The following is a 56,749-nucleotide window of genomic DNA, read 5'->3' as shown; positions in this document are numbered from 1 at the left end:
GGCCGTAGAATCTGCGGCGTGTTGGCTCTTCAGGGGGCGCCAGGCCCCATCAGCGAGGTCACGGTGAGCCCCGTCTTTTCGACATCGCCGCCGTCGCAGTGATAAATCCATAAGGCATCGTTGTCGCGGCTGTCGATGAACAGGATGCGCGTGTTTTCCTCGCCGATGGCCAGGCACTCCGCCAGCTCGGCAGGACTGAACGGTGCAGCCTGCTTCGACCCCGTTCCCGCCGCTTGTGCCAGCGCCTGCGCAAAGCCAGCCAGTTGCCTGACTGCCAGATAGCTTGTTCCATCCACCTCGACGTCTTTGCACAGCGCGTCCAGGCTGTACAGCGTGAAGGGGGCTTCATCGGTGAAAATCGCCATGTCGGGACGTGGCTTTGCGCTGCGGAGGTGAGCGAGATAGGCCTGGGGCAGGGCCACTTTTTCCCTGGTCAGCAATTTTTCCAGCTGCTTGCCGCTTTTCTTCGCTGGCCGGGCGGCCTTGGGCGCGACGGCTTCGCACGCCTGCGCTGTCCAGGCGACTGGATTAAACTGGAACATCCTTGCACATGCGGGGCAGTGCAGGAACATGAAGGTCATACTTTTGCCGATGGCCGTTTTCAAGAACGCGCCATCCGAGGCATCCATTGCGCTGCTGTCGAAGTGGCGTCCGCAGTCGCCATCGTAGGGGCAAGTGATGTCAAGCATAGGCGTATTTCTCCATCCGCAAAGCGATCTCTTCTTTTTCCTCCGGAAAAGAGGCTGCGGGATTTTTCTGCCAATAGGCAAGGCCCTCGTTCAGTGCCCACAGGGCTCTTTCCTGCTTGCCCGCCATCAGATAAAAATCGCAGGCCTTGGCATGCGATTCTTGCGCTTCGACGAGAGCCAGGGCTGCATTTTCCCAATTGGAAAGGCGCTCAAACCAGGGAACGGCCAACTCCAGCAGATTGTCCCTCAGGCAGGCCATGACCGTTGCCCGATGGGACGGATCGACGAGCTGGTGTTCTTTGACTTCCTTGCCATCGATGACAGGGAATTGCCAGCTTCTGATATTCCAGTCCGCCACGCCGCCAACGATATTGTTGACAGGTTCACGGCCGTAGCGCGCCGTGTGCCATGTAGCATAGGATCTGGACGAGACTTGATAGTGGCTCCAGAATGCCACGCAGACATCCTCTTCGTTATGGCGGTTGACCTGGAAATGGATGGCCTGGAGAAATTCGTTCTGCGTGCGCTTGAAAGTCAGCTGGCTAGGCGAGAACTTGAAGCCCGCTGCGCTCAGCGGTTCCAGCAAGTACGCTTCAATATTGGCGATGATCAGCGCTTTTGGTTTCATTCCGTTTCCTGGCATGCGTCGGTTGCGCAATGTTGCCATAGATCAGTGTCAACGCACCTTGCGGCGGGCAATCGTGCGAGGGAAAGCCTGCTGCCATTTTCCTGCACGCTTCCGGACGCCGTATCCTAGCCCGGCAGCTTGGCCACCACCTTGATTTCGAACTGGAAACCATACAGCCACGTCACGCCAACGGCCGTGACCGTCGGGTGCGGCGCCTGGCCCCAATACTCTGCCTGCACGATATCCCAGATGCGCTGGAAGTGCGATTGTGGATCGACGATAAAGATGGTTACGTCCTGCACATCGTCGAAGGTACAGCCGGCGGCTTGCAAGATGGCGTTCAGGTTGTCGAAGGCGCGCCGGACCTGGGCTTCGAGCCCGGGTTCGGGCGTGCCGTCTTCGCGGCTGCCGACCTGCCCCGACACAAACAGCAGGCCGTTGGCACGGACGGCAGGGGAATAGCGGTTCTGTTCATACAGGGCCTGGCGGCCCGGAGGGAATACGACGTCGCGTTTCATCAGCTTTCCTTTGTTGATGCAGCGAAGTTGCTGCCTGGAGAACACTTTATCTGCTACCAACCTGCGGATAAAGCGGCCAGATCGGACTGGACTATTTGTATAATCCAAACAATCGAATGGCGGAGGCGTGGATGGACAGGTTTGATGCGATGAAGGCGTTCGTGCGGGTGGTCGAGACGGGCAGTTTTACGCGGGCGGCCGCGACCTTGCACATGAGCCGCACCACGGTGACGCAACTGGTGCAGCAGCTCGAAACGCGCCTGCGCCTGAAACTGCTGAACCGCACCACGCGCAAGGTCAATGTGACGGCCGATGGCGCGGCCTATTACGAGCGCATCGTGCAGGTGCTCGATACACTGGAAGAAATCGAAACGAGCTTGCCGCATGCCGCCGCCTTGCCGCGGGGCCAGTTGCGGGTGGACGTGCCCAGTCCGCTTGCCGCTTTGCTGCTGGTGCCGGCGCTGCCCACGTTTCATGCGCTGTATCCCGATATCGTGCTCGACATGGGCGCCAGCGACCGCATGGTCGACGTGATCGCCGACAATGTCGATTGCGTGATACGCGGCGGTGACATCACCGACCAGTCGCTGATGGCGCGCAAGCTCGCCGACCTGCCATTGGGCGTGTATGCGGCGCCGGCCTACCTGCAAGGGGTGGGTACGCCCTTGCATCCGCTGGACTTGCAGGACAGCGCGCACCGCATCGTGCGCTTTCGCTGGGCCAGCAGCGGCAACGGCTTTCCGTATGTGATGCACCGCGAGGGCCAGAGCGTCAAGATCCATGGCCAGTACGTGCTGTCGATCGACGACGGCAACGCCTACCTGGCGGCCGGGGTAGCGGGGCTGGGCGTGCTGTGGCTGCCCGATTACATGGCGCGGCCGCACGTGGCCAGGGGCGAGCTGCTGCCGCTGTTCGAAGCATGGACGGTCGATCCCATGCCGCTCTATCTCGCCTATCCACCGAACCGCCATGTCAGCAAGAAACTGCGCGTCTTTATCGACTGGGTGGTCGAATTGATGGCCCGGCATTCCGCCCGCCCAGTCGCCGTCACGGCAGTTGATTGACCCACAAGGGCGCCGACCAGACGATGTTGCCGTCGTCCTGCGTCAGGCGCGCGTAATAGAAATGGGGGCCGGGCGCGGGCGTGACGATGAGCTCGGCCTGGTCCGAGATGGGCGTGACGGAACCGTTGCCGCCCGGCACGCCGTGGAAGATGGCGACGGCCGCCGCCTGCCGCCCCGCGCTGTTGCTGAAGCTGGTGGCCAGGTGCAAGGGGCCGCGGTTGTCGAAGCGCTCGCCCATTAACCTGCCGTTGGCCGTGAACAGCAGCTGTGCGTGCTTGTCCATGGTGGCAAACACGCGGCGCGCGCGCAGCGCTTCGAGCAAGCTGTCGCGCGACAATGATGTATCGGCAGCCTTGTTCGTCACCAGCACGGCCGTGCGGTTGCCGTACGAGGCGCCCCAGTTGGCGCAGTGGTTGTCCTGGTTGCTGCTGAAGGCCACGTGGTAGCCCGCCGCCAGGGCCCGGTTGCAGGCCGCCTCGTAATTGCTGCGCCGCGTTTCCGTTTCCTCGTCGTTCGTGGAAAACGCGGACGTGTTCATGACTTCGCACAGCACCATGGCCGCGTCGCCGTCCGGCGTGTAGCCCAGCGGCTGGCCGTTGACGAGAAACTGGCCTGCATAGGCGGGATGGTTGAATTGGCCGATCCAGCCCCTTTCGCGCATCAAGCTGTACAGCCCCGCGTAATCGCCCTTCGGCGTCTCGATATCGGCCACCAGCTCGCCCTGGGCATTTTTTTCCCAGCCCAGCAACTGCTCGCCGTTAAAAATGTTCAGGTGGCCGCCCTTGTTGATGACGCCCCATTCCATGCCGTACAGGGCCAGGAAGCCCGGGTGGGCGGCCGAATACGCGGCCGCTTCGGCCAGGCCCGTCTGGTACAGGGCTATCGCTTCAGCAGGGGTGGCAGCGGCGTTGGTGCCGTCCGAGCCGTCGTACATGTGGTTGTGCTCGGACGTCAGCAGGGCGTCGAGCCCGTGGTCTTGCGCATACTTGTAGGCATCGATGGGGCCGTAGGGCGCCGTTTGCGGGTCTTGCGCGCCATGGCAGGCGTCGAGCGCCGCGCCGCCATCGCTGTGGCGCGTCTGGCTGTGCAGGTTGGCGTAGACGATGCGGTAGCCGGGCTGGCCTTCCAGGCCGGGCAGTTGCTGCAGGCCGGCCTGGAAGGCGCTCACCCTGGGCGCCGTGCTTGCACCGCGCTGCACCTGGATGTGCCACTGCTGTTCCACCTGCGCTTCATGCGGCGTGCCCGCGTCCGCCACCGCAAGCAGGCGTAACTGATACAAGCCGTCCTGTGCCAGCACGCGCCGTTCGCGCGCATCGGCGTCGGCGCGGCCATCCCAGGGCAGGTTCACGCTCTTGCCGTTGGCCCCCACCGGTTCCGTGCCCGACCAGCGCCGCAGCACGGTGCCTTGCGGGCCGGGGCCGGACAAGGTCAATGTCCAGCGCACGGCATGGGGGCGGCCTTCATCGGGATAGGTGAGCCGCACGATAAATGTGCGTGACTGCGTCGTCCGTGCACCGGCCGCGGCGTGAAAGGGCGCGACGACGGTGGCATCGAGCTCGCTGTGTTCCTTCGGTTCTTGCGCGGCGGCGGTATTGCTCCACGCAATGAGCTGCAGCCCGGCGCACGCACATGCCAGCCATGGCGGCCAGGGTGGCCGCCAGCGACGCCGCAGTGTCTTGACCATCGTGGCCTCCCGCTACTGCTTCAGATGGTAGTTAGACAAGAGTTGCCACTTGCTGGTTCCCGCATGCACCAGTAAGTGGCGTGCTTGCACCGCGATTGGCCATGATCTGGCGCAAACCTCGTATCGATAAGGGCGTTTGCCCGTGCGGCAAGCTGGCACGGCGCTTGCTAAACAGAAGGTACGGATCAACGGCGATCCCCTGAATAAACGCACAACGGTCCAACGACGGACCACATGGACAACGGCGTCCGCCCAGGCTGATTTTTCATCGGCGGGGGCGGGCGCCGTTTTGTTTTATCAACGGGATATTTCGGGAACCTATATGGCCAGCCAAAAAGCAACGAGCATCGCGCTCTTCTCCCTCGCCACGCCGCCCATGCGCGCATTTCACCTGACGTGGATGGCATTTTTCGTGTGTTTCTTCGCCTGGTTCGCCTGCGCTCCCCTGATGCCTGTCATCAAGGGCGAGTTCGGCCTTTCCTTGGCGCAAGTGGCCAACATCAATATCGCGGCCGTCGCCATCACCATCCTCGTGCGCCTGATCGTCGGGCCATTGTGTGACCGCTACGGCCCGCGCAAGACCTACACGGGCTTGCTGCTGCTGGGCGCCATTCCCGTGCTGGGCGTGGCCGCTTCGCAAAGCTATGAAAGCTTTCTGTTCTTCCGCCTGGGCATCGGCGCTGTCGGTGCCAGTTTTGTCATCACGCAATATCACACCTCCGTGATGTTCGCTCCCCGCGTCGTGGGGACGGCGAATGCCGCCGCCGCCGGCTGGGGCAATGCGGGCGGCGGCGCAGCGCAGGCGCTGATGCCACTGCTGCTCGGTGCCGTAGTCATGCTGGGCGTGTCCGAATCGCTGGGCTGGCGCGTGGCCCTGCTGGTGCCGGGCGTGCTGATGCTGGTGATGGCCGTTCTCTACTGGCGCTATACGCAGGATTGCCCTGAAGGCAATTACTCGGACTTGCGCGCCGCCGGCGTGGCCATCGAAGGTGGCAAGAAGGGTGGCTGGGAGAGCTTCAAGGCGGCCAGCTCCAACTACCGCGTGTGGCTGCTGTTCGTCACCTACGGCGCCTGCTTCGGCATCGAGATTTTCATTCACAACATCGCTGCCGTGTACTACGTCGACCATTTTGGCCTGTCCTTGAAATCGGCGGGCCTGGCCGCCGGCAGCTTCGGCTTGCTGGCCCTGTCTGCCCGCGCCCTGGGTGGCTGGATGTCCGACAAGCTGGCCTTGCGCGGCAACCTGAACAGCCGCGTGACCCTGCTGTTCATGCTGATGATCGGCGAAGGCGTTGGCCTGCTGTGGTTTGCCAAGGTCGACAGCGTCACCTGGGCCGTCATCGCCATGCTGGTCTTCGGCCTGTTCACCCACATGGCGTGCGGCGCGACCTACGCGCTGGTGCCTTTCATCGACAGCAAGGCACTGGGCGGCGTGGCCGGCATCATCGGCGCCGGCGGCAACGTGGGCGCCGTGGCGGCAGGATTCCTGATGAAGGGCACGGGCGACATCCGCCAGACTCTGATCATCCTGAGCGCGCTGGTGGTGATCTCGGCCCTGTGCGCCATCGCCGTGCGTTTTACCCGAGAAGCGGCCGAACCGAACATGGCCGCGGCCTGAGGAGACAGTAATGACTCACCCTTTGAACATCGTCGTCCTTGGCCATGGCATGGTCGGGCATAAATTCCTTGAACGCCTGGCATTGGAAAACGCGCCGCACCTGTCAGTGACGGTCTTGTGCGAAGAGCCGCGCCCCGCCTACGACAGGGTGCACCTGTCCGAATTTTTCAGTGGCAAATCGGCCGACGACCTGTCTCTGGTGGCGCCCGGCTTTTTCGACAAGGGCAACGTTGTCCTGAAACTCAATGCGCGCGCCGTCTCGATCGACCGCGCGGCGAAAACCGTCACGGCCAGCACGGGCGAAGTGCTGGCCTACGACAAGCTGGTGTTCGCCACCGGCTCGACGCCATTCGTGCCGCCGCTGCCGGGCAAGGAGCGCGACGGCTGCTTCGTCTACCGCACCATTGAAGACCTGGAAGCCATGCTGGCCTGGGGCGGAAAGTCAAAGACGGGCGTGGTGATCGGCGGCGGACTGTTGGGCCTCGAATGCGCGAAAGCCTTGCGCGATTTGAAGCTGGACACCCACGTGGTGGAATTCGCGCCGCGCCTGATGGCCGTCCAAGTCGACGAGGGCGGCGCGCGCGTCCTGCGCCGCAAGATCGAGGAACTGGGCGTGACCGTGCACACGCAAAAGAACACCCTGGCCATCGTCGACGGCGAAGCGGCCACCCACCGCATGCAGTTCGCCGACGGCAGCCATCTGGAAGCGGACATGATCGTCTTCTCGGCCGGCATCCGTCCGCGCGATGAAGTGGCGCGCGCCTGCGGCCTGGACGTGGGACCGCGCGGCGGCATCGCCATCGACGACAGCTGCGTCACCTCCGATCCGGACATCTATGCCATCGGCGAATGTGCGCTGTGGGGCGGCCTGGTGTTCGGCCTGGTGGCGCCCGGCTACGAAATGGCCCGCATCGCGGCGCGCCACCTGTTGCAGGAAGAGGGCGAAGCCTCGTTCAAGGGCGCCGACATGAGCACCAAGCTCAAACTGATGGGCGTGGACGTGGCCAGCCTGGGCGACCCGCACGGCAATGCGCCGGGCAGCCGCTCCTACCAGTTCATGGATGAACGCAAGCAGATCTACAAGAAGATCGTCGTCTCCGATTGCGGCAAATACCTGCTGGGCGGCGTGATGGTGGGCGACGCCAGCGAGTACGGCACCTTGCTGCAGATGATGCTCAACAAGATCGAGCTGCCGGCATCCCCCGAATTCCTGATCCTGCCGCAGGCCGATGGCCAGCAAAAGGTGGGCCTGGGCGTGGACGCCTTGCCCGAATCGGCGCAAATCTGCTCGTGCAACGATGTGTCGAAAGGCGCGCTGTGCGCGGCCGTCGCCGAGGGCGCCACCACCATAGCCGCCCTGAAAAGCTGCACCAAGGCGGGCACCGCGTGCGGCGGCTGCGTGCCTTTGGTCACGCAGATCATGAAGGCGGAAATGCAGAAGCAGGGCCTGACGGTGAACAACCACGTGTGCGAACACTTTGCGTACTCGCGCCAGGAATTGCACCACCTGGTCCGCGTGGGCAAAATCCGCAGCTTCGGCGAACTCCTGGGCGCGCATGGCCAGGGCCTCGGTTGCGACGTGTGCAAACCCGTGGCGGCGAATATCCTCGCCTCGTGCTGGAACGATTTCGTGCTCTCTCCCGTGCACGCCAGCCTGCAAGACAGCAATGACTACTTCCTCGGCAATATCCAGAAGGATGGCACGTACTCGGTGGTGCCGCGCATGCCGGGCGGCGAAGTGACGGCCGATGGCTTGATCGCCGTGGGCATGGTGGCGAAAAAATATGGTCTCTATACGAAGATCACGGGCGGCCAGCGGGTCGACCTGTTCGGCGCAAGAGTCGATCAATTGCCGGCCATCTGGGAAGAACTGATCGCGGCCGGTTTCGAGTCGGGCCACGCCTACGGCAAGTCGCTGCGCACGGTGAAATCGTGCGTCGGCTCCACGTGGTGCCGCTATGGCGTGGCCGACAGCGTGGGCTTTGCGATCCAGCTGGAAAACCGCTACAAGGGCTTGCGCACGCCGCACAAGATCAAGTTCGGCGTCTCCGGCTGCACGCGCGAATGCGCCGAGGCGCAGGGCAAGGACATTGGCTTGATCGCCACGGAAAAGGGCTGGAACCTGTACGTGTGCGGCAATGGCGGCATGAAGCCGCGCCATGCGGAACTGATCGCCTCCGATCTCGATGAAGCCACGCTGGTGCGCTATGTCGACCGCTTCCTGATGTTTTACGTGCGCACGGCCGACCGCCTGCAGCGCACCAGCGTGTGGCGCGACAATCTGGAAGGGGGCCTCGATTACCTCAAGCGCGTCATCATCGACGACAGCCTGGGCATCGCCCACGAACTGGAAGCGGACATGCAGCACGTGGTCGACACCTACGCCTGCGAGTGGAAGGAAGCCGTTTCCAATCCCGCCGTGCGCCAGCGCTTCCGCCATTTCGTCAACAGCGAGAAGAGCGATGAAAACGTGGTGTTCGTCGAAGAGCGGGGCCAGATCCGGCCCGCCACCGAGATGGAACGCCGCAGCACCGTGATCCCCATCCTTGCCGTGGAGGCGTGAGCCATGAATGCGATGAATGAACTTTCCGGCGCCACTGCCGACAACTGGGTGGCCATCTGTCCCTTGGCCGATATCGTGCCCGACACGGGCGTATGCGCATTGCTGGGTGGCCGCCACGTGGCCGTGTTCCGCGTCGGCGATGCGGCGCCGCGTGTATACGCCATCGACAATATCGACCCGAATGCGGGCGCTTCCGTGCTGTCGCGGGGCCTGGTCGGCAGCATCGGCGAGCGCGTCGTGGTGGCGTCGCCGATCTACAAGCAGCACTTCGACCTGGCCAGCGGCGAGTGCATCGAAGCGCCCGAGCATTCGGTTGCCGCCTGGCCGGCGCGCGTGTTTGCCGACATGGTGTGGGTGGCCCTGTGAATCCGCCAGTCAAGGCAACTGCGCGTCCCTCGCTGGTCGTCGTCGGCAACGGCATGGCCGGCATGCGCACGGTCGAGGAACTCTTGAAACTGGCGCCGGACCTGTACGACATCACCGTGTTCGGCGCCGAACCGCACGGCAATTACAACCGCATCCTGCTGTCTCCCGTGCTGGCAGGCGAAAAGTCGGTGGACGACATCATGCTGCACACGCGCGACTGGTATGCGCAGCATGGCATCGCCCTGCACGCGGGCGACCCCGTCGTGCGCATCGACCGCAAGGCGCGTACCGTGCAATCGTTGTCGGGTATCACGGTGGCCTACGACCGCCTGCTGCTGGCCACCGGTTCCACGCCGTTCATCGTGCCCGTGCCGGGCCACGAACTGCCCGGCGTGATCGGTTTTCGCGATATCAGCGACGTCGACACCATGCTGCAGGCGGCGCGCACGCACCGCCACGCGGTGGTCATCGGCGGCGGCTTGCTGGGACTGGAAGCGGCCAACGGCTTGCAGCGCCAGGGCATGGATGTCACCGTCGTGCACATGAGCGGCGCCTTGATGAACCAGCAGCTGGACGCACCCGCATCGATGCTGCTGAAAACGGCGCTGGAAGCGCGCGGCCTGCGTTTCCTGATGCACGCGCAAACGTCCGCCATCATCGGCAGCACCCGCGTGGAAGGCGTGCAGTTTGCGGACGGCAGCAGCATCCCCGCCGACCTGGTGGTGATGACGGCCGGCGTGCGCCCGAACATCGCGCTGGCGCAAGCGGCCGGTCTGCACTGCGAACGGGCCATCGTCGTTGACGATTGCCTGCAAAGCTACGACCCGCGCGTGTACGCCGTGGGCGAATGCGTGCAGCACCGGCGCGCCACGTTTGGCCTGGTCGCGCCCATCTGGGAGCAGGCGCGCGTGTGCGGCGCCCACCTGGCCGGCGCAGGGCACCGCCGCTACGTGCAGCAGGCCAGCGCCACCAAATTGAAAGTGACGGGCATCGACCTGTATTCGGCCGGCGACATCATCGGCGGCGAGGGCAGTGAAGACCTGGTGCTGCGCGATCCGCGCCGCGGCGTCTACAAGCGCCTGGTGGTGCAGGGCAGCCGCCTGGCTGGCGCCGTGCTGTATGGCGACGTGCAGGACGGCCCCTGGTATTTCGACCTGATCCAGCAGCGCCGCGACATCAGCAAGCTGCGCGCCCATTTATTGTTTGGCCAGGCGCTGTGCGCCCAGGCCGCCTGACAGCGACCAACAGGATACGCCCATGACAAGCTGCACGCCCGTGAAAACCACTTGCCCGTATTGCGGCGTCGGCTGCGGCGTGGAAGCGACACGCCTGCCCGACGGCGCCATCCGCATTGCCGGCGATGCCACTCACCCTGCCAATCTGGGCAAGCTGTGCGTGAAAGGCTCTGCCCTCGGCGACACGCTGGACCTCGACAAGCGTTTGCTGCAACCGCAGGTGCGCGTCGATGGCGTGCTGCGGCGCGCTTCCTGGGATGCCGCGCTGGACCAGGTGGCCGGCGGCTTGCGCGCCATCATCGACAAGCACGGCCCCGACGCCGTCGCCTTGTACGTCTCGGGTCAGCTGCTGACGGAAGACTATTACATCGCCAACAAATTCATGAAGGGTTATGTGGGCAGCGCGAATATCGACACCAATTCGCGCCTGTGCATGTCGTCGGCCGTGGCCGGCCACAAGCGCGCGTTCGGCGAGGATATCGTGCCCGGCTGCTATGAAGACCTGGAACTGGCCGACATGGTGGTGCTGGTGGGCTCGAACACGGCCTGGTGCCACCCGATCCTGTTCCAGCGCATCGCCCGCATCCGCGAAACCCGGCCGGAGATGAAACTGGTGGTGATCGACCCGCGCCGCACGGCCACCTGCGAGCTGGCCGACCTGCACCTGCCCGTGAAACCGGGCACCGACGTGTGGCTGTTCAACGGGCTATTGTGCTATCTGGCGAAGGAAGGCGTGATCGCCGATGATTTTGTGACGCGGCACAGCAGCGGCCTCGATGAAGCGCTGGCCGCCGCCCATGTCGACTGTTCCGATCCTTTGCGTGTGGCGAAAATCTGCAAGGTCGACCCGCAAGCCTTGCTGGCGTTCTACCAGGCGTTTGCCGCCACGCGCAAGGTCGTCACGGCCTTTTCGCAGGGCGTCAACCAGTCGTCTTCCGGCACGGACAAGGTCAACAGCATCATCAACTGCCACCTGGCGACCGGGCGCATCGGCCAGCCCGGCATGGGGCCGTTTTCCCTCACGGGCCAGCCGAACGCCATGGGCGGGCGCGAAGTGGGCGGCCTGGCCAATATGCTGGCGGCCCACCTGGATCTCGACAAGCCGGCGCACCGCGAAGCCGTGCAAACCTTCTGGGACTCGCCGCGCATCGCCGACAAGCCTGGCTTGAAGGCGGTGGAGCTGTTCCACGCCATCGAGGCGGGCAAGGTCAAGGCCGTGTGGATCATCGCCACCAATCCGCTGGTCAGCATGCCGGACGCCGACCAGGTGCGCCGCGCGCTGGCCAAGTGCGAGCTGGTGGTGGTGTCCGACATCAGCACTGGGTCGGACACGAACGCCCACGCCGACGTGCTGCTGCCCGCCCTGGGCTGGGGTGAAAAGGATGGCACGGTGACCAATTCCGAGCGCCGCATCTCGCGCCAGCGGGCCTTCTTGCCGGCGCCCGGCGAAGCGCGCGCCGACTGGGACGTGCTGTGCGACGTGGCGCGCCGCATGGGGTATGCCGGCTTCGATTTCACGGCGCCGCAAGCCATCTTCGATGAACACGCGCGCCTGTCCGCCTTCCGCAATGACGGGGCCACAAAGCGTTTGTTCAACCTGGGCCACCTGGCGGGCCTGGATGCGGCGCGCTACGACGCCCTTGCGCCGCAGCAGTGGCCGCAGGGCCAGGCGCGCCTGTTCGGCGATGGCCGCTTCGCGCATGCGGACGGCCGCGCGCGCTTCGTGCCGACGGCGCCGCGCGCGCCGCGCAATATACCCGACGAAGACTATCCACTCATCCTGAATACGGGCCGGGTGCGCGACCAGTGGCATACGATGACGCGCACGGGAAAGGCGGCGAAACTGTCGGGCCATATCGCCGAAGCGTTCATCGATATCCACCCGCAGGATGCGCTGCTGTACAGCGTGCGCGAAGGCGAGCTGGCGCGCGTGTCCAGCGCCTGGGGCGCGATGGTGGCCAGGGTCGTGCATGGCGGCGGCATCGCGCGCGGCCAGGTCTTCGTGCCGATCCACTGGAGCGACGCGAATGCCTCCGACGCGCGCGTGGGCGCCGTCGTCAATCCCGTCGTCGACCCCGTCTCGGGCGAACCGGAATTCAAGCACACGCCCGTGCGCATTGAGCAGTTCCGCGTGCACTGGCATGCGTTCGTGTTGAGCCGCACGCCCTTGGACCTGGACGGCGTGGCGCACTGGACGCGCATCCAGGGCGAGCAGTTCCTGCGCTACGAGCTGGCCGGGCGCCAGCGCATCGACGACCTGGGCGCCTGGGCGCGCGCGCTGCTCGGTGTCACGGACGACAACGCCGACTGGCTCGATTACGCGGACGCCAGCGCCGGCGTGTACCGTGCCGTACACCTGGACGAGGGACGCATCGCGCAATGCGTGTATGTCTCGCCCCGTCCCGACCTGCCGTCGCGCAGCTGGCTGGCGGGCCTGTTTGCGCACGCGCAGATGGATGCGGCCGACCGCGCCGGCGTGCTGCTGGGCCAGCCCATCGGCAAGGGCGTCGATGCCGGCCCCACCGTGTGTTCGTGCTTTGGCGTGGGGCGCAACACCATTTGCGCTGCCATCGTGGAGCAAAAATTGACGACGACGGCGCAGGTGACGGCCTGCGTCAAGGCGGGCGGCAATTGCGGCTCCTGCGTGCCCGAGATACGACAGTTGCTGCTTGAGGCGCGCAGCGCTGCCTGATAGTCTGTCCTTTCCTGCGCGGCTTTGTTATATTGCCAGCTCTACAGGAGAGAGGCAGTGTGATGACAGCAGGACAACACGACACGGTCTGGCTGACGGGCTTGAGCGGCGCCGGCAAGTCCAGCATCGCCGGCGCGCTGGCGCGCCAGCTCAAGGCGCAGGGCCGCGCCGTGGCGGTGCTCGACGGCGACCAGCTGCGCCATGGCTTGAACCGCGATCTCGGTTTTACGCCCGAAGACCGGCATGAAAACATCCGCCGCGCGGCCGAAGTGGCGCGCCTGATGAACGGGGCGGGCCTGACCGTCATCGCCGCCTTCATTTCCCCGTACCGCGCCGACCGGGCCATGGCCGCCGCCATCATCGGCGCAGCGCATTTCATCGAAGTCCACGTCAGCACGCCGCTGGCCGTGTGCGAGGCGCGCGATCCCAAGGGCCTGTATGAAAAGGCGCGCGCGGGGCAGCTCGCGCAATTCACGGGCATTTCCGCGCCGTACGAGGCGCCGCTGGCGGCCGCGCTGACCCTGGACACGGGCACCCTGGCGCTGGACGAATCGGTCGAGCGCCTGTGCCACTACCTTCAGCGACGTACGTGACGAACTGGCGAAAACAGCTGCGCCGGCGCCTGCCCGCCAGCCTGAAGGCGCGCATGAGCATGGTCGTCTTCCTGCTCGTGCTGGGCGCGGTCGCCTCGCTGGCGCTGGCCACCCTGGCCGTGGCCGAGCGCGGTATGCGCGACGTGATGGGGCGCCAGCAGTACGTATCGCTGGCCAGCGCCGCCGTCTTCATCGACGAGGAACTCGACGCGAAGCGCAATGTGCTGCGCGCGATCGCGGACAGCCTGGCGGCCAGCGGTGCGCACGACGGCGCCAGCCTGCAGCGCTTCCTGGCCGCGCAAACGGTGCTGGGCAAGGAGTTTTATTCGTCCGGCGTCGTCGATATCGATGGCATCGTCCTGGCCAGCGTGAGTCCCTTCAAGCCGCAGGCGGGGCTGAACGTGAAGGGCCGCCCTTACTTTGAACAGACGCTGGCGACCCGGCGTTCGGTGATTTCCTCGCCGCTTAACGGCAGCATTTCCGGCATGCCCATCGTGGTGGTGACGCAGCCCGTGTTCGACGCGCACGGCGGCGTGCGCTATGTGCTGGCGGCCAGCGTCAACCTGCGCCAGCCCGATTTCCTCGGCCGTCTGGGCGCCCTCAAGCCGGGCCCTGGCGGCTACCTGTACATCATGACCAGCGAAGGCGTCATCGTCGAGCATCCGGACAAGTCGCGCATCATGCAGCATATCGAAGCCCATGGCCCCGTCAGCGTGCCCACGCGGAGCGCCATGCAGGGCTACGAAGGCTGGATGACGGGGACCACTACGCAGGGCGTCGATGCCCTGTTCGCCTACCACCGCATCGCCTCGACGGGCTGGATACTGGCGTCCGTGTATCCGATGAGCGAGGCCTTTGCGCCGCTGCACGCCATCCGCAGCAAGATCCTGCTGGCCGCCGTGCTGCTGGCGGCGCTGGCTGGCCTGGCCGGCTGGCGCATCGTGCTGCGCCTGTTGCAGCCTTTGGAGCGCTTGCGCCGCCAGGTGCACCAGATCCGCCGCCAGCGCCTGGGCATCGAGGCGCTGCAAATCGAGCGGCGCGACGAGATCGGCGACTTGAGCCGTGATTTTTACTCGCTGGTGGCCGAGCGTGAAATCGCCGAGGCGCAAACGCGCGACAGCGAGCGGCGCTTGAAACTGCTGACGGACCATGTGCCCGTGGTGATCGTGTATATCGACCGCGAACACCGCTACCAGTTCATCAATGCGACGTTTGAGCGATGGTTCGGCGTCTCGGCCAGGGAGAGCCTTATGCATTCCATGCGCGAGGTGCTGGGCGAGGAAGCCTACCAGCTGCGCGAGCAGCACCTGCTGCGCGCCTTCGCGGGCGAAGAGGTCGACTATGAGTTCACGGTCGACAACGAGGCGGGGGAGCGCACCTTCCATACCAGCTACGTGCCCGATGTGGGCGAGAGCGGCGCGGTGGAAGGCGTGTATGGCCTGATTCACGAAATCACCAAGACCAAGGCGATGCACACGGCACTGCAGTTCGCCGCCGCCACCGATACCCTGACGGGCATCGCCAACCGGCGCCGCTTTGACGAGCAGCTGGCGCAAAGCATGCAGCGCACGCGGGCCGCGCGCGCGCCGATGGCGCTCGCCTATCTCGATATCGACCGTTTCAAGGCCATCAACGACAGCCTGGGACACAAGGCGGGCGACGAGGTGTTGAAGGAATTCGCTTCGCGCCTGGTGCGCAGCGTGCGCGCCAGCGACCTGGTGGCGCGCCTGGCAGGCGATGAATTCGTGATCATTCTCCAAGGCGTGAACGGCGCGGCCGAAGTGCGCCAGGTCGGCGCCAAGATCGTCGACGCCATCCGCCAGCCCTTCGAGCTGGCCAGCGGCCCGCTGCCGGTGACGACCAGCATCGGCATCGCCATCTTCCGCGAAGGCACGCTGACGCCGGCGCAGCTGCTGGACCTGGCCGACCAGGCCCTGTACGCGGCCAAGGGGCAGGGCCGCGATGGCGTGGCGCTGCTCGAGGCGGCGCCGTAGCGGCTACAGGGTGGCGCTCCAGTGGTCGAGCTGCTGCGTGGTGGCCGTCACGCCGCCGCAGACGATGACGAGCACATTGCGGTAGGGCGCCAGTTCCGGTGCTTTGCCGTAGACGGCCGCCAGCGCCGCGCCGCAGGCCGGTTCCACCACCAGGCGCTGGTCGGTGATAAAGCGCTGGCAGGCGTCGACGGCGGCCCGGTCCGATACCACCACGCTGTGGAGCAGGCGCGTCTGGCTGATGGCGAACGCCTGCGCGCATACCTGGCGCGCGGCCAGCGAGGTGGCGATGCTGCTGACCGCCGGCAGGGCCACGTGTTCGCGCGCGGCCACGGCCGCCGCCAGCGACGCGGCGCCTTGCGTTTCCACGGCCACGATGGCCACGTCATCCCAGCCGTTGCGCTGCAAGCCTTCGGCCACGCCGGCCAGCAGGCCACCGCCACCGACTGACAGCACCACGGCGTCCGGTTTCAGACCGGCGCTGGCCACTTCATCGATCATGCCGGCATGGCCCTGCCACAGCAGCGGGTCGTCGAACGGGTGCAAAAAGGCGTCTTGCGGCGTGAGCATCGATTGCGCCAGCGCGTTCGCCTCCTGCCAGGCGGCGCCGTGCACGATGACTTCGGCGCCTTCCTGCGCGATCAGGGCCTTGGCCCGTTCACTCGTTGTTTCCGGCACGACGACGATGACGGGAATGCCCAGCTGGCGTCCCGCATAGGCGACGGCGATGCCGGCATTGCCGCCGGAAGAGGAGATGAAACGGCTGGCGCCGCGCCGCGCGTATTCTTCGCAGGCGAGGCCGATGCCGCGGATCTTGAAGGAGCCGGGCGGCTGCAAGGCTTCGATCTTGAGCCAGATGGCGCGCTCGCTGTGCAGGCTCAGGGCGCGCGAGTTGAGCAGGGGAGTTTCGATGTGCAGGGCCATGCGTGTTCCTGGTAAACAGTCAGGCCAGCATCATAGCCGAAGCGCGCGCGCCGCCGCGTCACCCTTGCCGGTATTGACTTAGTTCAGCGGGGCGCTCTTGAGCTGGTGCGTGCGCGCCACTTCCTTCATCGCTTCGAGCAGGTCGTCGCGCAGCTGGCGCGGCAGCTTGCCGAAGAATTCCTCGTCGTTCTGGTCGGCCATCTCGGCCAGCACGGGCACCAGCGCCTCGCCTTCCGTGGTCAGCTCGATCGAGTGCTGGCGGCGGTCGGCCAGCAGGATGGACTTGCTGACCATGCCCTTGCTTTCCAGGCGGTCGATCAGTTTCGAGACGGCGCCCTTGCTCATGCCGGACACTTGCGCCAGCACCGTGGGCGAGGTGCAGCCGAGACGGAACATTTCGCGCAGCACCACCCATTCGGACACGGTCACGCCATTGGCTTCGGCTTTTTTCTGGAAGCTGTGGGATACGTGGTTGGAAACGAAACGCAGCCAGTAACCGAGGTGGGCTTCCAGCTCGCTGACGGGGACGCTGTTGGGATGGGCGGCTTGCGGCATGGCGGCCGATTCAAAATTATGGCTCATTTCTCTTCCTTCACTGGGCGGCGTTGCCGGCATGGTTAAGGCCTTCACGCTTGCTGTCGAGTGGTTTGTTTGGGAACAATCATCGTGCTTGAGGTATTTTTAACACTGTTTTCACAGGAAATCACTCAGCGGCAAAGAGTTTTTTCCTTTTTCCTTACTCTAGATAAATAAAAAGCAATATCAAGCAAATAATCGTATTGCGAGAGAGGAAGATTAAAAAAATAACTCATGTTGCATCAATGGTAACAGCATTTTTGCCGAATTGATAAATATTTCATATCATTCTGTATGCTGGCCCACACAAGACGTATTACCCACGCGACAGCGCGCAGTTTTACTGCGGAAATGCGGCCGGCTCAGGCCAGCACCACCTTCACGCCCGCTTCGCGCAGCACTTCGGCAAAGCGGGGCGGCGGTGGCGCATCCGTAAACAAGATGTCGATTTGCGCCAGGTCGGCCAGGCGCACGAGCGCCTTGCGGCCGAATTTGTGCTGGTCGGCCACCAGCCACACTTCGCGCGACTGCTCGATGATCGCTTGTGCCACCTTCACTTCGCGCGCGTCGAAGTCGCGCAGGCTGCCGTCCTCGTCGATGCTGGAAATGCCGATGATGCCGATGTCGACCTTGAACTGGCGGATGAAGTCGATGGTCGCTTCGCCCACGATGCCGCGGTCGCGCCCGCGCACCACGCCGCCGGCCACGATGACTTCGCAGGCCGCGTTGTCGGCCAGGATGGCGGCCACATTGAGGTTGTTCGTCACCACGTGCAAGCCCGTGTGCCGGCCCAGCGCGCGCGCCACTTCCTCGGTCGTCGTGCCGATATTGATCAGCAGCGAACAGCCGTGCGGCACTTGCGCGGCGACGGCGGCCGCGATGCGCCGCTTGGCGTCGCTGTTGAACACCTGCCGCTGGCTGTAGTCGATGTTTTCCACGGACGAGGGCAAGCCCACGCCGCCGTGGTAGCGGGCCAGCAGGCGCGCTTCTTCCATCTGCTTGACGTCGCGGCGCACGGTTTGCGGCGTCACGTCCAGCTGCTGGGCCAGCTCTTCGACGGACATGGTGACCTTCTGGCGCACCACTTCGAGCAGGCGGCGCTGGCGGGGATTCAAGATCATGGTGCTCTCTTTAAAAATCACAAAACGAACAGAAACGAACAAATAGTACTAAAAATATGTTGCTATGGGTTCGTATTCTGGCGTAACCTTATTCATATTGCATGCGTATTACGAAATGGTGATCTTAACGACAGTCGCCGGCGATGCCTAGTCTTTCCTCGCCGGCGCGTCTTGACATACATGGAGTCCCGATGGCCGCAGCACAGCAGGGTGTGGAGACAGCGATCAAATGCGACGTGCTGGTGGTCGGCGGCGGCATCAATGGCGCCGGCATCGCGCGCGACGCGGCGGGACGGGGCTTGTCGGTGGTGCTGTGCGAAAAGGACGACCTGGCTGCCCACACTTCGTCCGCTTCCACCAAGCTGATACATGGCGGCCTGCGCTACCTCGAATACTATGAGTTCGGCCTCGTGCGCAAGGCGCTGATCGAGCGCGAAGTGCTGCTGCGCTCGGCGCCGCACATCATGTGGCCGCTGCGCTTCGTCATGCCGCACGCCAAGGGCCAGCGCCCGGCCTGGCTGATACGCGCCGGCCTGTTCCTCTACGACATGCTGGCGAAGCGGGAAATCTTGCCGGCCTCCAGCGGCATCGACCTGACGCGTCATGCGGCCGGCACACCCTTAAAACCCCAGTTCAAGCGCGGCTTCGTGTATTCCGACGGCTGGGTCGACGATGCGCGCCTCGTGGTGCTGAACGCCATCGACGCGGCCGACAACGGCGCGCACGTGCTGACGCGCACGCGCTGCACGATGCTGGCGCGCGAGGGGGACTCCTGGCTGGCCACCTTGCAGCACGCCAGCGGCACGCAGACGACGGTGCGCGCGCGCAGCGTCGTCAATGCGGCCGGGCCGTGGACGGCCGAGTTCCTGCAGCAGGCGGCGCCTGGCGGGCAGGGCCGGCATTTGCGCCTGATCAAGGGCAGCCATATCGTCGTCAAGCGCCTGTTCGAGCATGATCACGCGTATATCTTCCAGCATCCGGACGGGCGCATCGTGTTTGCCATTCCGTATGAGCACGATTTCACCCTGATCGGCACCACCGACCTCGACTACCAAGGCGACCGTGGCAAGGTGGAAATCGATGACGAGGAAATTCGTTACTTGTGCGAGCTTTCCAGTTACTATTTCAGCAAGCCAATCGTGCCGGCCGATGTGGTCTGGACGTATGCGGGCGTGCGCCCGCTGGTGGAAGACGCGGCGGCCGACGCCAAGGCCGTCACGCGCGATTACCGTTTCGAGCTGGACCGGGAAGGTGCGCCGCTGCTGAGTATTTTCGGCGGCAAGATCACCACCTTCCGCAAGCTGGCCGAGGAAGCGATGGACATGCTGGCGCCCTTGCTGGGCAACGCGCGTCCTGCCTGGACGGAGCAGGCTTGCCTGCCCGGCGGCGACGTGTATGGCGCCGTGCCGCAGAACCGGGCCGTGCGCGAGTTCGGCCAGTTCGTGCAAGGCTTGCAGCGCGAGTATGCGTGGCTGCCGGCGGCGCTGGTGGCGCGCTATGCACGCGCCTACGGCACGCGCATCCACGTGCTGCTCGAAGGGCGGGCGGACGTGGCGGCCATGGGCGAGGAAATCGCCGCCGGCCTGTACGCGGCGGAAGTTGATTATGTGCGGCGCCATGAATGGGCCGTCAGCGCGGCCGATATCCTGTGGCGGCGCTCCAAGCTGGGCTTGCACCTGCCGCGCGAGACGGCGGACACGCTCGACGCCTGGCTGTTGCAGCACCCGTTGTCGCAGTAAGACGGACACGTTGGCGACCGCGCCCCGCAGAGGGTGCGGCGAAGAATAAGATACATCACTGGAGGAGAAGCGCGTGCAACTGGTACTGGACAAGATCAGCAGGAAGCAGGGGGCTGACGACTTTTTATATCCGATGTCACTGGCCCTGGTGCCGGGCGCCATCAACGTCTTGCTGGGCACCACGCGTGCCGGCAAGACGACCTTGATGCGCGTGATGGCGGGCCTGGACAAGCCCAGCGGGGGTACGGTCACGGCCGATGGCGTCGACGTGACGGGCGTGCCCGTCAGCAAACGCAACCTGGCCATGGTGTACCAGCAATTCATCAACTATCCGGCCTTCACCGTCTACGATAATATCGCCTCGCCCTTGCGCCTGCGCAAGGTACCCGAGGAGCAGATCCGCACGAAGGTACTGGCGCTGGCCGAGCGCCTGCACATCACGCCCTACCTGCAGCGCACACCCGGAGAATTGTCGGGCGGCCAGCAGCAGCGCACGGCGCTGGGGCGCGCGCTGATCAAGGATGCGTCCCTGCTGCTGCTCGACGAGCCCCTGGTGAACCTCGACTACAAGCTGCGCGAGGAATTGCGCCGCGAATTGACGGAACTGTTTTCCAGCGGCAGTACGACGGTCGTGTACGCGACCACGGAACCGCTGGAAGCGCTGCAGCTGGGCGGCCACGTGGCCGTGCTGCACGAGGGACGTTTGCTGCAGCAGGGGCCGACCCTGGATGTCTTCAACGCCCCCAATTCCATCGACGTGGCGCGCACCTTCAGCGACCCGCCCATCAACCTGATCCCCGCGCGCGTGGATGCGAGCGGCGTGGCGCAGGCGGCCGATGGCCTGTCGATCCATTTGAGCGGCGCACAGCGCGCCCGCCTGGGCGGCAGCACGCAGGTGATCCTCGGCGTGCGCGCGCACAGCCTGCATTTGTCACCGCAGTCCGATGGCGACGTGGCTATCGCAGCTACGGTGGACCTGGCGGAAATCAGCGGCTCGGAAACCTATGTGCATGCGCGCCGCGGCGACCTGGCCCTGGTGGCGCAGCTGGGCGGCGTGCACAACCTGGAGATCGGCAGCGCCTGCACCGTGTATTGCCAGCCGCATGCCTTGCTGATTTTTGCCAGTGATGGCGGCCTGCTGTTCGCTCCTGCGCAAGGAGGGGTTTGACATGGCGCGCATCGAACTGGTCGACCTGGCCCACGCCTACAAACCGAACCCGACGGCCCCCGCCGACTATGCGCTGCGGCCCATGAGCATGGCGTGGCATGACGGCGGCGCCTATGCCTTGCTGGGGCCGTCCGGCTGCGGCAAGACGACTCTGCTCAACATTATCTCCGGCCTGGTCAAGCCGTCGCATGGCAAGGTGCTGTTCGATGGCAAGGACGTCACGCAACTGCCGACCGAGGCGCGCAATATCGCGCAAGTGTTCCAGTTTCCCGTCATCTACGACACCATGACCGTGCACGACAACCTGGCGTTTCCGCTGCGTAATCGCGGCTGGAAAGAGATCGAGGTGAAAAAGCGCGTGCAGCAGGTGGCGCAGATGCTGGAATTGACGGGCGACTTGAAATTGCGCGCCAGCGGCTTGTCCGTGGATGCCAAGCAAAAGATTTCGCTGGGACGCGGCCTCGTGCGCCCCGACGTGGCGGCCGTGCTGTTCGACGAACCGCTGACGGTGATCGACCCGCATCTGAAATGGCTGTTGCGCCGCAAACTCAAGGAAATCCACCACGAACTGAAATTGTCCCTGATCTATGTCACGCACGACCAGGTGGAAGCGCTGACCTTTGCCGACCAGGTGGTCGTCATGACGCAGGGCGAAGTGGTGCAGACGGGCAGCGCGCAAGCGTTGTTCGAGGAACCCGAGCACACGTTTGTCGGCTATTTCATCGGCAACCCGGGCATGAACTTGCTCGATTGCACCCTGGACGACGGCGGCGTGCGCGTGGCGGGACAGCTACTGGCCGTGTCCGCTGCCGCCCGCGCGGCGCTGTCTGGCGCACAAGGCAAAATCACCGTGGGGGTGCGGCCGGAATTTGTCGAATGCGTGAAAGCGGGCGAGGGTGGCGAAGGTGGCGACCATTGCCTGGACGCCACGGTCACGGCCGTGCGCAACATGGGCACGCATTACCTGGCGGAATTTCAGCTGGGCGGCGCGACGGTGGCGGCCAAGCTGCGCGCCATCGATGCCGTCGCCGGGAATGCTGTGCGGCTGCGCTTTCCGCCGCAACGCACCCTTTACTATGTCAACGATAAGCGGGTGGCCTGATGATACATAACGGTAAAACCGATAACAACCGCCGCGCCTGGCTATTGATCCTGCCCGTGCTGCTGTGCGTGGCCTTTTCCGCTATCCTGCCCCTGATGACGGTAGTCAATTATTCCGTGCAGGATATTCTGAGCCCCACGCAAAAGGTGTTCGTGGGTACCGAATGGTTCCGCATGGTCATGCTGGACGGCGACTTGCACAGCGCCTTGCTGCGCCAGTTGCTGTTTTCCGGCTCCGTGCTGGCCATCCAGATTCCGCTGGGAATTTTGATTGCCCTGTGCATGCCGGCCGATGGCTGGAAGGCGTCCCTCGCCTTGGTGCTGATCGCGCTGCCCCTCTTGATACCCTGGAACGTGGTGGGTACCATCTGGCAAATCTTTGGCCGCGGCGACATCGGCCTGATGGGCTATACCCTGAACCAGCTGGGCTTTGACTACAACTACAACGGCAATTCGCTCGACGCGTGGCTGACCGTGATGGTGATGGATATCTGGCACTGGACGCCGCTCGTCGTGCTGCTGTGCTATGCGGGCTTGCGCGCCATTCCCGACGCGTATTACCAGGCGGCGCGCATCGACGGCGCCTCGCGCCTGGCCGTGTTCCGCTACATCCAGCTGCCGAAACTGCGCAATGTGCTGATGATCGCCGTATTGCTGCGCTTCATGGACAGTTTCATGATCTACACGGAACCGTTCGTGCTGACGGGCGGCGGGCCGGGCAATGCCACCACGTTCCTGTCGCAGTACCTGACGCAAAAGGCCGTGGGCCAGTTCGACCTGGGGCCGGCGTCCGCGTTTTCCCTGATCTATTTCCTCATCATCCTGCTGTTCTGCTTTGTGCTGTACACGTGGATGCAGAGAGTCGGCACGGGAGACCAGAAATGATGCACAAGAAAATGAGCAGCACCATCCTCGTCGTCTTCCTGCTCGCGTCCCTGTTGCCCATCTACTGGATGCTCAACATGTCGCTCAAGACCAACGAGGAAATCGTCGGCGTCTTGAGCCTGTGGCCCCAGCAACTGACGTTCGCCAACTACCACACGATCTTTACGGACCGGTCCTGGTACAGCGGCTACATCAATTCCATGATTTACGTGGCCTTGAACATGGTGATGTCGGTCACGGTCGCCTTGCCGGCAGCGTATGCTTTCTCGCGCTACAACTTTGTCGGCGACAAGCATTTGTTCTTCTGGCTCTTGACCAACCGCATGACGCCGCCGGCCGTCTTCCTCGTGCCTTTCTTCCAGCTGTATTCGACGGTGGGCCTGATGGATACGCACCTGGCCGTGGCGCTCGCGCACATGGTTTTCAACGTGCCGCTGGCGGTGTGGATACTGGAAGGCTTCATGTCCGGCGTACCCAAGGAAATCGACGAAACGGCGTATATCGACGGCTACAGCTTCCCGCGCTTCTTCATCCGCATCTTCTTGCCGATGATCAAGTCGGGCGTGGGCGTGACGGCCTTCTTCTGTTTCATGTTCAGCTGGGTGGAATTGCTGCTGGCGCGTACCTTGACGTCCGTCAATGCCAAGCCGATTGCCGCCACCATGACGCGCACCGTCTCGGCGGCCGGCATGGACTGGGGCGTGCTGGCGGCGGCCGGTGTGCTGACCATCGTGCCCGGCGCGCTGGTGATCTGGTTCGTGCGGCATTACATTGCCAAGGGTTTCGCGATGGGGAGGGTGTGACATGGAAAATACCGATAGCACAGCCAGCCTGTTTGGCTGGATGGCGTGGACGCCGGAAGTGGCCATCTTCTTCATTTGCATCGGCTTGATGCTGGCCGGCATGACGGTGTGGCAAATCCGTTCGCCCAGCATCGAACGCAAGGGTTTCTTGCCCATGCCGACGACGCGCGGCGACCGTTTGTTCATTGGTTTACTCACGGCGGCCTATGTGAATCTGGCGTGGGCGGGGTTTACGGAAATGGAGCAAGCGATAGGGGCTGCCATCAGTTTTGTGTTGTTGTTGATTGTCATGCGTTGGGGATAACCGGCTTGCCGGCGTTGATGGATACCGTACCGCCAACAGGCGGCCGGTAAAAACTATAAAAGGAGATTCACGATGAAATTGAAGTTCACGGTCTTCGCGGCTGCGGCCATGCTCGTGTCGAATGCGGCCCTGGCCGACGCCAAGCAGGCGCAAACCTGGATCGACAAGGAATTCCAGCCATCCAGCCTGAGCAAGGAGCAGCAGCTTGCTGAAATGAAATGGTTCATCGATGCGGCGGCCAAGCTGAAAGCCAAGGGCATCAAGGAAATTTCCGTGGTCTCGGAAACCATCGACACCCACGTCTACGAATCGAAGACCCTGGCCAAGGCCTTCGAGGAAATCACGGGCATCAAGGTGCGCCACGACATCATCCAGGAAGGCGACGTGGTGGAAAAGCTGCAAACGTCGATGCAGTCCGGCAAGAGCATCTATGACGGCTGGATTTCCGATTCCGACCTGATCGGCACCCACTACCGCTATGGCGCCGTCGAGCCGCTGTCCGACTACATGGCCGCCAAGGGCAAGGAATTCACCAATCCCGGCCTGGATCTGAAAGATTTCATCGGCATCAGCTTTACCACGGCGCCGGACGGCAAGGTGTATCAGCTGCCTGATCAGCAGTTCGCCAACCTGTACTGGTTCCGCGCCGACTGGTTCGCGCGCAAGGATTTGCAAGCCAAGTTCAAGGCCAAGTATGGTTACGAGCTGGGCGTGCCGCAAAACTGGTCCGCCTATGAAGACATCGCCGATTTCTTCACGAATGATGTGAAGGAACTGGACGGCAAGAAAGTCTATGGCCACATGGATTACGGCAAGAAAGATCCTTCGCTGGGCTGGCGCTTCACGGATGCCTGGCTGTCGATGGCTGGCGCGGCCGACAAGGGCATTCCGAACGGCATGCCTGTCGATGAGTGGGGCATCAAGGTCGCGGCCGACAAGTGCACGCCCGTTGGCGCTTCGATGTCGCGCGGCGGCGCCACCAATTCGCCGGCGGCCGTCTTTGCGCTGACGAAATACATCGACTGGATGAAGAAATACGCGCCGCCGCAGGCGAACGGCATGAATTTCTCGGAATCGGGCCCCGTGCCGGCGCAGGGCGAAATCGCCCAGCAAATCTTCTGGTACACGGCGTTTACCGCCGGCATGACGAAACCGGGCTTGCCAGTGGTCAACAAGGATGGCACGCCGAAATGGCGCATGGCGCCGTCGCCGCACGGCCCGTACTGGAAAGAGGGCATGCAGAACGGCTACCAGGACGTGGGTTCCTGGTTCCTGTTCAAGTCCACGCCCGATGACCGCAAGGCCGCCGCCTGGCTGTACGCGCAATTCGTCACATCGAAAACCGTGTCGCTGAAGAAATCGATCGTCGGCCTGACGTTTATCCGCGATTCCGACATCCGCCACGATTACTTCACGAAACACGCGAACGAGTACGGCGGCTTGATCGAGTTCTACCGCAGTCCCGCCCGCGTGGCGTGGACGCCGACCGGCAACAACGTGCCCGACTATCCAAAGCTGGCGCAGCTGTGGTGGAAGAACGTGGCCACGGCCATTACGGCGGAAAAAACGCCGCAAGCGGCCATGGATAACCTGGCCGAGGAAATGGACCAGGTCATGGCGCGCTTGCAGCGAGCCGGCATGAAGGCCTGCGCGCCCAAGCTCAATCCCAAGGTCGATCCGAACCAGTATCTGTCGGACCAGCACGCTCCATGGAAAAAGCTGGCGAATGAAAAACCGAAGGGTGAAACGATTGCCTACGACAAGCTGCTGCAAGCCTGGAAAGAAGGCAAGGTAAGGTAAACTGCCGCCGCAGTGCTGAGGGCACGGAGCTTGATGGCTCCGTGCCTGTTTTTACCCGATTTGCACCACCAGACAATGACCAAATACATACTTGCTTTAGATCAGGGCACCACCAGTTCGCGCGCCATCCTGTTCGACCATGCGGGACGGCCGCACGCCAGCGCGCAGCGCGAGTTTCGCCAGATTTTCCCCCAGCCGGGCTGGGTCGAGCATGACGCGAACGAAATCTGGGCCTCGCAAGAGGGCGTGCTGCACCAAGTGCTGCGCGACAGCGGCGTGGCCGCGTCCGACGTGGCCGCCATCGGCGTCACCAACCAGCGCGAAACGACGGTGCTGTGGGACCGCGCCACGGGTGAACCCGTCGCCAACGCCATCGTCTGGCAAGACCGCAGAAACGCGGCCTATTGCGAGCAACTGGTCGAGCAGGGCAAGGCGGACCTGATCCAGCAAAAGACGGGTCTCGTGCTGGACGCCTACTTTTCCGCCACCAAACTCAAATGGCTGCTCGACAACGTTCCCGGCGCCCGTGCGCGCGCCGAACGGGGCGAGTTGGCCTTCGGCACCGTCGACAGCTGGCTGATCTACAAGATGAGCGGCGCCCATTTGACGGACACGAGCAACGCGGCGCGCACCATGCTGTTCAATATCCACACCCTGCAATGGGACACGGATTTGCTGGCGCTGCTCGACATTCCCGCCTCCCTGCTGCCCGACGTCGTGCCCTCGAGCGGCGTGGCCGCGCACACGCATGCGGCCTTGCTGGGCGTGTCCGTGCCGATTGCCGGCATCGCGGGCGACCAGCAGGCGGCGACGTTCGGCCAGGCCTGCCTGAAGCCGGGCATGGCCAAGAATACCTACGGCACGGGCTGCTTCATGCTGATGAACGTGGGCAAGCGCCCCTTGCCATCGAAAAACCGTCTGTTGACCACGGTGGGCTGGAGCCTGGGCGCGGGCAGCGACAAGACAGATTATTTGCTCGAAGGCAGCGCCTTCATCGCGGGCGCGGCCGTGCAATGGATGCGCGACGGCATCGGCATCATCCGCGACTCGTCCGAAGTGGAAGCGCTGGCCACCAGCGTGCCCGATTCGGGCGGCCTCGTCTTCGTGCCCGCATTCGCTGGCCTCGGCGCGCCATACTGGGACCCGTATGCGCGCGGCACCCTGATCGGCATCACGCGCGGCACGGGCAAGGCCCACATCGCGCGCGCGGCATTGGAGGGCGTGGCGTACCAGAACGTCGACGTCCTGTCCGCCATGCAGGACGACGCGGGCATCGCGCTTTCCGAATTGCGCGTCGACGGCGGCGCGGCCCGCAACGACATGCTGATGCAGTTCCAGGCCGACATATTAAATGTGCCCGTGGTGCGCCCCGTGGTAACGGAAACGACAGCCTTGGGCGCCGCCTACCTGGCGGGCCTGGCCGTGGGTTTCTGGGAATCGCAGGAAGAAATCGCCGCCCAGTGGCAGGTGGGACGCCGTTTCGAGCCGAAGATGGCGGCCGATGAACGCTTGAGCCGGCTGCACAAGTGGCAGCGCGCCGTGGAAAGGTCGCGCGACTGGAGCGAGTAAATGTATTGGCTCAGTGCAGCGCAAAATACACGGCGTAACCTACCGTTTCGCGCGGCACCGAGTACACGTCGCGCAGCTCGAAATAGGGCGCGTGCACGTTGCCGCTGACGGTGATGCCGCTGCGCTCCAGCGCCAGCCGGAAGCGGGGCACGTGAAAGTATTGCGTGGCCACCATGGCCGTGTGCCAGCCGTGCTGGCGCATCAGGGCCGCCGCGTTGCGGGCCGTGGCGTCCGTCGTCCAGCCTTGATTATCTTCGATGATGGCGCTGGCCGGCACGCCGCGCGATTGCAGGTAGCGGGCCATAGCTGCGGCCTCGTCAAAACCTTCCTTGCCCGTCGCCCCGCTGACGAGGATGCGCGGCGCCCTGTGTTCCTGAAATTGCTTGAGCGCGACGTCGAGTCGCGCCTGCAGCCGGGGGCTGGGCGTGCCGTCTGACAGGATCGTATTGCCCGGCACGACGATCACGTCGGCAGGGGCCAGTTTGTCGTTGAGTCCCGCCAGCACCAGGGCGGCGGTGGCCAGGAGGAAAACAGCAAGAGCACTCAAGCTCAGGAGTATGATTTTTCGCATCGTTGATGGTGAAACTTGTCGTGGACGCATCATACGCGCCCACTCCTGCATGTGTCAGTTCTGCAGGCGCGGTGAACGGCCAAGTAAAGTTGCAACTTAGTTCAGCGGGACAATCCTGGCATGCACATCGGCGTGCTCGCGCAACAGGTACAGTAAGGCTGATCCGTCTATCAGTTCGATCGGCTTATCAGATGAAAAAACATAGGCATCGGGTCCATAGCGGCTGGTCGTAACCAATATGCCTTTGTTCGCACCTTCATTCAGCATGGTTCCGTACAAATCGCGAACGGCGCTCACGCCAACCGCATCCTTATATCGTTTGGCCTGGATGACCACCTTGCCACCCAACACAGGACGGATATCAAATGCCACGGCGTCTACACCACCGTCGCGCGAACCGCGGGTGAGCTTGGTTTCGAGTCCCATTTTGCTGAACAAATTGGCGACCAGGTCTTCAAATTGCGATGGGCTTAGTTCGAGCAAGTTGGAGCGGTTTTCCAACTCGTTCAAGGAATTGCCCTGCACAATGAAGCGCTTGTCGACCATGTTGAATTCGATGATAGGTTTGACCGCGAGCAGTTCCTCGGGACGGGGTGAAACATGGGCGCCCAAGGTGCGCAAGCATGCAACGGGATCCGCCCGCTGCAAATTTATGGCAAGAAACGTGTCACGCGCCGTACGCACTGAAATAACGGGCACGCGGATGTCATGGCCCGTTGCGGGGTCATGGGTATTAATGATTCCCGTAAAGGCGAGTACTTTGATTGCCGATGCCTGATCCGCCTCAAACAGTTCATGCATGGTGCGCAGGGCGATTTCAGCGATCAGCTGCCGGTAAATATCCTGAATTTCCGATGGCTTGCGGATCTTTGATTCGATGCTGTCCTTACTTTTGACGTAGCGAAATTCGCTTGTCGTCGGCACGATGGAAATCAAGGGCAACTCATATTCGACAGCCAGTGTGCCATTCAAACCGTCATAGGCGACGCGAAATTCCTGGGGAAAGTCGTTCAGTGGGTATTCTGATCTGGATAGCACCATGTCGCAATAGGTGACCACGGCATCGCAGTCGTGCGAGAAATATTCCGCCTTGAACTGATCAATTGCACTGTTCCTTTCGGCTTGGCCAGCATGGAAGGCCGCTTTTCGCGCATCGTATTCGCGACGTTCTTGATCTTTGAAAAATTGTTTGGCGATTTCCTGGATACTGAAAGCGATTAACTGCCGGTGATAGTTTTCTGTTGAATTTTTTATTTTAAGTTCATGACGTTTTGCTACATGGGGCATGAATGCTGACCATGAAGGAGGCGGGTGGTGCAGAACTTCCTCCGGAGCGGAGGTGCTGAATAAACGGGGGGATATTTCAAACGGGGCGAATTTTTCTGTTGGCCGAAGACTGTCGAAACTGATCGTATCGTCGACATCAAGGGTGTGGGCCAGCACGCCGCGCAAACCAGCGAGGCAATCCTCAATCTCTTCATTCTTGTCTGCGACCTCCTGTTGCCTCAAATCCAGATAGTCGATCTTTGCCTGCTTTTCTGCCGCCTTTGTATCGCGCATCGATTGCGCAGCAGCCATGCGTTCGTTGCGTTCATGAACCCGCCGTATCGTGGCTGCGCCTCGTGCTTGTCTTGCTTGCTCTCTCTCGGCAGCTGCGATAGCTCTGCTCGTGGCACGGATGAAACCTTCCAATCCAGAGCGTCGGCCCATGTCATATCCCTAGTTCATTGTGGTAATAATAGAATACCGCAAGAAAGTTTTTATCTGGACAATAAATTGATATTCCCAAGTGATCATTGCATTTTTACCATATGCCCAGGAGCCCGCGAGGTTAACTAGGTGTATCTGCATTCAAAATGGATGAAGCGATTGCACCCAAAGATCTTGGCCTGCGATCAGGAATGACCTCCGGATGGATATCCTCATCGGCCGCGATGACATCCGTGGCCCGTTCCAGCTCAATAGCCTGAACCGTCCCACCGTGGTGATCAACCGCCGCAGCGGCGTGATCACGGTCGACGGCGTGATCAAGTTCAGCGGGCGCTGCGACGCCGATGACGGGCACCGGCGCTTTTAGTTACCGCGTCAGACGGACGCAGCCTTGCGCGCGCGCTGGTTCGACAGATAAATATTGTCGATTTCCAGCGGCTTGCCTTCGCTTACGGCCTTGAGCCAGTCCTGCGTGCTGGCGACGGCGGCGAAATTCGAGTGGAACACGGCGCTGAAGACGCGGTGGATTTCCTCGGCGCTGGCCGTGCCGCCCGCATTGGCGTAGGGCAGGGTACCGGTGGCGTCCTGCAGGAATTCCACCTGCAAGCCATCGTGCGCGGCCTGGTAGATGGTGGCCGCGTCGCAGTTGTGCGTCATGTAGCCGATGACGCTCAGGGTGTCGATGCCGTGACTATCGAGCCAGGCGCGCAAGTCCGTGCCCGCAAAGGCGCTGCCCATGGTCTTGTTGATGCGGTGGTCTGCGGCAAAGGCGGCCACTTGCGGATGCAGCTGCCAGCCGTCGCTGCCCTTGGCGAAGATGGGCGAGGCTTCCGGCGCGTCGTGCTGGACGACGATCACGGGTACGCCGGCGGCGCGCGCGGCGGCCATGGCCTGGACGATGTTGGGCAGGGAAATGTCGACGGACGGATATTCGATGGGCATGTCGCCCGTGAAGTATTCATTTTGTACGTCGATGACGAGCAGGGCGCGGCGTGGGGTGCTGGACATGGGTTCTCCTTGAGCGGTTGAAAGAGGAGACAGTTCCTCGATACAGCCATTTTCAAGCTGCGGGGCGTAAATAAAAAGTGGCCCGAAGGCCTATCTAAGATAAAATCGGGCCATGACTACTTCTCTTGCCTTTGCCGCTCCGTTGACGGTGGCCGTGATCGCCTTCGACGGCATGACGCCGTTTCACCTGTCCGTGCCTTGCCTCGTGTTTGGCGCCCAGACCGACGAGGCCGATCTGCCGCCTTTCCACGTGCGCGTGTGCGCCGCCGATCCCACACCGTTGCGCACGGCGGCCGGTTTCGGCATCACGCCCGAGTTCGGCCTGGAAGGACTGGACGGGGCTGATATCGTCATCATGCCGGCCTGGCACGACGATTGCCGCGATGCGGCCGCGCCCCTGGTCGCGGCGCTGCAGGCGGCCAGCCGGCGCGGCGCGCGCATGGTGGGCCTGTGCCTGGGCGCGTTTCCCCTGGCGCAGGCGGGCTTGTTGGATGGAAAGAGCGCGGCCACGCACTGGGGCATGGCGGACCGGCTGGCGGCCCGCTATCCCAAGGTCAAGGTGGACCGGGAAGTGCTGTACGTGGACGATGGCGCCGTGCTGACGTCGGCCGGCGTGGCGGCCGGCCTCGATTGCTGCCTGTATTTGCTGCGCCAGCTGGCGGGCGCCGAAGTGGCGAACCGGGTGGCGCGCCGCCTGCTCGTGGCGCCGCACCGCCAGGGCGGGCAGGCGCAATTCATCGAGCGTCCGCTGCCCGTGTCCGGCAGCGAAGGGCGCTTTGCCGACGTGCTCGCTGGCGTGACGGCGAGCCTGGGCCAGGCGCACAGCATCGATGCGCTGGCCGAACAGGCTGCCATGAGCCGGCGCAATTTCACGCGCCATTTCCGCCAGGCCATGGGCACATCGTTCAAGCAGTGGCTGCTGAACCAGCGCCTGGCGCATGCGCAAGGCTTGCTGGAAAAGAGCGCGGCCTCGATCGACATCGTCGCGCAAGAGGCCGGCTTCGGCACGGCCCTGTCGCTGCGCCAGCATTTCCGCGCGAACTTGCAGACGTCGCCTTCGGCGTATCGCAAGCTGTTCCGGCAGCAGCTAGGCCAGGTCGTGGGGCCATAGCGTGGCCGGGTCCCGGCTGCCCTGCGGCAGCCCCGCGCTGACGGCGATTTGCCGTGCGATGAAGGCGGCAGGATCGAAGGCGTAGCGTTCCTGGAACGAGACGGTTTCCGCGCTCATCAGTTCGGCATACGTTTGCATCAGGGTCGAGGCGCGTATCGAGTCGCCCTGGGCCAGGTAGTCGTCGATGGCAGCCAGCAGCACGCAATAATCCCCATTTTCCTTGCTGCCGCCAAAGTGGAACGACAACTGCCCGCAGGCGCGCCAGATGGGGTCAAGCTCCCCCTCCGGCACCGGCTGCGTGCGCAGCCATTGCAAGGCTTTCAGGGGCGGGCCGCCGAATGACGGGGGCGAGATGATGGCCTGGATGGCCACTTTGACGGCGTCGTCGGTTCTTCCCGCGCGCACGTACTGGCCGTGCAGCAGTATCAGGGCGTCCGTATATTCGGGAACGATGGCCAGCGCCGCTTCCAGCAAGGCGATGGCCGCCTCCGGCTTGCGCTGCGCGATCTGTTCCTTGGCTTCCAGGAAAGCGGCGCGCGGCGAAGCGGGGTCGTCGGTCAGCGATGGCGTGCCGACATACTCATCCTCCGCTGCTGCGTAGGCTTGCAGAAACGCCGCCAGGCTGGAAAAGTGCGGCTGGATGCGCCATTCGTCATGCCACGTTTCGACGACGATGGGTTCGCTCGCTTCGCGGCCGATGGGCCAGTACAGGCCGAAAGTGTCGCCATTGCCCAGTGCACTTTCTGCAAACGGGGTGAAGCCGAGCGGCGGATACGCTGTCGTGTGTTGCCAGTCTTGTTCCGCCGAGATGTGGGCGAGGCTTGCAGGTAATTGCATGGAAGCACCGGAGGATAAAACGCCAGTGTAGAACAAGAGGACGCGGCGGGCGCGCGCATCTGCGCATCAGCAAGGGAGCACTGAACTGATAAAATGGAGACTTCTTCGCCCAGGCGGTCTCGCCATGTCCAGTCCATCACACTCTGCCATCGGCCTCAGCTTTCGCAGCTATGCGGACATCGGCGCGCCGGACCGCCACGATTTCGTACAGCTGGTGCTGCCCATCAGCGGACAGCTATTGCTGGAAATCGATGGCAGGCAGGGGAAAGTCGATACGCAGCTGGGCGTGGTGGTCCCGGCGCACGCCTGGCATGTCCAGCATAGCCAGGTGGCCAATCATTCCATCATTGTCGACGTGGACGCGGCCGCCGTGGCGCGCAGCGGCTGGCAACGCCTGCTGGACGGTCCCTACACGGCGATCGGGCCGGGCGCCCGCAAGCTGATGGACTACCTGGGCGTCATGGCGCAGCAGCGGGCGCTGACGCCGGCCATCGTCACGGGCTGGACGCCGCTGTTGCTCGATACCTTGTTGCTGGGAGAGCCGCAGCCCCGTTCGCGCCTGGGCGCACTGCTTGCCCGTGTGCAAGCCGAGCCGGGCTTGCCGTGGTCGACGGCGTCGATGGCGCACTTTGCGAATCTCAGCGTCAGCCGCCTGCATGCGCTGTTTCGTGAAGAAATGGATGCCAGCCCGCATGCCTGGCTGTTGCAGCAGCGCTTAGGACGCGCCTGCGACTTGCTTGCCGCCGGCGATGCCAGCCTCGCCGAGATCGCGCTGGCGGCCGGCTTTTCCAAACAGAGCGCATTGACGCGCGCCATGCGCGACAGCATGGATGTCACGCCAGCGGCCTACCGGCGCGCATGTCGCGATAAATGGGAGAAACGGTCAACAAGGCAGTAGCTGGCGCCAAGAATCGACGCGGCAGACTTGCCACAATCTCCTTTTCAGGAGATTGACCATGCATCAAAAAAACAAGATCCGGCTGGGCATGCTGGCTGGCATCGCCGCAGGCGCACTGTGGGGGCTGGTATTCCTGGCGCCGGCGCTGATCCCCGCTTTCCAGCCGCTGGAACTGTCCGTGGGCCGCTACCTGGTGTATGGCCTGATCGCGGCCGTGCTCGTTGCACCGTCGTGGCGGCGCCTGCTGCGCGCCTTGAGCTGGCGTGAATGGCGCGGGCTCGTCTGGCTCAGCCTGACAGGCAATATCGTGTATTACGTGCTGCTGGCCAGTGCCGTGCAGACGGGCGGCGTGGCGATGACGTCGATGGTGATCGGCTTGCTGCCGCTGGTCGTCACGCTCGTCGGCAGCCGCGACCGGCATGCCGTGCTGCTGCGGCGCCTGCTCCCTTCCTTGCTGCTGAGCGCGGGCGGGCTGGCCTGCATCAGCTGGCAGTCGCTGGCCAGCCCCCGCCATGCGTCCCTGCTGGGGCTGCTGTGCGCGCTGGCGGCGCTGCTGTCGTGGACGGTGTATGCGGTCGGCAACAGCCGCTGGCTGGGACGGCTGCACTCGGTATCGGCGCAGGAGTGGAATTTGCTCACGGGCGTGGTGACGGGCGCTGCCGCGCTGCTGCTGGCCATTCCCGTCGCTCTTGCCGCACCTGCCGCGCATGGCGGCACGGCCTGGCTGCAGTTTGCGGGTGTCGTCATGGGTGTCGCGCTGCTGTGCTCCGTCGTCGGCAATGGCTTGTGGAACCATGCCAGCCGCGTGTTGCCGCTCACCCTGATGGGGCAGATGATCGTCTTTGAATTCCTGTTTGCCTTGCTGTACGGCTACTTGTGGGAGCAGCGCTGGCCTACGCTGGCCGAGGCAGCGGCCACCATGCTGTTGCTGGCAGGCGTGGCGGAGTGCGCCGCGGCGCACCGGCCGCCTACTTGCGCGGCTCGTGTATCCGGAATTTCCTGACGATACCCGCCTGGTCGAACATGACGGCCACTTCGCGCGTGCCTTTTTCGCCGAGCAGGGGGATCAGCCGCGTCACCTTGGGCGCTTGCAGCTGGTTCTTGTAGACCCAGACTTCATAGCCGGGATCGAAGCTGACGACGGTGGCGTTGCCCAGGGCCGCGTCGAGGTCGAGGCGGGTGGTCTTGCCGACCTTGATGTTCTGATAGATGGCGCCATTGTCCGGCGCGCGGTTGACCTTGTATTCACTGGCGGTGCACATGGCCACGGCCAGGCCCGCGAGGCAGGAAGCTGCCAGTTTGATCAATGTGTTCATAGGGACTCCCAGTGTGCATCACTGCTTCCAATCTCAGAGGGGACGGGCGTGATGTCAGGAGAGGAGTGTGCTTGCGAACCAGGTAAAGTGCTACAAGATTATACAAAGGTGCAAAAAACGATGCCTTTGGTTCCGGCAGGCGGTACTTTTACCGGCTCTGCAATACGTCGGTCGACAGCGCCAGCGTTTCCTTGATTTCTTCCATCACCACATAGCTTTTCGATTGCGCGGCGCCCGGCAGCTGCAGCAGCATGTCGCCCAGCAACTTGCGGTACTCGGCCATTTCATGGATGCGCGCCTTGATCAGGTAATCGAAGTCGCCCGACACCAGGTGGCACTCCTGCACCTCGGGAATCTGCAGCACTTCGCGGCGGAATTGCTCGAAGGCGGATGCGGATTTTTGATTGAGCGTAATCTCTACAAAGACGAGCAGCTTGGCGCCCAGCGCGGCGGGGTTCACCTTGGCATGGTAGCCCGTGATGACGCCGTCGCGCTCCATGCGCTTGACCCGCTCGATGCAGGGCGTGATGGACAGTCCCACCTGTTCACCGAGGTCTTTCATCGAGATGCGGCCATCCTGTTGCAGGATGCGCAGGATGTGGCGATCCAGCTTGTCGAGGCCACGTGCCGATTCTTTAAGGATTCTCATGATTTATTGCTGAATATCTCGATTTATACGTGAACAAATACTGGCTCTTTCCCAATATGATAGCGGTTAATCTGGCGTCAGCCTAAAAAAATATAATGAGGAAACTATGCGTATCGTGATTCTGGGTAGCGGCGTCATCGGCGTCACCAGTGCTTACTATCTGGCCAAGGCAGGACATGAGGTGACCGTCATCGACCGCCAGCCGGGCCCGGCACTGGAAACCAGCTTCGCGAATGCGGGGCAAATCTCGCCCGGCTACGCTTCGCCATGGGCTGCGCCCGGCATTCCCCTGAAAGCCGTGAAGTGGATGATGCAGCGTCACGCGCCCCTGGCCATCTCGCTCGACGGCAGCGCCGCCCAGCTGAAATGGATGTGGCAGATGTTGCGTAATTGCACACCGGAAGCGTATGCCGTGAACAAGGAACGCATGGTACGCCTGGCCGAATACAGCCGCGACTGCTTCAAGGTGCTGCGCGCCGAGGCGGGCATCACCTATGAAGGCCGCCAGCAAGGCACGATGCAATTGTTCCGCACCGAAAAGCAATACAACGATGCCGCCAAGGATATCGAAGTGTTGAAAGACGCTGGCGTGCCGTACGAAGTACTGCAGCGCAACGAACTGTCGCGCGCCGAACCGGCCCTGGAAGCCGTCAAGGATAAGCTGTTCGGCGGCCTGCGCCTGCCCAACGATGAAACGGGCGATTGCCAGCTGTTTACCACGCGCCTGTCGGAAATGGCCGTGGCGCTGGGCGTGAAGTTCCGTTACGGCGTATCGATCGACGCGCTGCTGACGCAGGGCGATGAAATCGCCGGCGTGCAGTGCGGCGCGGAAATCGTCAAGGCCGATTCCTATGTGGTGGCCCTCGGTTCCTATTCGACGGGCTTCATGAAGCCGCTGCTCGATATTCCCGTGTATCCATTGAAAGGCTATTCGATCACCGTGCCGATCGTCAACGCGTCCAAGGCGCCCGTGTCGACCATCCTCGATGAAACCTACAAGATTGCCGTGACCCGTTTCGATGACCGCATCCGCGTGGGCGGCATGGCGGAAATCGCCGGCTACAACCTGAACCTGAACCCGCGCCGCCGCGAAACCCTGGAAATGGTCGTCAACGACCTGTTCCCTGGCGGCGGCAATACGGCGGAAGCGACCTTCTGGACGGGCTTGCGTCCGATGACGCCGGACGGCACGCCGATCGTCGGCCGCACGCCGCTGCGCAACCTGTTCCTCAACACGGGCCACGGCACCCTGGGCTGGACCATGTCCTGCGGTTCGGCGCAATTGCTGGCCGACCTGATGTCGTCGAAGAAGCCGGCCATCCTGGCCGACGACCTGTCCGTCAGCCGCTACAGCGGCGCGCAGGGCCATGGCAAACTGCAGCACGCGGCGGCCTGAGATGGGGGCCAGCATGCCTCCGAAGGAACGTAGCGGCGCCATCCTGACGGTGGACCTGGACGCCGTGCGCGCCAACTACCGCTTGCTGCGCGACAAGGCGCACCCGGCCGCCTGCTCGGCCGTCGTGAAGTCCGACGCGTATGGCCTGGGCGCCGCGCAAGTGGGCGCGGCCCTGTATGAAGAAGGTTGCCGCCACTTTTTTGTGGCGCACCTGGAAGAGGGCATCAGCCTGCGCCCGCACGTGGCGCCCGACGCGGACATCTTCGTGCTGCACGGTCCGCCCGTCGGCACGGAAGGCGAATTCACGGCCCATGGCCTGATTCCCGTGCTCAACAGCGAGCCGCAGGTGGCTGGCTGGCGCGCGCATGCGAAGGCGCTGGGCAAAACCTTGGAAGCGAATGTGCAGGTCGACACGGGCATGTCGCGCATGGGTTTGTCGCCGCAGGAAATCGACGCTTGGCTGCTGGACCCGCACTTTCTCGACGGCATCAAAGTGCGCTACCTCATGAGCCACCTGGCTTGCGCCGACGAGCGCAGCAACCCGATGAATGGCGAACAGCTGGCACGTTTTACGGCCATCCGCGCCCGTTTGCCACAATACCGCGCCAGCCTGGCCAATTCCTCGGGCATCTTTTTGTCGCCCGATTATCACTTCGACCTGGTGCGCCCCGGTGCGGCCCTGTACGGCATCGGGCCGCAGGGTGGCGAACCCAATCCCCTGCGTTCCGTGGTGCGCCTGCAAGGCAAGATCTTGCAGACGCGCACGATTGCCGCCGGCGACCACGTGGGCTACAGCCGCCGCTATACGGCCAGCGAGTCGCGCCAGGTGGCGACTGTTTCCGTCGGTTACGCCGATGGCTGGCTGCGCAGCATGAGCAACCAGGGCCTGGCCATCGTCGACGGGGTGAAAGTGCCGCAAATCGGCGCCATCTCGATGGATTCCATCACGCTTGACGTAAGCGCCATCGCCGAAGAACGCGTCGCGCCGGGCAGCCTGGTCGACCTGATCTGCGCCGAACACCCGGTTGACGCCGTGGCGGCCATGGCCAATACCATCGGCTACGAGGTATTGACGAACCTGGGCGGGCGCTACTACCGCGAATACCAGGGATTGGCTGGCGCACGCTAAACAGCGCGAAACCCATGATTGTGTGGCAAGATAGCCCCGGTGTGAACTCCACTCCGGGGCTTCTTTTTAACCATCATCGGGGATATATATGAGCCAATATAACGTTGCTATCATCGTCGGCAGCCTGCGCAAGGATTCCTTCAACCGCAAGCTGGCCGACGCCATCGTCAAGCTGGCGCCGCCCGAGTTTTCCTTCAAGCACATTGAAATCGGCGACTTGCCGCTGTACAACCAGGATGACGATGGCGCGCAGGCCGAGCAGGTGCTGCGCCTCAAATCCGACATTTCCGCCTCACAAGCCTTGCTCTTCCTCACTCCCGAATACAACCGCTCGATTCCCGGCGTGCTGAAAAATGCGCTCGACCACGGTTCGCGTCCGTATGGCCAGAGCGTGTGGGGCGGCAAGCCGGGTGCCGTGCTCGGCGTGTCCGTCGGTGCCACCGGCACGGCCCTGGCGCAGCAGCATTTGCGCAATGTGCTGTCCTACCTGGACGTGCCGCTGCTGGGACAGCCCGAGATGTTTATCCAGGCCAAGGATGGCCTGTTTGACGAACATGGCGGCATCGGTCCGGCCAGCCTCGGTTTCTTCCAGGGCTGGATGCAGCGCTACGTGGACTGGGTCCGCAAGCACGCTATCCACGCTTGATGCAGATCAAGCGGCAGCGTTCTGCGTTGCCGCTTGTACATTTTCTTTGACCATGGATGCCAACATTTCAATATTGGCACGGGCGTCTCGGTATAATGCGCTCTTTCTTTAGCGCAATACTTTCCAATTTCTTGCCGACCCCATGTGGACTAAACCTGTTCTGCGCATGAATCTGCGCCGTTTGATCGTGCTCGTGGCCTTTGCCAGCGCACTCGTGTCTCTGGCCAATACGTTTTATGCCAGCTACAGCGTGCAGCGCCAGCTGCTGATCGATACGACCCTGGAAGCGAACCACGCGTATGCGAGCAAGCTGGCCAGCACGGCCGAGGATTTCCTGCAGTCGGCGCGCCAGCAGCTGGCCTACAGCGCCGGCAGCCTGCCCTCGCGCATGGGCGACGATGCCTGGCTGACGGACGAGGCGCAGCGCTTGCGTTTGCAAACGAACAGCTTCAATTCCGTGCTCATCGTCGATGCGGACGGCAAGGTGCTGGGCGTGTCGCCGGAAACCCTGGCCTTGAAAAACCGCACGCTCGACTCCGTCGGCGCCGTGCAGGCGCTGCGCGAACGGCGCCCGCTGGTGACGCAGCCCTACGTTTCCTCGGCCGGCAACCTGGTGGTCTTCATTTCGCATCCCATCGTTGGCAAGGATGGCCGCTACCTCGGTTATGTGGGCGGCAGCATCTACCTGAAACAGAAAAACATCCTGTACACCATGCTGGGCCAGCATTACTACCGCGACGGCTCCTACCTGTACGTGGTGGACCAGAACCGGCGCCTGCTGTACCACCCGGACCCCGAGCGCCTGGGCGACCTGGCCGGCAAGAATGACGTCATCGACACCATCGTCGCGCAGCAGGGCGGCGGCAACCGGCGCATGCACAACAGCCTGGGCGTGGACATGCTGGCCGGCTACGCCGTCATGCCGTCGACGGGCTGGGGCATCGTGGCGCAGCGTCCCACGGCCATGACCCTGGCCCCGCTGAACCAGCTGATGGCCAACACGGTATGGCATTCGCTGCCGATCGCCTTGCTGAGCCTGCCATTCATCTGGTGGCTGGCCAGCCTGATTTCACGCCCCCTGATGCAGCTGGCCGACGGCGCGCGGCGCATGGATGCGCCCGGCACGGCCGAGCACATCGCCGGCATCCGTGCCTGGTATGTGGAGGCGGCGCAAATCAAGAAAGCCCTGCTGAAGGGCTTGGCGTTGTTGCAGAACAAGATCGGCAAGTTGAAGACCGACGTGCAGACAGACCCGCTGACAGGCCTGTCGAACCGGCGCGGCATGGCGGCGGCGCTCGACGTCTGGCAGGCGCAGGCGCGGCCGTTTTCCGTCATCGCCATCGACATCGACCATTTCAAGCAAGTCAACGACCAGTGGGGCCATGCCGTGGGCGACGACGTCATCCTGCGCCTGGCACAGCTGATGCGCGCCTGTTCGCGCGATGCCGACGTGCTGTGCCGTACTGGCGGCGATGAATTCATCATGCTGCTGCCCGACGCCGACCTCGACGCGGCCCTGCAGGTGGCCGAGCGTTTGCGCGCCAGGGTGGCCGCCGCCGTGATTCCCGGCGCAGGCGCCATCACGGTCTCGCTGGGCGTCGTGTCGTCGGAACAGGAGGCGGGCACCACGGACGCCGTGCTGCTGGCTGCCGATGCCGCGCTGTACGTGGCCAAGGAAAACGGACGCAATTGCGTGGGCATCACGGAGCCTGCCTGATAAACTGATCCGCTGTTTTCTGTTGCATCTGAGCCTGTCCGCTTTGCCCGCCAGCGCTTACCATGTGACCCTGATCAGCTACAACGAGGACAACGGGCATGGCAGGGATGGATATTGATGACGTTTGAGCAAGCACCTGGCATCCGCTGCGAAGTCGCTGGACAGCCGCACCCGCTGTCCTTCCTAGGCTGCCGCGGACTCAACTATGGCCAGCACAGCGTGCTGCCGCTGCATCCGTTCCGCCTGAGCGTGCCGGAAGCGGCGCTGGCGCCCCTGCTCGACGAGCCGTTCAACAGTTTTATCCAGACTTGCCGCGAGGATGACCTGCAGGACGAGGAAAGCGACTTGCCCGAGCCGATGCAGGCCGGCTATCCCGACATCACGGCCATGCTGGCGGGCCACCGGCCGCTGCTGGCCGACATGCTGTATGACTTCATGATCAGCGATTTGATGGACGCGATCGGGCGAGCCAGCGGCTACCGGAACCAGGTTCCACGCTACTGGGGCGACGTGGAGGCGGCGGACAACCGCGCGTATTTCATCGTCAATGAAGTGGAGACAGTCTCTTTTGCCGATGGTCAGGTCATCTTCGAAGGGCAGGGCTACTACGGCACCTACGTCATCTGGCTGACGCACGGCTACGTCCGTAAATAGGGGCTTGACCTTCCTCGTGTGGGAAGGTTTATAGTTGTGCCATGAACCGTGCCTTTTTCCGCTTTCTCGCCCGCTCGCTGCTCTGGCTGCTGGCCGTCACGCTGCCCTTGCAGGGCTTTGCGTCGGCCATGCGCAGCTGCTGCGTGGATGAGCTGGCGGTCACGGTCACGGTCGCCGTCGAGGCAGTGCAGGCGCCCCAGTGCCACGACATGGGCGATATGGCCGGCATGCACATGCAGGACCAGCCGATGAAAATGGCCATGGACGATGGCGGCGCCACGCACCACGGCCACGATTGCAGCAACCACGGCGCCTGTACCGTGGGCGCCACGGCGCCGCCCGGCATGCCTGCCTTGCGCGCCTTGACCCTGCGCGCGCCGACTCCGGCGCTGGCGCCCGATTCCCTGTTCGCCGGCCATATTCCGCCTGGCCCCGAACGCCCCCCGAGAAGCACGCGCTCCGCCTGACCGCCCGTTGAACCTGGCGGTGCGGCCGTCGCACGTCCCAGCATCCTGAGCCTTGCACCGGCCGCGCCAGCGTTCCAGTCGCGCGCCCGCCGCGCCATACCCTGTCATTCAAGGAATACCATGAAACACCTGTTCAGCCTCGCGCTGGCTGTGCTGCCGCTGGCTGCCGCAGCGCAGTCCCAGCCCGCCCCGCAAGAGGCGCAAGCATCCGTGCCGGCCACCACCTACCGCTCCGCCTTCGCCGGCTACCGTCCCGCCGCCGAGGACGAGGCCACGCCCGACCAGACCTGGCGCGCCGTCAACGACAAAGTCGGCAAGGCCGGCGGCCATATGGGCATGATGAAAATGGATGGCCACAAGATGGATGGCCACAAAATGGAAGGGCACAAGATGGAAGGGCACAAGATGCCGATGGCCCAGCCCAACCCCAGCCCCAAGCCGGATAAGCCTGCCCCGCAACATCAGCACCACCAGCATGAAGGACACTGACATGACGCGTTTCAAGAACCCGTATGGCCTCACGCCGCTGGCCCTGGCGGCCGTCCTGCTGCTCAGCGGCTGCGCCAGCTTCAGCCAGGATGGCGGCATGCAGACGGTCTCCGCGCTGGCCGACGCCCGCACGGGCGCCCCGGCGGCGCTGGCGGACAAGGGCGGCGAGGACAAGCTGACGCAATTGCTGGCCCAGCCCCTGGACGCCGACAGCGCCGTGCGCATCGCCCTGATGAACAACCACGGCATGAAAGTAGCGCTGGCCGAGCTGGGCGCGTCCGAATCGGACCTCGTGCAAGCGGGGCGCTTGCGCAATCCCGGCCTGTCGTTCGGCCGCTCGCACGGCAGCCACGGCAATGAAATCGACCGCGGCGTCAGCTTCGACCTGGCCGGCTTGCTGACGATGCCGATGCGCGTGAACATCGAGCGGGGGCGTTTCGAGCAAGCCAAGCTGCAGGCCGCCAGCAGCGCCGTGCAACTGGCATCCGATACGCGCCGCGCCTATTTCAACGCCGTGGCCGCCGTGCAGACGGAAGCGTTCATGCAGCGCGCGCTGCTGTCGGCCGAGGCGGGCGCCGAACTGGCCACGCGCTTGCAGCAGGCGGGCAACTGGAGCCGCCTCGACCAGGCGCGCCAGCAAGTGTTTTATGCGGACGCCGTCGGCGACCTGGCCCGCGCCCGCCACCAGGCATTGGTGACGCGCGAGCACCTGACGCGCTTGCTGGGCCTGTGGGGCAAGCAGACCAGCTTTACTTTACCGTCGCGCTTGCCCGACTTGCCGGCCCAGGCGGCGGACGCGGGCAATATCGAGGCGCAGGCGATGGAGCAGCGCCTCGACGTGCAAAGAGCGAAACTCGACGTGCATGCGACGGCCGATGCGCTGGGCTTGTCCAAGGTGACGGGCTTCATCAATGTGCTCGACGTGGGCTACACCAACAAGAGCAGCAGCGAGGCGCCGCGCGAAAACGGCTATGCAGTGTCGCTGGAATTGCCGCTGTTCGACTGGGGCTCGGCGCGCAATGCGAAGGCGCAAGCCTTGTACGAGCAGTCGCTGCAGCGCACGGCGGGCACGGCTGTCAAAGCCCGCTCGGAAGTGCGCGAAGCGTATTCGAGCTACCGCACGGCCTACGACCTGGCGCGCCACTACCGCGATGAAGTCGTGCCGCTGCGCAAGACAATCTCGCATGAAGTATTGCTGCGCTACAACGGCATGCTGGCCAGCGTCTTCGAGCTGCTGGCCGACGCGCGCGAACAGGTCGCCAGCGTCAACAGCGCCATCGAAACCCAGCGCGATTTCTGGATCGCGCAAACCGAATTGCAGTCAGCCATCAATGGCAGCGGCCCAGCCAACAAGGAATAATGATGATTACACGTAGAAACTTTTTCATGAATGCGGGCGCCGTCGCCCTCAGTGCCGCAGCGGTGAGCAGAGTCGGCGCGGCATCGTTGCCGGAAGCCGTCAGCATGGCTGGCGCGGATACCAAGGCGCCGCCACCGCCGCCGAACGGGCGTCCATACAATCCCGTCGTCACCCTCAACGGCTGGTCCTTGCCCTGGCGTATGAATAACAACGTCAAGGAATTTCATCTGGTGGCCGAACCCGTCGTGCGTGAACTGGCGCCCGGCATGCAAGCGAACCTGTGGGGCTATAACGGCCAGTCGCCAGGGCCGACCATCGAAGTGGTGGAGGGCGACCGCGTGCGCATCTTTGTCACCAACAAATTGCCGGAACACACGAGCGTGCACTGGCATGGTCAGCGCTTGCCCAACGGCATGGATGGCGTCACGGGCCTGACCCAGCCGGGCATCGCCCCCGGTAAAACTTTTGTGTATGAATTCGTTGCCAAGCGGCCCGGCACCTTTATGTATCACCCGCATGCCGATGAAATGACGCAGATGGCCATGGGCATGATGGGTTTCTGGGTCACGCATCCGAAAGACCCGAACTTCATGAAGGTGGACCGCGATTTCGTCTTCTTGCTCAGCAACTACGACATCGATCCCGGCAGCTACACGCCGAAGATCATGACCATGACGGATTTTAACTTGTTCACCTTCAACAGCCGCGTCTTCCCCGGCATAGACCCGATGGTTGTGCGCCAGGGCGACAAGGTGCGCGTGCGCGTGGGCAATCTGACCATGACGAACCACCCGATCCACATGCATGGCCACGAATTCGAGGTGACGGGCACCGATGGCGGCTGGACGCGCCCCGAATCGCGCTGGCCCGAAGTGACGACCGATATTGCCGTGGGCCAGATGCGGGCCGTGGAGTTTACCGCCACGGACCTCGGCGACTGGGCTTTCCACTGCCACAAATCGCACCACACGATGAATGCCATGGGACATGACGTGCCCACCATGATCGGCGTTGACCACCAGGGCGTGGCGGCGAAGATCAACCAGCTCGTGCCCGGCTACATGGTGATGGGCGAACGGGGCATGGCCGACATGGGTGAAATGCAGATGCCGATTCCCGACAATACCTTGCCGATGATGGCCGGCGACGGCCCCTTCGGCGCCATCGGCATGGGCGGTATGTTTACCACGGTCAAGGTGCGCAAGGACCAGAAACCGGGCGACTACCGCGACCCGGGCTGGTACAAGCATCCGGCCGGCAGCGTGGCCCATGAATGGACGGGCGCCTTGCCGGCACCGGTGCGCGGCCAGGGCGCGGGCAAGCCGGTGACAAAAAGCGGCGTCGAGATGACGGTGCGCAAGCCGGGTGGGCACAGCGGGCATTGATGCGCCCCCTCCCGGGGACTTGCTAACACGGCAAGCCCCGGGGTGTGTTGCTTCAAATCAATGAATTGTTGCTTAGTGACAATCCGAGCATTTTAGTGACTGTTTTTTCCTTATATTCAAGTCATACGCTTGAATTATTGGCTATCGTCTTGCCTAGGAGGAAACATGTTGAATCAAATGAGAGTGGGGACGCGCCTGCTCGCGGCCTTCTTTTGCGTCGCGCTGATGGGAGCCATCGTGGCCGGCATCGGCATTTTCAACATGGGCAAGATCGATACCATGGCGGGGCAGATGTACAACCATGAGTTGCTGGGACTGTCGTACATCAAGGAAGCCAATATCGCCCTCATCAAGGTGGGCCGCGCGCGCAGCAATTTCCTGCTGGCTACCACCAGCGAAGAGCGCGCAGGGCGCCAGGCCGATATCGCCAAATACCTGGAAGAGAACAAGAACAACCTGGCCAAGGCCCAGCCGCTGTTCGTCACGCCGGCCGCCAAGGAGCTGTTTGCCCGCTTCGCCACCGTTGAGGCCGAGTATGTGAGCACCTTGCAGCAGTCGCTGGCGCTGGCGGCGGCCGAGCCGCTGGCGCAGCGCAGCGCGCAGCTGACGGCGCTGCTGGCCAAGACGCGCCAGCACGCCGATGAGCTGGACGGCGTGCTCGATAAATTGTCATTGCAGAAGGAAGCGCGGGCCAAGGCGGCTGCCGAGCAGGCATCGGGCGTGTACCAGGCCAGCCGCAGCTTCATGATCGCGCTCGTGCTGGGCAGCGTGGCGGCCGGTCTGGCGCTCGGGGCGCTGATCACGCGCGGACTGACGCGCCAGCTCGGTGGCGAACCGGCGTATGCCGTCAAGATCGCTGGCGCCATCGCCGAGGGCGACCTCACCGTCGAGATCCGCACGGCAAGCCACGACAGCGCCAGCCTGCTGTTCGCCATGAAAACCATGCGCGACAAGCTCGTGGGCATCGTCAGCCAGGTGCGCTCGGGCACGGACACCATCAATACGGCCTCGGGTGAAATCGCCCAGGGCAACCTCGACTTGTCGTCCCGCACGGAAGAGCAGGCCAGTTCGCTGGAAGAAACGGCGTCGTCGATGGAGCAGCTGACGTCGGCCGTGCGGCAGAACGCGGACAATGCGCGCCAGGCCAATACGCTGGCCGGCGCCGCATCCGACGTGGCCGGCAAGGGCGGCGCCGTGGTGGGGCGGGTGGTGCAGACGATGGAATCGATCAATGCGTCTTCGCGCAAGATCGTTGACATCATCAGCGTCATCGACAGCATCGCTTTCCAGACGAATATCCTGGCCTTGAACGCGGCCGTGGAAGCGGCCAGGGCGGGCGAGGAGGGACGTGGTTTCGCCGTCGTCGCGGCCGAAGTGCGCAACCTGGCGCAACGCTCTGCCAGTGCCGCCAAGGAAATCAAGACACTGATCGGCGACTCCGTCGAGCAGGTGGAAATCGGTTCCAGACTCGTGCATGACGCAGGCAAGACGATGGATGAGGTGGTCACCAGCGTGCGCCAGGTGGCCGACATCATGCAGGAAATCACGGCCGCCAGCGCCGAGCAAAGCGCCGGCATCGAGCAAGTCAACCAGGCCGTGCTGCAGATGGACCAGGTGACGCAGCAAAACGCGGCCCTCGTGGAAGAGGCGGCTGCCGCCGCCGAATCGCTGCAAGACCAGGCGCAGACCTTGACGGAACTGGTGGGCGTATTCCGCCTGCATGCCCAAGTGCAACAGATGGCCGTGCCGGCGGCCAGCAACGTCACGCCGCTGCGCCGCTCAGCGCCGGCCGCCAGGCAGGACGTGCGGCGCCTGGCCTGACAACGGCGGGCCCGGGCGCAATCGGCGCGGCGGTGGTAGGCTGTCGCTATTGCGCGTTTGCCACTTCCGGATCTTTCATGCCGTCTCCCCGCTTGCTTTGCTTATCTCTGCTGCTGCCCCTGGCGCCGCTGGCGCAGGCGCAGCAGGGTGATCCCGTCCTGCCTTACCGGCCTTCCGTGACCAGTCCCGCCCAGCTGCCCGTGCCGGGCCAGCTGGAATTCGAGGCCGGCGGACTGCTGTCGAAAACGGACGACACGCGCCGCGCCAGCCTGCCTTACGCTTTCAAACTGGCGTTCACGCCCGAATGGGGCGTGTTGCTCGAAGGCGAGGGTGTTGTGCGCGCGCGCGACGGCACGGGGCGGCGCGAGACGGGCGTGGGCGACACGACGGTTGTGCTCAAGCGCGCCTTTTTGCTCGACAGCGCCACGGCGCTGGGCCTGGAGCTGGGCTGGAAGTTGCCCACGGCCAAGGACAGCATCGGTAGCGGCAAGAGCGACGTGTCGCTCAACGGCATCGTCAGCCGCGACCTGGGCGCCGTGCACGTGGATGCCAACTTGAACGCCACGCGCCTGGGGGCGTCCGACCCGGATACCGGCAGGGTGCAGACGGGCTGGGCGACCTCTTTTTCCACGCCCGTCAGCGGCCGCTGGGGCGCCACGGCGGAAGTGTCGGGCACGCGCTTGCGTGGCGCGGCGGCCACGGCGCAGCTGCTGCTGGCCGCTACCTACAGTCCCACGCCACGGCTGGCCATCGATATCGGCATGGCGCGCGGCTTGACGGCGGCGTCGCCGGACTGGTCGCTGTTCAGCGGCTTGGTCGTGCCCTTGGGCAAACTGTGGTGAGATTGCGACGGAGTTCCTTATGTGTCCTTGCGAACAAACAGTTAGTCACACAAGGTCTACAATGACGGCATAACTAAAAGGAGTGTCACCATGAAAACCCTGATTCTTGCCGCCGCCTTGCTGTCGGCAGCTACCGCTGCCGTCGCCCAGGTCGGCGTCTCCGTTACCGTCGGCCAGCCAGGCTTTTACGGACGCCTCGATATCGGCGACTATCCCGCGCCGCAACTGATCTATGCCCAGCCCGTCATCGTACAGCGCCCGCAATACTATTCGGCCCGTCCGATCTATCTGCGCGTGCCGCCCGGCCATGCCAAACACTGGTCCAAGCACTGCCGCAAGTATAATGCCTGTAACCAAGAGGTATATTTCGTCCAAGATAGTTGGTATAACAACCAATATGTGCCCCGTTACCGCCAGCAGCATGGCGACCATGGCCGTCCCGATTACGGCGACCGCGGCCGTCACGACTACAAGCATGATGACAAGCGCGACAAGCATGAAGGCAAGCGCGACAAGCATGATGACCATCCGGGCAAGGGCCATGGCAACGGCAATGGCCGCGGCAACGGCAACGGGCACAAGGATTAACAGGCAGGAGGATATTTGCATAGTAAAATCGTTATCGTAGGAGGAGGTGCGGGCGGCCTGGAGCTGGCCTGCAAACTCAGCCGCAAGCTCGGCCCCGGCCAGGTCACCCTGGTCGACAGCCGCCTGTACCACATCTGGAAACCGTCGCTGCATGAAGTGGCGGCCGGCACCCTGGACATTCATCAAGAGGGCCTGTCGTACCAGATGCTGGCGCATGACAATGGTTTTACCTATGTCTATGGTCCCTTGATCGCGCTCGACGCCGGCTCGAACAGCCTCACCGTGGGCGCCATCGCCACGGACAAGGACGAGCAGCTCTTGCCGCAGCGCACTGTCAGCTATGACCAGCTGGTGCTGGCCGTGGGCAGCACGTCGAATTACTTCGGCGTGCCCGGCGCCAAGGAAAACACGATTTCCCTCAATGCCACGGAAGACGCGGAACGTTTCCGCTTGACCCTGCTGAAACTGCTGGCCATGGCCGAGCAGCGCCAGGGCGACGCGGGCCATCCCGGTGTCGACATCGTCATCATCGGCGGCGGCGCCACGGGCGTCGAGCTGGCGGCGGAATTGCGCGAAGCGAGCGGCGTGTATGCCGCGTATGGTTTTCAGAATCTCAACGCCATCAAGGATGTGCGCATCACCCTGCTCGAAGGGGCGCCGCGTATCTTGGCGCCGCTGCCCGAGCGCGTCTCCATTGCCGCCTCGAAACTGCTGCACCAGCATGGCATCACCGTGGTGACCGATACGCGCGTCACCACGATTGAAGCGGACAAGGTGACGGTGGCCAGCGGCACCAGTTATGCGGCCGACATCTGCGTGTGGGCCGCCGGCATTCGCGCGCCGGAATTCCTCGCCACTTTGGGCTTGCCGACCAACCGTTCCGGCCAGCTGGAAGTGACGGGCATGCTCAACGTGCAGGGCCATGCGAATATTTTCGCGCTGGGCGACTGCGCCGCCTGCACGGGGCCGGACGGCAAGCTGGTGCCGCCGCGCGCCCAGGCTGCCCACCAGCAAGCCGATTACCTGCTGAAAACATTCCTGCTGCAAGCGAAGGGCAGGCCGCCACAAACGAAACCATACGAATATCTGGACTACGGTTCGCTCGTGTCGTTCGGCCGCACCACCTCCGTCGGCACCCTGATGGGATCGCTGAAGGGCCTGAGCTGGTTCGTCGAAGGCTTTGTCGCGCGCATGATGTATGTGAGCCTGCACCTGATGCACCACAATGCCGTGCTGGGCAGCGTGCGCACGGCCGTCATGGCCATGGGCCGTTTCCTGATCAAGCGCAGCACGCCGCAGGTCAAGCTGCATTGATGTGCGGTAAGTAAGGAAATCCAACGGGGCCGCAAGGCCCCGTTTTTTATGGCAGCGTACGCATTGCGCGAGTGGCGTTGGCCGGGAACCGCAGCGCCGTCCCGCGGTCATAACAAGGGCAAGCACACGCGCCATGAGCGGACAGCTTGATGAGGGGAGGCAGGCATGCCATCACGCTTACTGCAAGTCATTGCCCTGACCCTGGCGGCCTTGGGGCTCGCGCCGGGTGCCGCCCATCTGCTGGAACTGCCCGTCAAGCTGGCGTATCCGCCAGCGCTGTATGCGCAGGTGACAAGCACGCTGTATGCCCTGTTTGGCCCGGTAGGGGGCGCCGTCCAAATGGCCGCCATGGTGACCGTGGCCGTGCTGGCTTTCCGCTCCAGGCGCATGCCCCAGGGCCGCCTGCTGGCCGCGTCGGCAGCCACACTGCTTGCCTCCTTGCTGCTGTGGGCTTTCCTTGTCGCCCCCGTCAATGGGGAGTGGGGGAGTAGCGCCGACGTGAGCCAGGCGGAGTTCGCCGCAGCCTATGCGCGCCTGCGTGCCCGCTGGGAGTATGGCCACGTGGCGGCCTTCATTGCCTGGTTCGCTGGCTGGCTGGGCATGGCCGCCGCCTTCACCATGCCTCCTCCTGCGGGTGCGGGCGTTCGCTTGCAGCCTTGACGCAAGAAGGGCCGCAAGATGCGGTCCTGGTTCCTGCCTTGACGCCGGTTGTTATTTGCTGCGCGGAATTGGCGCCGCTTCGCAGCGGCCCCGCGTCATGGGGAAATCGATAGTGGTGAGCTTGCCCTTCAAGGTGCCGGTAATGCTGGCGTGCAAGATGCGCTCGCTGTCGTGGCGGTAGATGATGCGGCTCGGGAAGTCATTGTCCAGGTTGGCGAAGATGAATTCATTCGGCTTGTCCTGGCGCAGCAGGTTGAAGATCACGGGCGGCTGGCCCGACGGCTGCACGATGTAGGCCAGCTGGCCCGGCTCGGTGAGGCGGATCTGCACGAATTCAAACGCCGTCGTCTTGCCGCCCTTGACGGTGCGGCTGGTGCCGAGGATGGTGCCGCCGGCAGCCGTGCTCCATTGTTCGCCGGAGCCGGGCTCGGCGCCGTCGACGTTCCAGCAGCCGGCCAGCCACGCCAGCTTGTCCACGGTTTCCGGCGGCGGCACGGTATTGTCGGCGGCCTGGGCGGTACCCATGGCCAGCAGCGCTGCCAGCAGGGTGGGGATCAGTCCTTGCATGCGGTCTCCTGTCGTCGAATCGTTCTGCGGTCCGGGGTGCCCCGGCAGTGTTCTGGCTTGATGTGGCCTGGCAAAGACTATTCTTTCGGAGCCACACGCGGCAAGACGACGGTCAGGGCCGTGCCGCCTTGCGGATTGGCTGCCAGGCTCAGGCTGCCACCGAGGTAATGCACGCGCTCACGCACGGAGCGCAGGCCGTGCTTGCTCATTTCGACGGGCTCGCTGGCGGGCAAGCCCACGCCGTCATCCTTGACGGTCATCATCAGCGCTTCGTCATTGTCGTCGATGATGATGTCCACTTGCGTGGCATTGGCGTGCGCGGCGATGTTGCCAAGCGCTTCTTCCAGGGTGCGCAGCAGGGCCACGCCCACGTTGCGTGGGCAAATCAGTTCATCTTCGGGCAGGCTGCAGCGCACGGTGATGTTGTGCTGTTCGGCAAATTGCGTGGCCAGCTCGCCCAGCGCGACATTCACGCCGAGAAACTCGAGCTTGTCGTTCCACAGCTTCATCTGCATCTGGCGGTTGGTCTCGATCACATTCAGCAGCAATTGCTTCATGGTCGCCGCACGGTCGAGCAAGGCCGCTTCCTGCGGCATCTTTTGCGTCAGCAGCGACAGGTGCATGGTCAATGCCGTCAGCGACGAGCCGAGGCTGTCGTGCAGCTGGCGCGACAGGGCGCGCCGTTCATTGTCCCAGCTGGTGTTGACATGGCCGAGCAACTCGCTGAGATCGGCGGCGCGTTCCGCATCGGCCTGGGCCGTTTCCTTGTTCGGATCTGTTTGTGCGGACATAGCGCCCCGTGAATGGTGAAAGGTGGACCAAATTCAAGTTGTGGATCATACATGATGATTTCATCGTGGGGCGCATGGATGGAAAATTTCTGTCTTTTCGGCAATTTTGATCTCCTTCCATCACTTTTATATTGTAGGCAATATTATCGTTTGCGCCAGCAGCTGCCGTTCCTGCCGTTACGTACGGCTGCGCACATACCGGGGCGCCGCACACTGCCATAGTGGTGTCATGCATTTTCTCCATGCAGCACAGGCCCGCTTACCGAAACGAAAGGACATGCCATGAATATCGATACCATCGTCGACCAGGAATACGCCGACAAAAGCTTCCGAGACATCGTCAATGCGCCCATCAGCGCCCTGCGCGGCGTCAGCCCGAAAGATGCCAAGGCCTTGCAGCAAGCGTTTGGTGTGCACACCGTGCGCGAACTGGCCAACCTCAATTTCGTCAAATGGGCCAGCGCATTGGCCATCCTGGCCGATGAGGAGGGCATGAGCGGCGAAGAGCGGGCCAAGGAGGAGCTGCTCGACGACGCCGTGGAAATGACCTTCCCCGCCAGCGACCCGATTTCCGTCGATGCCGGCATCACGCGCATCGAAGTGCCACCCGAAACGGTCGATGCGCAAACGGACCACCAGCACGCGGGCCAGCATGAGGCAGCCGCTGGCAAGAAATAACGCATCCTGCGCATAAAAAAACCGGCTGGCCGTGAAGGCTTGCCGGTTTTTTTGCGTGCTGTGCGGTAAGAAAACTCAGGCGATCGACGGGACGTTGTTTTTTTGCATGTTTACTTGCGACTGCGCGGCGATCACCTCGTGCGGGATGCAGCAAAAGCGGTTCTTGCCGGCGCGCTTGGCTTCGTACAGGGCCGTGTCCGCCGCGCCCAGCAGCGAGTCGACGGTGCTCGCGTCGTCCGGGTAGATGGCGATGCCGATGCTGGTCGACAGGCGCAGGGTCAGGTCGTTGATGAAATACGGCTCGGAAATGACTTCGATCAGCTTGGCGGCCGGTTCGCGCGCGTCGCCCTTGCCGGCCAGGTTGCCCAGCACGATGACGAACTCGTCGCCACCGATACGCGCCACCGTATCTTCCTTGCGTGAGGCGCCCACCAGGCGGGCCGCCACCATTTTCAGGATTTCATCGCCATAGCCGTGGCCGTAACTGTCGTTGATGGCCTTGAAGCCGTCCAGGTCCAGGTACAGGATGGCCGACTTGCCGCGGCTGCGGGCCGATTGCTGCAAGGTATGCTCGATGCGGTCTTCCAGCAGGCGCCGGTTCGGCAAGCCCGTCAGCGGGTCGTGCAGCGCCAATTCCTGCTGCTGCTTGCTGTATTGCGCCAGTTCCTTGTACAGCAGGCGCACTTCCAGCATGTTGTGGATGCGCTTGTGCACTTCCATCAGGTCGAAGGGTTTGCTGATGAAGTCGCGCGCGCCCGCTTCCAGGGCGGCGATCTTGAAACTCGGTTGGGCCGTCAGGGCCAGCACGGGCAGGTAGCCGCCATGCTCGATTTCCTTCAAGCCTTTCATGACCTGGAAACCATTGAGTTCCGGCATTTGCAGATCCAGCAAGATCAGGTCGTAGCAATGCTCCCGGTGCAGGGGGCAAACCTGGGCCGGACGCATGGTGGCCGTCACATTGGTATAGCCGGCATCGCGCAGGATTTCCAGCATCAGGTCAACATTGTCGGGTGAATCATCGACGACCAAAATTTTGGCTTTCAAAATCTCATCTTGGCTGGGCATGTAAGGTCTCGGTTATACGGTCTATGCAACGCTGGCTTCTACCGCAGATGATAGGCTGACGGCTGTGGAAAGATAGTAGCGCCTTGCAACAAGATAGGGCGCACAACAGCGCATGAGTTCGCTTCTGCCGTTCTCGCCGGCCAGCGCCGCCGTCTCCGGCCTGCCGTGCAGGTGTGCTTCTGCATTTCAGTGTAGCAAACTTTCGCTTAGTTGCTTGTAGGACAGTGCCGCGTCTGAAAGTAGGAAGGCTAACCCATGAAAATAGTCATTTTGTACTGCACTCTGTATTTCTTTGCATCATCTTTTTAGGGTGGTGTATTGCGGCCCTGTTCAGGGCGGGAGGAAGTTCCGCGCTGCGCGGCCAGCTGCACCACGGCCGCCAGCAGTTCTGCCGGGTCTATCGGTTTCGAGATCCAGGCCTGGAAGCCGCTGGCCAGCGCCCGCTGGCGGTCCTGCGGTTGCGCGAACGCCGTCAGCGCCAGCGCCGGCAGACTGGCCGCATCGGGGGAGGCATGCGCACGGATTTGCGCCAGCAAGTCGAAACCGTCGGCGTCGGGCATGCCGATGTCGCTGACCAGCACATGCGGGTGCACCTGGTCCAGCAGTTGCAGCGCTTGCGCCACGCTGCCCGCGCCATGCACGTCGGCGTGGCTGTCGCGCAGGATGCGCGCCGTCAGTTCGCGCGCATCGGCCTCGTCATCGACCAGCAGCACCGTAACGCCGCGCAAGTCGTGGCTGGCGGACAGCTCGCCGCCCTTCGGGCGCGCCGGCGCGGCCCGCGTCCCCAGGGGCAGGCGCACGGTAAAGCTGGCGCCCTGCATGTCGCCGGCGCTGCTGACCGTGACCGTGCCGCCATGCTGCTCCACCAGGTGCTTGACGATCGCCAGCCCCAGCCCCAAGCCGCCATGCCGGCGCGTGGTGGAGGCGTCGGCCTGGCGGAAGCGGTCGAACACGTGGGGCAGGAAGTCTTTCTTGATGCCGACGCCGTTGTCGGCCACCGTGATGGCCAGGCGGCTCGCCTCGCGGCGCACGCCGATCTCGACCCGCCCCCCTTGCGGCGTGAACTTCAGGGCATTCGACAGCAGGTTCCAGATCACTTGCTGGATACGGCTGGGATCGCCCGTGATGGTGCCCGCATCGCTGGCGATGTTGCTGTGGATGGCGATGTGCTTGGCGTCGGCCGCCGGGCGCAGGGTTTCGATGGCCGAGGCGATGATGCTGGCGGGCACGATGGTTTGCAGGTCCAGCAGCACCTTGTCGGACGTGATGCGGCTCATGTCGAGCAAGTCTTCGATCAGTTGCGCCTGCGCGCGCGCATTGCGTTCGATGCTTTGCAGGCCCCGGTGCAGGTCGGCCTGGTCGCGCGTGCCGCGCCGCAGCACCTGGGCCCAGCCCAGGATGGCCGACAGCGGCGTGCGCAGTTCGTGCGACAAGGTGGTGAGGAAATCGTCTTTCAGCTGGTTCGTGCGCTCGGCGTCGGCGCGCGCCTCGCGTTCGCTGTCGAGCAGCACCTTGCGCTCTTCGGCGGCGCGCGTGGCGGCCGCGTACAGGCGCGTATTGTCGAGCGCGACGGCGGCCTGGGCCGCGATGGCCGACACGATGCGTTCGCTGCGTGCGCTGAACATGCCCGCTTGCGGATGGCCGAGCAGCAAGCGCCCCAGCAACAGGCCCGAGCGCGAACTGACGGGCAGGCTCAGGCAGCTGCGCAGCGGCGGCGCGGCGCCGGCGCTGGCGTCGGGCGCGGCCAGCAAGTCGTTCTGGCGCATGGCCGGTCCCTGGCGCAGTTCCGTGGCGATGGCATCGGCCTCGCGCAGGCTGATGCTGTTGACGGCGCGTGCCGATGGCAGGGGGGCGACGCTGTCGTGGACCTCGCCCGCATCGTCATAATAAAAGGCGCCGAAGCGCGCGCCGCTGATGCGCGTGGCCGCATCGACGGTTTCCTGCAGCAGGGCCGGCAAATCGAGGGTGCTGGCCAGGGCCGCGCCCGTATTGTTGAGCAACTCAAGCACGCGCGTTTCATCGCGCAAGGCTTCCTGCGCGCGCTTGACCTGGTCGACGTCGGTGCTCGTGCCAAACCAGCGCAGCAGCTGGCCGCCCTGGTCGCGCACGGGATTGGCGCGCGTCAGGAACCAGCGGTACTGGCCGTCGGCGCCACGGATGGGGAACTCCATTTCGAAGGGCGTGCCATCGCGCAAGGCGGCCTTCCACGCTTGCAGCATGGGCGGCAGGTGCTGCGCGTCATAGGCGATGCTCCAGCCGTCGCCCGCCATCTGCTCGGCAGTGGTGCCCGTGTAGTCGTGCCAGCGCTGGTTGTACCAGGCAATGGTGCCGTCGAAGCTGGCGATCCAGGCCAGTTGCGGGATGGAATTGGCCAGCGCGCGCAAGTCTTCCTCGCTGTGGCGCAAGGTTTCCTCGGTCGCCTTGCGCTGGCTGATGTCCTGGATATATGTGGTCAGTCCGTCGCTGGAAGGGAAGATGCGCACTTCCAGCCAGCGCCCCAGCGGCGGATACAGCAGCTCGAAACTGCTGCTGTGCTGCTGCGCCATGGCGCGCCGGTACTGCGTTTCCAGTTCCGTACCCAGCAGGTCGGGGCAGGCTTGCCACAGGTTCTTGCCCGTCAGGCTCGCGCCAGGCGCGTGCTGCGGCGCCAGCATGGCAGCGCCGCGCGTATTGAGGTAGCGGATGGTCCAGTCGCGGTCGAGCAGGCAAAAGCCGTCGGTAATACTTTCCAGTAAGTTGGACAGGCGCTCGTCGGAGAGGCTCAGCGGCGCTGATGGGGGAAGCAGGTCTTGCTCGCGGTCATGCTTGGCCATCGGAAATCCTGCAACAGTGAGTCTGCCGCACGGGCACTTGCCCCGCCGGGCCGCCGCTAAGCTCAGTTAAATAGGTCATGATGCTCAATGCCCGCCGTCATGCATTAGGGGAGGCACAAACGCCCCTGTCTGGCTGGTATTGTAGCCCCAAGCGGCGCGCCGCCACCGCACGCTTGCGCGCCACCTGCAGATAGCACTGGACAGGCTGGAAAGCAGTCCCTATAATCCCGCTTCTTTCGAGACAGCAACTTCTCGATTCGCTGGGCGCCACTGTGAAAGCAGAAGTGTCCAGCGATAAAAAGGCGTGCGCTTTTTAGCAGTGAAAAGGTAGTCGATGGAGCGGGGCGGTATTCTGCAAAATCAGCTAAGCGATTGAAAAATCGAACTTTTCAAAGCGAAATGAATACGCTATAATGTTTGCCTGCGCGGCTGTAGCTCAGCTGGATAGAGTACTTGGCTACGAACCAAGGGGTCGTGGGTTCAATTCCTGCCAGCCGCACCAGAATACTGAAAATCAGAATTTACCTGGTTTTGTTGTAACAAGTTTCACCTCCATGTTGTTGATGGAATGTTGTAGAAGTTTTGCGGCTGTAGCTCAGCTGGATAGAGTACTTGGCTACGAACCAAGGGGTCGTG

Annotated in this window: 51 protein-coding genes, 1 tRNA gene and 1 pseudogene; 36 read left to right on the top strand and 17 right to left on the bottom strand. The window is 63.5% G+C overall.

Translation table 11 applies throughout. The annotated features are described in order from the left end of the window. Positions 1-29 precede the first annotated feature (29 nt). The 3 genes from JAB6_RS07160 to JAB6_RS07150 form a co-directional block, all read right to left on the bottom strand. Positions 30-689 (bottom strand): hypothetical protein, encoded by a 660-nt coding sequence (locus JAB6_RS07160; RefSeq protein WP_046684022.1) that lies wholly within the window; start codon positions 687-689, stop codon positions 30-32. Further along, entirely contained in the window at positions 682-1,317 is a 636-nt protein-coding gene (locus JAB6_RS07155; RefSeq protein ID WP_058048611.1) for a hypothetical protein, read from the bottom strand. The genes JAB6_RS07160 and JAB6_RS07155 overlap by 8 nt, the downstream gene beginning before the upstream one ends. 125 nt (positions 1,318-1,442) lie before the next feature. Beyond that, positions 1,443-1,838, bottom strand: coding sequence for a RidA family protein (locus JAB6_RS07150; protein ID WP_046684597.1), 396 nt, complete (start codon positions 1,836-1,838; stop codon positions 1,443-1,445). A gap of 128 nt (positions 1,839-1,966) precedes the next feature. On the opposite strand from JAB6_RS07150, the gene JAB6_RS07145 reads away from it, so the two are divergent. Beyond that, positions 1,967-2,899 carry a LysR family transcriptional regulator gene (locus JAB6_RS07145; RefSeq protein ID WP_070302028.1) on the top strand — a complete coding sequence of 311 codons (933 nt, stop codon included), beginning with the start codon at positions 1,967-1,969 and terminating at the stop codon, positions 2,897-2,899. On the opposite strand, the gene JAB6_RS07140 is transcribed toward JAB6_RS07145, so the two are convergent. Further along, positions 2,883-4,583: a CehA/McbA family metallohydrolase gene (locus JAB6_RS07140; protein WP_070302021.1), complete on the bottom strand. Its 1,701-nt coding sequence runs from the start codon at positions 4,581-4,583 to the stop codon at positions 2,883-2,885. The two genes, JAB6_RS07145 and JAB6_RS07140, sit on opposite strands and share 17 nt — an antisense overlap. Before the next feature lie 322 nt (positions 4,584-4,905). Between JAB6_RS07140 and JAB6_RS07135 the strand changes: the two genes are divergently transcribed. From JAB6_RS07135 to JAB6_RS07105, 7 genes and pseudogenes are all read left to right on the top strand, one after another. Next, entirely contained in the window at positions 4,906-6,201 is a 1,296-nt protein-coding gene (locus tag JAB6_RS07135) for an MFS transporter (protein WP_070302020.1), read from the top strand. Positions 6,202-6,211: 10 nt separating this feature from the next. Further along, positions 6,212-8,764, top strand: coding sequence for a nitrite reductase large subunit NirB (gene nirB, locus JAB6_RS07130; protein WP_083292590.1), 2,553 nt, complete (start codon positions 6,212-6,214; stop codon positions 8,762-8,764). A 12-nt stretch (positions 8,765-8,776) separates the two neighbouring features. After that, positions 8,777-9,130, top strand: coding sequence for a nitrite reductase small subunit NirD (nirD, locus tag JAB6_RS07125; protein ID WP_034754999.1), 354 nt, complete (start codon positions 8,777-8,779; stop codon positions 9,128-9,130). After that, entirely contained in the window at positions 9,127-10,365 is a 1,239-nt protein-coding gene (locus JAB6_RS07120; RefSeq protein ID WP_083292589.1) for an NAD(P)/FAD-dependent oxidoreductase, read from the top strand. The genes nirD and JAB6_RS07120 overlap by 4 nt, the downstream gene beginning before the upstream one ends. 22 nt (positions 10,366-10,387) lie before the next feature. Next, complete coding sequence (locus JAB6_RS07115) at positions 10,388-13,057, top strand: nitrate reductase (RefSeq protein WP_070302017.1); 2,670 nt, start codon at positions 10,388-10,390, stop codon at positions 13,055-13,057. Between the two features lie 64 nt (positions 13,058-13,121). Next, positions 13,122-13,650, top strand: a pseudogene (cysC, locus tag JAB6_RS07110) (adenylyl-sulfate kinase); the annotation flags it as partial. Beyond that, on the top strand, positions 13,647-15,644 hold the full coding sequence (locus JAB6_RS07105; RefSeq protein WP_083292588.1) for a diguanylate cyclase: 1,998 nt from the start codon (positions 13,647-13,649) through the stop codon (positions 15,642-15,644). The pseudogene cysC and the gene JAB6_RS07105, both read left to right, overlap by 4 nt. A gap of 3 nt (positions 15,645-15,647) precedes the next feature. On the opposite strand, the gene JAB6_RS07100 is transcribed toward JAB6_RS07105, so the two are convergent. The 3 genes from JAB6_RS07100 to JAB6_RS07090 form a co-directional block, all read right to left on the bottom strand. After that, positions 15,648-16,565, bottom strand: coding sequence for a pyridoxal-phosphate dependent enzyme (locus JAB6_RS07100; protein ID WP_070302015.1), 918 nt, complete (start codon positions 16,563-16,565; stop codon positions 15,648-15,650). 78 nt (positions 16,566-16,643) lie between these two features. Next, complete coding sequence (locus JAB6_RS07095) at positions 16,644-17,147, bottom strand: MarR family winged helix-turn-helix transcriptional regulator (protein ID WP_046684031.1); 504 nt, start codon at positions 17,145-17,147, stop codon at positions 16,644-16,646. A gap of 356 nt (positions 17,148-17,503) precedes the next feature. Next, on the bottom strand, positions 17,504-18,262 hold the full coding sequence (locus JAB6_RS07090) for a DeoR/GlpR family DNA-binding transcription regulator (RefSeq protein ID WP_175444512.1): 759 nt from the start codon (positions 18,260-18,262) through the stop codon (positions 17,504-17,506). A gap of 191 nt (positions 18,263-18,453) precedes the next feature. Between JAB6_RS07090 and glpD the strand changes: the two genes are divergently transcribed. From glpD to glpK, 8 genes are all read left to right on the top strand, one after another. Then, complete coding sequence (gene glpD, locus JAB6_RS07085; protein ID WP_070302014.1) at positions 18,454-20,001, top strand: glycerol-3-phosphate dehydrogenase; 1,548 nt, start codon at positions 18,454-18,456, stop codon at positions 19,999-20,001. Between the two features lie 73 nt (positions 20,002-20,074). Continuing rightward, positions 20,075-21,169, top strand: a complete 1,095-nt coding sequence (locus tag JAB6_RS07080; RefSeq protein WP_070302013.1) for an ABC transporter ATP-binding protein — start codon at positions 20,075-20,077, stop codon at positions 21,167-21,169. A gap of 1 nt (position 21,170) precedes the next feature. Further along, positions 21,171-22,271 carry an ABC transporter ATP-binding protein gene (locus JAB6_RS07075; RefSeq protein WP_034754964.1) on the top strand — a complete coding sequence of 367 codons (1,101 nt, stop codon included), beginning with the start codon at positions 21,171-21,173 and terminating at the stop codon, positions 22,269-22,271. Then, positions 22,271-23,155: a carbohydrate ABC transporter permease gene (locus JAB6_RS07070; protein ID WP_034754965.1), complete on the top strand. Its 885-nt coding sequence runs from the start codon at positions 22,271-22,273 to the stop codon at positions 23,153-23,155. Before JAB6_RS07075 ends, JAB6_RS07070 begins: the two co-directional genes overlap by 1 nt. Next, a complete protein-coding gene (locus JAB6_RS07065) occupies positions 23,155-23,958 on the top strand; it encodes a carbohydrate ABC transporter permease (RefSeq protein ID WP_175444513.1) in 804 nt (267 codons plus the stop codon). Before JAB6_RS07070 ends, JAB6_RS07065 begins: the two co-directional genes overlap by 1 nt. Before the next feature lie 28 nt (positions 23,959-23,986). Further along, positions 23,987-24,262 carry a DUF2160 domain-containing protein gene (locus JAB6_RS07060; RefSeq protein WP_070302026.1) on the top strand — a complete coding sequence of 92 codons (276 nt, stop codon included), beginning with the start codon at positions 23,987-23,989 and terminating at the stop codon, positions 24,260-24,262. A 72-nt stretch (positions 24,263-24,334) separates the two neighbouring features. Beyond that, the gene (locus JAB6_RS07055; protein ID WP_034754970.1) at positions 24,335-26,062 is read left to right on the top strand and encodes an ABC transporter substrate-binding protein; all 1,728 of its coding nucleotides are present in this window, start codon (positions 24,335-24,337) and stop codon (positions 26,060-26,062) included. 75 nt (positions 26,063-26,137) lie between these two features. After that, a complete protein-coding gene (glpK, locus tag JAB6_RS07050) occupies positions 26,138-27,631 on the top strand; it encodes a glycerol kinase GlpK (RefSeq protein ID WP_070302012.1) in 1,494 nt (497 codons plus the stop codon). Between the two features lie 10 nt (positions 27,632-27,641). Here the strand turns inward: glpK and JAB6_RS07045 are convergent, their stop codons facing one another. Both JAB6_RS07045 and JAB6_RS07040 read right to left on the bottom strand, forming a co-directional pair. Next, on the bottom strand, positions 27,642-28,178 hold the full coding sequence (locus JAB6_RS07045) for a YdcF family protein (protein WP_254671506.1): 537 nt from the start codon (positions 28,176-28,178) through the stop codon (positions 27,642-27,644). 120 nt (positions 28,179-28,298) lie between these two features. Then, the gene (locus tag JAB6_RS07040; protein ID WP_070302010.1) at positions 28,299-29,912 is read right to left on the bottom strand and encodes a restriction endonuclease; all 1,614 of its coding nucleotides are present in this window, start codon (positions 29,910-29,912) and stop codon (positions 28,299-28,301) included. A 202-nt stretch (positions 29,913-30,114) separates the two neighbouring features. Between JAB6_RS07040 and JAB6_RS29250 the strand changes: the two genes are divergently transcribed. Further along, positions 30,115-30,279, top strand: a complete 165-nt coding sequence (locus JAB6_RS29250) for a hypothetical protein (protein ID WP_161781513.1) — start codon at positions 30,115-30,117, stop codon at positions 30,277-30,279. 8 nt (positions 30,280-30,287) lie between these two features. Here JAB6_RS29250 and JAB6_RS07035 read toward each other — a convergent pair whose 3' ends face one another. Next, a complete protein-coding gene (locus JAB6_RS07035) occupies positions 30,288-30,920 on the bottom strand; it encodes a cysteine hydrolase family protein (protein WP_034754976.1) in 633 nt (210 codons plus the stop codon). A 112-nt stretch (positions 30,921-31,032) separates the two neighbouring features. On the opposite strand from JAB6_RS07035, the gene JAB6_RS07030 reads away from it, so the two are divergent. Next, entirely contained in the window at positions 31,033-32,031 is a 999-nt protein-coding gene (locus JAB6_RS07030; RefSeq protein WP_070302009.1) for a GlxA family transcriptional regulator, read from the top strand. Here the strand turns inward: JAB6_RS07030 and JAB6_RS07025 are convergent. Then, on the bottom strand, positions 32,008-32,868 hold the full coding sequence (locus JAB6_RS07025; protein ID WP_070302008.1) for a tetratricopeptide repeat protein: 861 nt from the start codon (positions 32,866-32,868) through the stop codon (positions 32,008-32,010). The genes JAB6_RS07030 and JAB6_RS07025 overlap by 24 nt on opposite strands. A gap of 124 nt (positions 32,869-32,992) precedes the next feature. Here JAB6_RS07025 and JAB6_RS07020 point away from each other — a divergent pair, with 124 nt between their 5' ends. Beyond that, a complete protein-coding gene (locus JAB6_RS07020; protein WP_070302007.1) occupies positions 32,993-33,766 on the top strand; it encodes an AraC family transcriptional regulator in 774 nt (257 codons plus the stop codon). A 58-nt stretch (positions 33,767-33,824) separates the two neighbouring features. Further along, a complete protein-coding gene (locus JAB6_RS07015) occupies positions 33,825-34,769 on the top strand; it encodes a DMT family transporter (protein ID WP_070302006.1) in 945 nt (314 codons plus the stop codon). Here JAB6_RS07015 and JAB6_RS07010 read toward each other — a convergent pair. Continuing rightward, the gene (locus JAB6_RS07010; RefSeq protein WP_034754978.1) at positions 34,735-35,082 is read right to left on the bottom strand and encodes a hypothetical protein; all 348 of its coding nucleotides are present in this window, start codon (positions 35,080-35,082) and stop codon (positions 34,735-34,737) included. The genes JAB6_RS07015 and JAB6_RS07010 overlap by 35 nt on opposite strands. Before the next feature lie 148 nt (positions 35,083-35,230). Continuing rightward, positions 35,231-35,731: an Lrp/AsnC ligand binding domain-containing protein gene (locus JAB6_RS07005; protein WP_034754979.1), complete on the bottom strand. Its 501-nt coding sequence runs from the start codon at positions 35,729-35,731 to the stop codon at positions 35,231-35,233. A 106-nt stretch (positions 35,732-35,837) separates the two neighbouring features. Between JAB6_RS07005 and JAB6_RS07000 the strand changes: the two genes are divergently transcribed. From JAB6_RS07000 to JAB6_RS06935, 14 genes are all read left to right on the top strand, one after another. After that, positions 35,838-37,127 carry a D-amino acid dehydrogenase gene (locus tag JAB6_RS07000; protein WP_070302005.1) on the top strand — a complete coding sequence of 430 codons (1,290 nt, stop codon included), beginning with the start codon at positions 35,838-35,840 and terminating at the stop codon, positions 37,125-37,127. Positions 37,128-37,140: 13 nt separating this feature from the next. Continuing rightward, complete coding sequence (gene alr / locus JAB6_RS06995) at positions 37,141-38,256, top strand: alanine racemase (protein WP_254671504.1); 1,116 nt, start codon at positions 37,141-37,143, stop codon at positions 38,254-38,256. A gap of 88 nt (positions 38,257-38,344) precedes the next feature. Further along, positions 38,345-38,902 (top strand): NADPH-dependent FMN reductase, encoded by a 558-nt coding sequence (locus tag JAB6_RS06990; protein WP_034754982.1) that lies wholly within the window; start codon positions 38,345-38,347, stop codon positions 38,900-38,902. Between the two features lie 142 nt (positions 38,903-39,044). After that, complete coding sequence (locus tag JAB6_RS06985) at positions 39,045-40,619, top strand: sensor domain-containing diguanylate cyclase (protein WP_070302003.1); 1,575 nt, start codon at positions 39,045-39,047, stop codon at positions 40,617-40,619. A 117-nt stretch (positions 40,620-40,736) separates the two neighbouring features. Continuing rightward, positions 40,737-41,273 (top strand): hypothetical protein, encoded by a 537-nt coding sequence (locus JAB6_RS06980; RefSeq protein ID WP_070302002.1) that lies wholly within the window; start codon positions 40,737-40,739, stop codon positions 41,271-41,273. A gap of 41 nt (positions 41,274-41,314) precedes the next feature. Then, complete coding sequence (locus tag JAB6_RS06975; RefSeq protein ID WP_070302001.1) at positions 41,315-41,740, top strand: hypothetical protein; 426 nt, start codon at positions 41,315-41,317, stop codon at positions 41,738-41,740. Positions 41,741-41,860: 120 nt separating this feature from the next. Next, positions 41,861-42,229, top strand: coding sequence for a hypothetical protein (locus tag JAB6_RS06970; RefSeq protein ID WP_070302000.1), 369 nt, complete (start codon positions 41,861-41,863; stop codon positions 42,227-42,229). Position 42,230: 1 nt separating this feature from the next. Continuing rightward, a complete protein-coding gene (locus JAB6_RS06965; RefSeq protein WP_070301999.1) occupies positions 42,231-43,589 on the top strand; it encodes a TolC family protein in 1,359 nt (452 codons plus the stop codon). Positions 43,590-43,591: 2 nt separating this feature from the next. Further along, complete coding sequence (locus JAB6_RS06960) at positions 43,592-44,974, top strand: multicopper oxidase family protein (RefSeq protein ID WP_070301998.1); 1,383 nt, start codon at positions 43,592-43,594, stop codon at positions 44,972-44,974. 165 nt (positions 44,975-45,139) lie between these two features. Further along, positions 45,140-46,795, top strand: coding sequence for a methyl-accepting chemotaxis protein (locus JAB6_RS29860; protein WP_083292586.1), 1,656 nt, complete (start codon positions 45,140-45,142; stop codon positions 46,793-46,795). 77 nt (positions 46,796-46,872) lie between these two features. Further along, positions 46,873-47,637 (top strand): transporter, encoded by a 765-nt coding sequence (locus JAB6_RS06950; protein ID WP_070301996.1) that lies wholly within the window; start codon positions 46,873-46,875, stop codon positions 47,635-47,637. Positions 47,638-47,727: 90 nt separating this feature from the next. Beyond that, on the top strand, positions 47,728-48,225 hold the full coding sequence (locus tag JAB6_RS06945) for a hypothetical protein (protein ID WP_070301995.1): 498 nt from the start codon (positions 47,728-47,730) through the stop codon (positions 48,223-48,225). A 15-nt stretch (positions 48,226-48,240) separates the two neighbouring features. After that, positions 48,241-49,539 (top strand): NAD(P)/FAD-dependent oxidoreductase, encoded by a 1,299-nt coding sequence (locus JAB6_RS06940; protein ID WP_034754989.1) that lies wholly within the window; start codon positions 48,241-48,243, stop codon positions 49,537-49,539. Between the two features lie 165 nt (positions 49,540-49,704). Further along, positions 49,705-50,199 (top strand): hypothetical protein, encoded by a 495-nt coding sequence (locus tag JAB6_RS06935; RefSeq protein WP_070301994.1) that lies wholly within the window; start codon positions 49,705-49,707, stop codon positions 50,197-50,199. A 51-nt stretch (positions 50,200-50,250) separates the two neighbouring features. Here the strand turns inward: JAB6_RS06935 and JAB6_RS06930 are convergent, their stop codons facing one another. Both JAB6_RS06930 and JAB6_RS06925 read right to left on the bottom strand, forming a co-directional pair. Continuing rightward, entirely contained in the window at positions 50,251-50,766 is a 516-nt protein-coding gene (locus JAB6_RS06930; RefSeq protein ID WP_070301993.1) for a DUF6265 family protein, read from the bottom strand. Positions 50,767-50,843: 77 nt separating this feature from the next. Beyond that, a complete protein-coding gene (locus tag JAB6_RS06925) occupies positions 50,844-51,557 on the bottom strand; it encodes a sensor histidine kinase (RefSeq protein ID WP_034754990.1) in 714 nt (237 codons plus the stop codon). A gap of 282 nt (positions 51,558-51,839) precedes the next feature. Here JAB6_RS06925 and JAB6_RS06920 point away from each other — a divergent pair, with 282 nt between their 5' ends. Beyond that, a complete protein-coding gene (locus tag JAB6_RS06920) occupies positions 51,840-52,235 on the top strand; it encodes a hypothetical protein (protein ID WP_034754991.1) in 396 nt (131 codons plus the stop codon). 75 nt (positions 52,236-52,310) lie between these two features. Here the strand turns inward: JAB6_RS06920 and JAB6_RS06915 are convergent, their stop codons facing one another. Both JAB6_RS06915 and JAB6_RS06910 read right to left on the bottom strand, forming a co-directional pair. Then, complete coding sequence (locus JAB6_RS06915; protein ID WP_070301992.1) at positions 52,311-53,300, bottom strand: diguanylate cyclase; 990 nt, start codon at positions 53,298-53,300, stop codon at positions 52,311-52,313. A 305-nt stretch (positions 53,301-53,605) separates the two neighbouring features. Then, on the bottom strand, positions 53,606-56,113 hold the full coding sequence (locus JAB6_RS06910; protein WP_070301991.1) for an ATP-binding protein: 2,508 nt from the start codon (positions 56,111-56,113) through the stop codon (positions 53,606-53,608). Between the two features lie 425 nt (positions 56,114-56,538). On the opposite strand from JAB6_RS06910, the gene JAB6_RS06905 reads away from it, so the two are divergent. Next, positions 56,539-56,615 (top strand) — tRNA-Arg (locus tag JAB6_RS06905). Positions 56,616-56,749: the final 134 nt, after the last annotated feature.

Source organism: Janthinobacterium sp. HH104 (assembly GCF_001758715.1).
In the GTDB taxonomy this organism is placed as follows: Bacteria; Pseudomonadota; Gammaproteobacteria; order Burkholderiales; family Burkholderiaceae_D; genus Janthinobacterium; species Janthinobacterium aestuarii.
Note: the sequence above shows the minus strand (reverse complement) of the source record. Positions and strands in the feature narration are given on the sequence as shown.

What these genes read in the sequence shown, in the direction of transcription:
- JAB6_RS07040 (WP_070302010.1), bottom strand. Translation starts at nt 29,912, where the DNA reads ATGGGCCGACGCTCTGGATTGGAAGGTTTCATCCGTGCCACGAGCAGA.
- JAB6_RS07070 (WP_034754965.1), top strand. Translation starts at nt 22,271, where the DNA reads ATGATACATAACGGTAAAACCGATAACAACCGCCGCGCCTGGCTATTG.
- JAB6_RS06990 (WP_034754982.1), top strand. Translation starts at nt 38,345, where the DNA reads ATGAGCCAATATAACGTTGCTATCATCGTCGGCAGCCTGCGCAAGGAT.
- JAB6_RS07115 (WP_070302017.1), top strand. Translation starts at nt 10,388, where the DNA reads ATGACAAGCTGCACGCCCGTGAAAACCACTTGCCCGTATTGCGGCGTC.
- JAB6_RS06950 (WP_070301996.1), top strand. Translation starts at nt 46,873, where the DNA reads ATGCCGTCTCCCCGCTTGCTTTGCTTATCTCTGCTGCTGCCCCTGGCG.
- JAB6_RS07065 (WP_175444513.1), top strand. Translation starts at nt 23,155, where the DNA reads ATGCACAAGAAAATGAGCAGCACCATCCTCGTCGTCTTCCTGCTCGCG.
- JAB6_RS07140 (WP_070302021.1), bottom strand. Translation starts at nt 4,583, where the DNA reads ATGGTCAAGACACTGCGGCGTCGCTGGCGGCCACCCTGGCCGCCATGG.
- JAB6_RS07095 (WP_046684031.1), bottom strand. Translation starts at nt 17,147, where the DNA reads ATGAGCCATAATTTTGAATCGGCCGCCATGCCGCAAGCCGCCCATCCC.
- JAB6_RS06925 (WP_034754990.1), bottom strand. Translation starts at nt 51,557, where the DNA reads ATGTCCGCACAAACAGATCCGAACAAGGAAACGGCCCAGGCCGATGCG.
- JAB6_RS07035 (WP_034754976.1), bottom strand. Translation starts at nt 30,920, where the DNA reads ATGTCCAGCACCCCACGCCGCGCCCTGCTCGTCATCGACGTACAAAAT.
- JAB6_RS07030 (WP_070302009.1), top strand. Translation starts at nt 31,033, where the DNA reads ATGACTACTTCTCTTGCCTTTGCCGCTCCGTTGACGGTGGCCGTGATC.
- JAB6_RS06970 (WP_070302000.1), top strand. Translation starts at nt 41,861, where the DNA reads ATGAAACACCTGTTCAGCCTCGCGCTGGCTGTGCTGCCGCTGGCTGCC.
- alr (WP_254671504.1), top strand. Translation starts at nt 37,141, where the DNA reads ATGCCTCCGAAGGAACGTAGCGGCGCCATCCTGACGGTGGACCTGGAC.
- JAB6_RS06920 (WP_034754991.1), top strand. Translation starts at nt 51,840, where the DNA reads ATGAATATCGATACCATCGTCGACCAGGAATACGCCGACAAAAGCTTC.
- JAB6_RS07055 (WP_034754970.1), top strand. Translation starts at nt 24,335, where the DNA reads ATGAAATTGAAGTTCACGGTCTTCGCGGCTGCGGCCATGCTCGTGTCG.
- JAB6_RS06960 (WP_070301998.1), top strand. Translation starts at nt 43,592, where the DNA reads ATGATTACACGTAGAAACTTTTTCATGAATGCGGGCGCCGTCGCCCTC.
- JAB6_RS07005 (WP_034754979.1), bottom strand. Translation starts at nt 35,731, where the DNA reads ATGAGAATCCTTAAAGAATCGGCACGTGGCCTCGACAAGCTGGATCGC.
- JAB6_RS06945 (WP_070301995.1), top strand. Translation starts at nt 47,728, where the DNA reads ATGAAAACCCTGATTCTTGCCGCCGCCTTGCTGTCGGCAGCTACCGCT.
- JAB6_RS06965 (WP_070301999.1), top strand. Translation starts at nt 42,231, where the DNA reads ATGACGCGTTTCAAGAACCCGTATGGCCTCACGCCGCTGGCCCTGGCG.
- JAB6_RS07020 (WP_070302007.1), top strand. Translation starts at nt 32,993, where the DNA reads ATGTCCAGTCCATCACACTCTGCCATCGGCCTCAGCTTTCGCAGCTAT.
- JAB6_RS07025 (WP_070302008.1), bottom strand. Translation starts at nt 32,868, where the DNA reads ATGCAATTACCTGCAAGCCTCGCCCACATCTCGGCGGAACAAGACTGG.
- JAB6_RS07145 (WP_070302028.1), top strand. Translation starts at nt 1,967, where the DNA reads ATGGACAGGTTTGATGCGATGAAGGCGTTCGTGCGGGTGGTCGAGACG.
- JAB6_RS07155 (WP_058048611.1), bottom strand. Translation starts at nt 1,317, where the DNA reads ATGAAACCAAAAGCGCTGATCATCGCCAATATTGAAGCGTACTTGCTG.
- JAB6_RS07090 (WP_175444512.1), bottom strand. Translation starts at nt 18,262, where the DNA reads ATGATCTTGAATCCCCGCCAGCGCCGCCTGCTCGAAGTGGTGCGCCAG.
- glpK (WP_070302012.1), top strand. Translation starts at nt 26,138, where the DNA reads ATGACCAAATACATACTTGCTTTAGATCAGGGCACCACCAGTTCGCGC.
- JAB6_RS07100 (WP_070302015.1), bottom strand. Translation starts at nt 16,565, where the DNA reads ATGGCCCTGCACATCGAAACTCCCCTGCTCAACTCGCGCGCCCTGAGC.
- JAB6_RS07000 (WP_070302005.1), top strand. Translation starts at nt 35,838, where the DNA reads ATGCGTATCGTGATTCTGGGTAGCGGCGTCATCGGCGTCACCAGTGCT.
- JAB6_RS06985 (WP_070302003.1), top strand. Translation starts at nt 39,045, where the DNA reads ATGTGGACTAAACCTGTTCTGCGCATGAATCTGCGCCGTTTGATCGTG.
- JAB6_RS06930 (WP_070301993.1), bottom strand. Translation starts at nt 50,766, where the DNA reads ATGCAAGGACTGATCCCCACCCTGCTGGCAGCGCTGCTGGCCATGGGT.
- JAB6_RS06975 (WP_070302001.1), top strand. Translation starts at nt 41,315, where the DNA reads ATGAACCGTGCCTTTTTCCGCTTTCTCGCCCGCTCGCTGCTCTGGCTG.
- JAB6_RS06910 (WP_070301991.1), bottom strand. Translation starts at nt 56,113, where the DNA reads ATGGCCAAGCATGACCGCGAGCAAGACCTGCTTCCCCCATCAGCGCCG.
- JAB6_RS06935 (WP_070301994.1), top strand. Translation starts at nt 49,705, where the DNA reads ATGCCATCACGCTTACTGCAAGTCATTGCCCTGACCCTGGCGGCCTTG.
- JAB6_RS07075 (WP_034754964.1), top strand. Translation starts at nt 21,171, where the DNA reads ATGGCGCGCATCGAACTGGTCGACCTGGCCCACGCCTACAAACCGAAC.
- nirD (WP_034754999.1), top strand. Translation starts at nt 8,777, where the DNA reads ATGAATGAACTTTCCGGCGCCACTGCCGACAACTGGGTGGCCATCTGT.
- JAB6_RS07015 (WP_070302006.1), top strand. Translation starts at nt 33,825, where the DNA reads ATGCATCAAAAAAACAAGATCCGGCTGGGCATGCTGGCTGGCATCGCC.
- glpD (WP_070302014.1), top strand. Translation starts at nt 18,454, where the DNA reads ATGGCCGCAGCACAGCAGGGTGTGGAGACAGCGATCAAATGCGACGTG.
- nirB (WP_083292590.1), top strand. Translation starts at nt 6,212, where the DNA reads ATGACTCACCCTTTGAACATCGTCGTCCTTGGCCATGGCATGGTCGGG.
- JAB6_RS29250 (WP_161781513.1), top strand. Translation starts at nt 30,115, where the DNA reads ATGGATATCCTCATCGGCCGCGATGACATCCGTGGCCCGTTCCAGCTC.
- JAB6_RS29860 (WP_083292586.1), top strand. Translation starts at nt 45,140, where the DNA reads ATGTTGAATCAAATGAGAGTGGGGACGCGCCTGCTCGCGGCCTTCTTT.
- JAB6_RS06915 (WP_070301992.1), bottom strand. Translation starts at nt 53,300, where the DNA reads ATGCCCAGCCAAGATGAGATTTTGAAAGCCAAAATTTTGGTCGTCGAT.
- JAB6_RS07135 (WP_070302020.1), top strand. Translation starts at nt 4,906, where the DNA reads ATGGCCAGCCAAAAAGCAACGAGCATCGCGCTCTTCTCCCTCGCCACG.
- JAB6_RS06980 (WP_070302002.1), top strand. Translation starts at nt 40,737, where the DNA reads ATGACGTTTGAGCAAGCACCTGGCATCCGCTGCGAAGTCGCTGGACAG.
- JAB6_RS07010 (WP_034754978.1), bottom strand. Translation starts at nt 35,082, where the DNA reads ATGAACACATTGATCAAACTGGCAGCTTCCTGCCTCGCGGGCCTGGCC.
- JAB6_RS07160 (WP_046684022.1), bottom strand. Translation starts at nt 689, where the DNA reads ATGCTTGACATCACTTGCCCCTACGATGGCGACTGCGGACGCCACTTC.